43 protein-coding genes and 1 pseudogene (1 of these 44 running past the window's edge) are annotated in these 48,781 nt (G+C 72.5%); 24 read left to right on the top strand and 20 right to left on the bottom strand.

Annotated features, from left to right (window positions below):
* The first annotated feature begins 155 nt into the window (after positions 1 to 155).
* The 3 genes from SMA5143A_RS26650 to SMA5143A_RS26640 all read left to right on the top strand — a co-directional run bounded on the left by SMA5143A_RS26650 (position 156) and on the right by SMA5143A_RS26640 (position 5,461).
* On the top strand, positions 156 to 593 hold the full coding sequence (locus SMA5143A_RS26650; RefSeq protein ID WP_107465373.1) for a DUF3052 family protein: 438 nt from the start codon (positions 156 to 158) through the stop codon (positions 591 to 593).
* 201 nt (positions 594 to 794) lie between these two features.
* On the top strand, positions 795 to 1,730 hold the full coding sequence (locus SMA5143A_RS26645) for a glycosyltransferase family 2 protein (RefSeq protein WP_107465372.1): 936 nt from the start codon (positions 795 to 797) through the stop codon (positions 1,728 to 1,730).
* A 323-nt stretch (positions 1,731 to 2,053) separates the two neighbouring features.
* Positions 2,054 to 5,461 carry an AfsR/SARP family transcriptional regulator gene (locus SMA5143A_RS26640; RefSeq protein ID WP_107465371.1) on the top strand — a complete coding sequence of 1,136 codons (3,408 nt, stop codon included), beginning with the start codon at positions 2,054 to 2,056 and terminating at the stop codon, positions 5,459 to 5,461.
* A 91-nt stretch (positions 5,462 to 5,552) separates the two neighbouring features.
* Here SMA5143A_RS26640 and SMA5143A_RS26635 read toward each other — a convergent pair whose 3' ends face one another.
* The 4 genes and pseudogenes from SMA5143A_RS26635 to SMA5143A_RS43480 form a co-directional block, all read right to left on the bottom strand.
* On the bottom strand, positions 5,553 to 7,259 hold the full coding sequence (locus SMA5143A_RS26635; RefSeq protein WP_107465370.1) for a bifunctional 3'-5' exonuclease/DNA polymerase: 1,707 nt from the start codon (positions 7,257 to 7,259) through the stop codon (positions 5,553 to 5,555).
* Between the two features lie 170 nt (positions 7,260 to 7,429).
* Positions 7,430 to 8,155: a Clp protease N-terminal domain-containing protein gene (locus SMA5143A_RS26630; RefSeq protein ID WP_107465369.1), complete on the bottom strand. Its 726-nt coding sequence runs from the start codon at positions 8,153 to 8,155 to the stop codon at positions 7,430 to 7,432.
* A gap of 73 nt (positions 8,156 to 8,228) precedes the next feature.
* The gene (locus tag SMA5143A_RS26625; protein ID WP_107465368.1) at positions 8,229 to 10,358 is read right to left on the bottom strand and encodes an ABC transporter permease; all 2,130 of its coding nucleotides are present in this window, start codon (positions 10,356 to 10,358) and stop codon (positions 8,229 to 8,231) included.
* A gap of 425 nt (positions 10,359 to 10,783) precedes the next feature.
* A pseudogene (locus tag SMA5143A_RS43480) lies at positions 10,784 to 11,482 on the bottom strand (ABC transporter ATP-binding protein); the annotation flags it as partial.
* A gap of 334 nt (positions 11,483 to 11,816) precedes the next feature.
* Between SMA5143A_RS43480 and SMA5143A_RS26615 the strand changes: the two are divergent.
* Positions 11,817 to 13,052, top strand: coding sequence for a DUF2786 domain-containing protein (locus SMA5143A_RS26615; protein WP_107465367.1), 1,236 nt, complete (start codon positions 11,817 to 11,819; stop codon positions 13,050 to 13,052).
* A 73-nt stretch (positions 13,053 to 13,125) separates the two neighbouring features.
* Here SMA5143A_RS26615 and SMA5143A_RS26610 read toward each other — a convergent pair whose 3' ends face one another.
* From SMA5143A_RS26610 to rpmB, 4 genes are all read right to left on the bottom strand, one after another.
* On the bottom strand, positions 13,126 to 13,701 hold the full coding sequence (locus tag SMA5143A_RS26610) for a DUF4232 domain-containing protein (protein ID WP_107465366.1): 576 nt from the start codon (positions 13,699 to 13,701) through the stop codon (positions 13,126 to 13,128).
* Positions 13,702 to 13,811: 110 nt separating this feature from the next.
* Positions 13,812 to 14,297 (bottom strand): hypothetical protein, encoded by a 486-nt coding sequence (locus SMA5143A_RS26605; protein WP_258193764.1) that lies wholly within the window; start codon positions 14,295 to 14,297, stop codon positions 13,812 to 13,814.
* A gap of 235 nt (positions 14,298 to 14,532) precedes the next feature.
* Positions 14,533 to 14,838 (bottom strand): 30S ribosomal protein S14, encoded by a 306-nt coding sequence (gene rpsN / locus SMA5143A_RS26600; protein ID WP_107465364.1) that lies wholly within the window; start codon positions 14,836 to 14,838, stop codon positions 14,533 to 14,535.
* The gene (gene rpmB, locus SMA5143A_RS26595) at positions 14,838 to 15,074 is read right to left on the bottom strand and encodes a 50S ribosomal protein L28 (protein ID WP_055520976.1); all 237 of its coding nucleotides are present in this window, start codon (positions 15,072 to 15,074) and stop codon (positions 14,838 to 14,840) included. Before rpmB ends, rpsN begins: the two co-directional genes overlap by 1 nt.
* Positions 15,075 to 15,136: 62 nt before the next feature.
* On the opposite strand from rpmB, the gene rpmG reads away from it, so the two are divergent.
* The 5 genes from rpmG to SMA5143A_RS26570 all read left to right on the top strand — a co-directional run bounded on the left by rpmG (position 15,137) and on the right by SMA5143A_RS26570 (position 17,727).
* Positions 15,137 to 15,301 carry a 50S ribosomal protein L33 gene (gene rpmG, locus SMA5143A_RS26590; protein WP_055520975.1) on the top strand — a complete coding sequence of 55 codons (165 nt, stop codon included), beginning with the start codon at positions 15,137 to 15,139 and terminating at the stop codon, positions 15,299 to 15,301.
* A gap of 5 nt (positions 15,302 to 15,306) precedes the next feature.
* Positions 15,307 to 15,558: a type B 50S ribosomal protein L31 gene (locus SMA5143A_RS26585; protein WP_055520974.1), complete on the top strand. Its 252-nt coding sequence runs from the start codon at positions 15,307 to 15,309 to the stop codon at positions 15,556 to 15,558.
* 5 nt (positions 15,559 to 15,563) lie between these two features.
* The gene (locus SMA5143A_RS26580) at positions 15,564 to 16,805 is read left to right on the top strand and encodes a CobW family GTP-binding protein (protein WP_107465363.1); all 1,242 of its coding nucleotides are present in this window, start codon (positions 15,564 to 15,566) and stop codon (positions 16,803 to 16,805) included.
* Positions 16,806 to 16,808: 3 nt separating this feature from the next.
* Positions 16,809 to 17,042 (top strand): 30S ribosomal protein S18, encoded by a 234-nt coding sequence (gene rpsR / locus SMA5143A_RS26575; protein WP_107465362.1) that lies wholly within the window; start codon positions 16,809 to 16,811, stop codon positions 17,040 to 17,042.
* A gap of 418 nt (positions 17,043 to 17,460) precedes the next feature.
* Positions 17,461 to 17,727 carry a DUF397 domain-containing protein gene (locus tag SMA5143A_RS26570; protein WP_107465361.1) on the top strand — a complete coding sequence of 89 codons (267 nt, stop codon included), beginning with the start codon at positions 17,461 to 17,463 and terminating at the stop codon, positions 17,725 to 17,727.
* Between the two features lie 72 nt (positions 17,728 to 17,799).
* Here the strand turns inward: SMA5143A_RS26570 and SMA5143A_RS26565 are convergent, their stop codons facing one another.
* A complete protein-coding gene (locus SMA5143A_RS26565) occupies positions 17,800 to 18,294 on the bottom strand; it encodes an ATP-binding protein (protein ID WP_258193763.1) in 495 nt (164 codons plus the stop codon).
* A gap of 445 nt (positions 18,295 to 18,739) precedes the next feature.
* On the opposite strand from SMA5143A_RS26565, the gene SMA5143A_RS26555 reads away from it, so the two are divergent.
* The 4 genes from SMA5143A_RS26555 (at position 18,740) to SMA5143A_RS26540 (ending at position 22,516) form a co-directional block, all read left to right on the top strand.
* Positions 18,740 to 19,564 carry a helix-turn-helix domain-containing protein gene (locus tag SMA5143A_RS26555; protein ID WP_107465358.1) on the top strand — a complete coding sequence of 275 codons (825 nt, stop codon included), beginning with the start codon at positions 18,740 to 18,742 and terminating at the stop codon, positions 19,562 to 19,564.
* A 139-nt stretch (positions 19,565 to 19,703) separates the two neighbouring features.
* Positions 19,704 to 21,164 (top strand): aldehyde dehydrogenase family protein, encoded by a 1,461-nt coding sequence (locus SMA5143A_RS26550; RefSeq protein WP_107465357.1) that lies wholly within the window; start codon positions 19,704 to 19,706, stop codon positions 21,162 to 21,164.
* 135 nt (positions 21,165 to 21,299) lie between these two features.
* Positions 21,300 to 21,848: a DinB family protein gene (locus tag SMA5143A_RS26545; protein ID WP_107465356.1), complete on the top strand. Its 549-nt coding sequence runs from the start codon at positions 21,300 to 21,302 to the stop codon at positions 21,846 to 21,848.
* Positions 21,849 to 21,874: 26 nt separating this feature from the next.
* Complete coding sequence (locus SMA5143A_RS26540; protein WP_107465355.1) at positions 21,875 to 22,516, top strand: PadR family transcriptional regulator; 642 nt, start codon at positions 21,875 to 21,877, stop codon at positions 22,514 to 22,516.
* Between the two features lie 72 nt (positions 22,517 to 22,588).
* Here SMA5143A_RS26540 and SMA5143A_RS26535 read toward each other — a convergent pair whose 3' ends face one another.
* Positions 22,589 to 24,025, bottom strand: coding sequence for a glutamate decarboxylase (locus SMA5143A_RS26535; RefSeq protein WP_107465354.1), 1,437 nt, complete (start codon positions 24,023 to 24,025; stop codon positions 22,589 to 22,591).
* Positions 24,026 to 24,114: 89 nt separating this feature from the next.
* Here SMA5143A_RS26535 and SMA5143A_RS26530 point away from each other — a divergent pair, with 89 nt between their 5' ends.
* Together SMA5143A_RS26530 and SMA5143A_RS26525 are read left to right on the top strand one after the other, a co-directional pair.
* Complete coding sequence (locus SMA5143A_RS26530; RefSeq protein WP_107465353.1) at positions 24,115 to 24,876, top strand: MerR family transcriptional regulator; 762 nt, start codon at positions 24,115 to 24,117, stop codon at positions 24,874 to 24,876.
* A 151-nt stretch (positions 24,877 to 25,027) separates the two neighbouring features.
* Positions 25,028 to 25,990: a DedA family protein gene (locus SMA5143A_RS26525; protein ID WP_107465352.1), complete on the top strand. Its 963-nt coding sequence runs from the start codon at positions 25,028 to 25,030 to the stop codon at positions 25,988 to 25,990.
* 136 nt (positions 25,991 to 26,126) lie between these two features.
* Here the strand turns inward: SMA5143A_RS26525 and SMA5143A_RS26520 are convergent, their stop codons facing one another.
* Positions 26,127 to 27,845, bottom strand: coding sequence for a threonine/serine ThrE exporter family protein (locus SMA5143A_RS26520; RefSeq protein ID WP_107465351.1), 1,719 nt, complete (start codon positions 27,843 to 27,845; stop codon positions 26,127 to 26,129).
* A 141-nt stretch (positions 27,846 to 27,986) separates the two neighbouring features.
* Positions 27,987 to 28,478: an inorganic diphosphatase gene (locus tag SMA5143A_RS26515; RefSeq protein WP_055520960.1), complete on the bottom strand. Its 492-nt coding sequence runs from the start codon at positions 28,476 to 28,478 to the stop codon at positions 27,987 to 27,989.
* A gap of 79 nt (positions 28,479 to 28,557) precedes the next feature.
* Here SMA5143A_RS26515 and dacB point away from each other — a divergent pair, with 79 nt between their 5' ends.
* The 6 genes from dacB (at position 28,558) to folE (ending at position 36,538) form a co-directional block, all read left to right on the top strand.
* Positions 28,558 to 30,213: a D-alanyl-D-alanine carboxypeptidase/D-alanyl-D-alanine endopeptidase gene (dacB, locus tag SMA5143A_RS26510; RefSeq protein ID WP_107465350.1), complete on the top strand. Its 1,656-nt coding sequence runs from the start codon at positions 28,558 to 28,560 to the stop codon at positions 30,211 to 30,213.
* A 177-nt stretch (positions 30,214 to 30,390) separates the two neighbouring features.
* Complete coding sequence (locus SMA5143A_RS26505; protein WP_107465349.1) at positions 30,391 to 31,515, top strand: zinc-dependent metalloprotease; 1,125 nt, start codon at positions 30,391 to 30,393, stop codon at positions 31,513 to 31,515.
* Between the two features lie 191 nt (positions 31,516 to 31,706).
* Positions 31,707 to 32,891, top strand: coding sequence for a tRNA lysidine(34) synthetase TilS (gene tilS, locus SMA5143A_RS26500; RefSeq protein WP_107465348.1), 1,185 nt, complete (start codon positions 31,707 to 31,709; stop codon positions 32,889 to 32,891).
* A gap of 86 nt (positions 32,892 to 32,977) precedes the next feature.
* The gene (gene hpt, locus SMA5143A_RS26495) at positions 32,978 to 33,538 is read left to right on the top strand and encodes a hypoxanthine phosphoribosyltransferase (RefSeq protein ID WP_055523757.1); all 561 of its coding nucleotides are present in this window, start codon (positions 32,978 to 32,980) and stop codon (positions 33,536 to 33,538) included.
* A gap of 199 nt (positions 33,539 to 33,737) precedes the next feature.
* Positions 33,738 to 35,753 carry an ATP-dependent zinc metalloprotease FtsH gene (gene ftsH / locus SMA5143A_RS26490; protein ID WP_107465347.1) on the top strand — a complete coding sequence of 672 codons (2,016 nt, stop codon included), beginning with the start codon at positions 33,738 to 33,740 and terminating at the stop codon, positions 35,751 to 35,753.
* A 179-nt stretch (positions 35,754 to 35,932) separates the two neighbouring features.
* Positions 35,933 to 36,538 (top strand): GTP cyclohydrolase I FolE, encoded by a 606-nt coding sequence (gene folE, locus SMA5143A_RS26485; RefSeq protein WP_107465346.1) that lies wholly within the window; start codon positions 35,933 to 35,935, stop codon positions 36,536 to 36,538.
* A gap of 383 nt (positions 36,539 to 36,921) precedes the next feature.
* Here folE and SMA5143A_RS26480 read toward each other — a convergent pair whose 3' ends face one another.
* From SMA5143A_RS26480 to SMA5143A_RS26455, 6 genes are all read right to left on the bottom strand, one after another.
* On the bottom strand, positions 36,922 to 37,407 hold the full coding sequence (locus SMA5143A_RS26480) for a DUF3180 domain-containing protein (RefSeq protein WP_099967036.1): 486 nt from the start codon (positions 37,405 to 37,407) through the stop codon (positions 36,922 to 36,924).
* Between the two features lie 120 nt (positions 37,408 to 37,527).
* Entirely contained in the window at positions 37,528 to 38,139 is a 612-nt protein-coding gene (folK, locus tag SMA5143A_RS26475; RefSeq protein WP_107465345.1) for a 2-amino-4-hydroxy-6-hydroxymethyldihydropteridine diphosphokinase, read from the bottom strand.
* Positions 38,136 to 38,495 (bottom strand): dihydroneopterin aldolase, encoded by a 360-nt coding sequence (folB, locus tag SMA5143A_RS26470; protein WP_055522859.1) that lies wholly within the window; start codon positions 38,493 to 38,495, stop codon positions 38,136 to 38,138. The genes folK and folB overlap by 4 nt, the downstream gene beginning before the upstream one ends.
* Positions 38,496 to 38,740: 245 nt before the next feature.
* On the bottom strand, positions 38,741 to 39,244 hold the full coding sequence (locus SMA5143A_RS26465; RefSeq protein WP_055522857.1) for a nuclear transport factor 2 family protein: 504 nt from the start codon (positions 39,242 to 39,244) through the stop codon (positions 38,741 to 38,743).
* The gene (gene folP, locus SMA5143A_RS26460; protein WP_107465344.1) at positions 39,241 to 40,107 is read right to left on the bottom strand and encodes a dihydropteroate synthase; all 867 of its coding nucleotides are present in this window, start codon (positions 40,105 to 40,107) and stop codon (positions 39,241 to 39,243) included. The genes SMA5143A_RS26465 and folP overlap by 4 nt, the downstream gene beginning before the upstream one ends.
* 167 nt (positions 40,108 to 40,274) lie before the next feature.
* Positions 40,275 to 42,119, bottom strand: a complete 1,845-nt coding sequence (locus SMA5143A_RS26455) for a phosphatidylglycerol lysyltransferase domain-containing protein (RefSeq protein WP_107465343.1) — start codon at positions 42,117 to 42,119, stop codon at positions 40,275 to 40,277.
* A 192-nt stretch (positions 42,120 to 42,311) separates the two neighbouring features.
* Here SMA5143A_RS26455 and SMA5143A_RS26450 point away from each other — a divergent pair, with 192 nt between their 5' ends.
* Together SMA5143A_RS26450 and SMA5143A_RS26445 are read left to right on the top strand one after the other, a co-directional pair.
* Complete coding sequence (locus SMA5143A_RS26450; protein ID WP_107465342.1) at positions 42,312 to 43,436, top strand: alpha/beta hydrolase; 1,125 nt, start codon at positions 42,312 to 42,314, stop codon at positions 43,434 to 43,436.
* Between the two features lie 283 nt (positions 43,437 to 43,719).
* Positions 43,720 to 45,750, top strand: coding sequence for a hypothetical protein (locus SMA5143A_RS26445; protein WP_258193762.1), 2,031 nt, complete (start codon positions 43,720 to 43,722; stop codon positions 45,748 to 45,750).
* A 122-nt stretch (positions 45,751 to 45,872) separates the two neighbouring features.
* Here SMA5143A_RS26445 and SMA5143A_RS26440 read toward each other — a convergent pair whose 3' ends face one another.
* Both SMA5143A_RS26440 and SMA5143A_RS26435 read right to left on the bottom strand, forming a co-directional pair.
* Positions 45,873 to 47,315: a PH domain-containing protein gene (locus tag SMA5143A_RS26440; protein ID WP_107465379.1), complete on the bottom strand. Its 1,443-nt coding sequence runs from the start codon at positions 47,313 to 47,315 to the stop codon at positions 45,873 to 45,875.
* Between the two features lie 29 nt (positions 47,316 to 47,344).
* The gene (locus SMA5143A_RS26435) at positions 47,345 to 47,851 is read right to left on the bottom strand and encodes a PH domain-containing protein (RefSeq protein ID WP_107465340.1); all 507 of its coding nucleotides are present in this window, start codon (positions 47,849 to 47,851) and stop codon (positions 47,345 to 47,347) included.
* A gap of 31 nt (positions 47,852 to 47,882) precedes the next feature.
* On the opposite strand from SMA5143A_RS26435, the gene SMA5143A_RS26430 reads away from it, so the two are divergent.
* Positions 47,883 to 48,781 carry the 5' portion of an NADH-quinone oxidoreductase subunit D gene (locus SMA5143A_RS26430; RefSeq protein ID WP_063791502.1) on the top strand. Its footprint extends 262 nt past the window's final position, so 899 of the gene's 1,161 nt are visible here — the first part of the coding sequence; it begins with the start codon at positions 47,883 to 47,885; the stop codon falls past the right edge of the window.

Here is a 48,781-nt window from a genome sequence, read left to right as displayed (position 1 = left end):
GGCAGACGACGCTACTTTCGCAACGCGCCCTAGCCCGGCACCCGCTCCTGACGTGCTCTCGTCGCCCCCGTCCGGCCCGCCCGGGTTGTGTCGGGGGCGCGGGTCTGTCATGCCGGAAGGGCACAGGTGTGTGTCTCCTACCTCGGAGGGCCGGCATGGGTGGTGGATCGGGTGGGGGCGGGTACTCCGGTACGCCGCTCGCCCAGAAGATCGGCGTCAGGGCCGGGCAGCGGGTGCGGCTGCTGCACGCGCCGGACGGATGGGAGATCCCGGGGCTGCCGGAGGGGTGCGACGTCGGCGAGGGCGGGCCACGGGGCGCCGATGTCGTCGTCGCGTTCTACCGGGCGCACGGCGATCTCGCCGCCGAGGGGCCGGGACTGGTCGCGGACCTCGCCGACCCGGCCATGCTCTGGATCGCCTGGCCCCGCAGGGCGGCCGGCCACAGCAGCGACATCACCGAGAACGCCCTCCGCGACCTCTTCCTCCCCCTCGGGGTCGTCGACGTGAAGGTCGCCGCCCTCGGCGACGACTGGTCGGGGCTCAAGTTCGTACGCCGGAGGGAGGAGCGGCGGGGCGGCGGCGGGAAGCGGTAGCGGCAAGCGCCGGCAGGAGTCGGGAGCCACCCGCCTCATTCCCCGCGCACCGCAGCCCCCATCCAGCCCACCCCCGGCACCCACCGCCATTCGCCGTCGGTAACCGCGTACTTGGGGCGTCCCTGAGAAGTCGTCGGCGTGAACGGCTAGCATCCGGCGGTAATCAGTCGGTCGGTCGCGGGGGCTCGTCGGCTGTCTCGGATGGTCGGTCGACGGGATGGGGTTGGTGTCGTGACGGACGCGGAGGAGGGGCCTCGGGTCGCCGTCGCCGTGGTGACGATGGGGAACAGGCCCGCCGAGGTGGACGCGCTGCTCGCGTCCGTGGCCAAGCAGGACCTGGCGCCCGCACGCATCGTCATCGTGGGCAACGGGTGCCCGCTGCCGGAGTTCGCCGAGCGCCTCGGCCTCCCCGGCGAGGTCACGCCGATCGAGGTGGACGAGAACCTCGGCTGCCCCGGAGGCCGCAACGTGGCCATCGAGCGGCTGCGCGCGTTCGGTGACGTCGACATCGTCGTCGAACTGGACGACGACGGACTGCTCGTCGACGCCGACGTCCTGCGCCGCGTCCGGGACCTGTACGTCGCCGAACCCCGCCTCGGCATCGTCGGTTTCCGTATCGCCGACGAGACCGGCGAGACCCAGCGGCGGCACGTGCCGAGGGTCGGGGCCAAGGACCCCCTGCGGGGCGGTCCGGTCACCGGCTTCCTCGGCGGCGGACACGCCCTCTCCATGGCCATGCTCCGCGAAACGGGCGACTGGGCCGCCGAGTTCTTCTTCGCGCACGAGGAGACGGACCTGGCGTGGCGGGCGATCGACGCCGGGTGGACCGTGCTCTACGCCCCCGAACTGCTTCTCCAGCACCCGAAGACATCGCCGGCCCGGCACGCCATCTACTACCGGGTCAACGCGCGCAATCGCGTCTGGCTGGCCCGCCGTCGGCTGCCGCTGCTCCTCATCCCCGTCCATCTGGGGGTGTGGGTCCTCATCACCCTGCTGCGGACCCGTTCCGGGGGCGGACTGCGCGCGTGGTTCGGCGGGTTCACGGAGGGCTGGCGCGAGTCGGGCGGCGAACGCCGCCCCATGCGCTGGCGCACCGTCTGGCGCCTCACCCGGCTGGGACGCCCGCCCATCCTGTAGCCCCGGCCGGCGGCGGCCGTCCGCCAGACGCTCGCGTACACACACGAATGCCCCGGTCGTTCACCTCCACCGACCGGGGCACCGCGCGTTTCCGGACCCGGCAGCGGCGGCGGCGCTCCCCCGAGCTACGCGTCGTCCGCGTGCGCCGTCGGCGCCGGATCCGATGAAGTGATCACATCAGGTCCCGCCAACGGATCGCTAACATGTGCCCAACGGTCCTACCGGGACCGCACGGAAGCCGTGGGAGAGTCGGCGCGGGCCGACGCGAGTCGCCGGGGGGCGCGGTCCGGTACGACGGCACGGGAAGGCAGCGGACGGACGCTATGCGGGACGGGCTGCGGTTCGGACTGCTGGGTCCGCCGGTGCTGTACGACGCCTCCGAGACGCCCGACGGCGACACCGCCCTCACCCCCGCCTCAGGTTCCCACCCACGCCCCGACCCCGGCCCCGACAACGATGGCAGTCCCGTCGGGGCGCACGGCGCCCCTGACGCCCGCCCCGGCCACCGCTACGCCCGCGCCGTACGCCCCGTCGGCAGCGGCAAGGTGCGCGCCCTCCTCGTCGCGCTGCTCCTCGAACCCGGCCGTGTCGTGTCCGTCGACGTGTTGAAGGACGTGCTGTGGGACGGGTCGCCGCCGCCGTCCGCGCAGGCGTCCCTCCAGAACCATGTGACCCGGCTGCGCAGGCTCCTCGACGACCCCGACCGGCTGCGCGCCGTACCGCCGGGCTATCTCCTGCGGGTCGACGAGGGCGAGTTGGACGTCCGGGTCTTCGAGGCGCGCGCCGCCGCCGCGCGGGCCGCGCACGCCGCCCAGGACTGGGCCCGTACCGTCCGCGAGGCCACCGTCGCGCTCGACCTCTGGCGCGGCACTCCGCTCGGCGGCCTGCCCGCCGGGGACTTCGGCGCACACGCCTTCGTCCAGCGCCTGGAGGAGGCCCGACTGCTCCTCCTCGAACGCCGCTACGACGCCGAACTCCACCTCGCGCGCGGCGCCGCCGACAGCGCCGACGGCACCGTGGGCCATGGAGGCCCGGCGGTCGCCCATGGGGAGGCGCACGCCCTCACCGCCCTCGCCCCCGAACTCGCCGCCCTGGTCGCCGAGCACCCCCTGCGGGAGGCCTTCCACCGCCTCCTCATGCTCGTCCTGCACCGCACCGGCCGGCAGGCCGAGGCCCTCGCCGTGCACCGCGACCTCCGCGACCGGCTCCGCGACGAACTCGGGGTGGACCCCGGCCCCGCCGTACGCGAGGCCCATCTGGAGATCCTCCGGGAGGGCGAGGACACACCCCCGGGGCCGCCGACCACCGACCCGCCCGCCCCCGGGCCCCCACGCCCGGCTCAACTTCCGCCTCCACCCGCCCATTTCACGGGCCGTCGCCGAGTCCTGGCCGAGCTGCGCGCCGCGCTCGCCGTCACCACGCCGGCCCGCGACCACGGCGGACGGGAGACCACGCGGCCCGCCGCCCGCGAACCGCGCCCACCGGGCGGCCACGGCCCCGGGCACGCCCCCTCCCGTGCCGCGCGCCGCCCGGCGGCCGCGGAACCCGTCGTGATCAGCGGCATGGCCGGTGTCGGCAAGAGCGCCCTCGCCCTCCACCTCGCCCATGAACTGGCCGACCGCTTCCCGGACGGCCAGCTGTACGTCAACCTGCGCGGCGCGACCCCGGGCATGACGCCCCTGACGTCGGCCCAGGCCCTCGCCGCTCTCCTCCGCGACCTCGGCACCGACCCGCGCCGTGTCCCGGAACACCCGGACGCGGCCGCCGCGTTGCTCCGCTCGACGCTCGCGCCGACCCGCACGCTGATGGTGCTGGACGACGCCGCGCACGCCGCGCAGGTACGCCCGCTGCTGCCGGCCGGCGCCGGGTGCGCGGTGATCGTGACGAGCCGTTCTTCGCTCACCGCGCTGGACGGCGCCCATCGCTTCCCGCTCACCCCGCTGTCGGACGACGAGAGCGCCGCGCTGCTGCGCGCCGCGTCCGGACGCGCGGCCGGGCTCGACGCCGCGCACCCCCTCGTCGCCCTGACGGGGCGGCTCCCGCTCGCCCTCCGTGTCGTCGCGGCCCGCCTCGCCGCCCGCCGCGCACTCACCCCGGACGCGCTCGCGGGCCAACTGGCCGCCACCGAGAGCCGGTTGCACCACCTCGAGTACGACGACCTGAGCGTCCGCCGCTCCCTGGCCGTCGCCCACGAGGCCCTGCGCGCCTCCGACCGGGAGGCCGACGGCGACGCCGCGCACGTCCTCCACCTCATCGGCGCCCTCGACCTGCCCGCCTACGGCGCCCCCCTCCTCGCCCGCCTGGCCGGCACCGACGAACGCCGCGCCGAGGCCGCCCTCGACCGCCTCGTCGACGTCGCCCTGCTGGAGGAGACGACCTACGGCCGCTACGTCCCCCACGACCTCGTCCGCCACTTCGCCCGCGAACTCGCCGACACGGCCCGGACCGACACGGCCCGGACCGACACGGCCCGGACCGACACAGCTCGGACAGGCGCGGCCCGCTCCGGCACGGCTCGCCCGGGTACGGCCCGTACCGGTACACCCAAGCCCGGTGCGGCCGACGGGACGACAGCCCCGGCCGGCCCGAGGACCGGGTCCACCGCCGGTGGCGAGACCGCAGAAGCCCTCCGCTGGTATGCCGCCCGGGCCCGGGAGAGCCTGCTGGTGCTGCTCCCGCCGGGTCATGAACGCGACGAACGGCTCCGTACGACCCCGACGGAACCGGCGCCGACCGCCACGGAACCCTTCGCCTCCGCCGAGGAGGCCTTCGCCTGGGGCGACCGCGAACTCCCCAACATCGTCGCCCTCGTAGAGCGCTGCTCCCTTGAGCCCGGCGGTGACGGCGGGACGGCGGCGTACGCGCCCGCCCTCGTCCGCCACCTCTTCCCGTACCTCCACCGGGGCGGCCGGCTCGCCGAGCTGGATGTGCTCGGGGGCTACGCCCTGGATGTGGCGCGGTCGCTGGGGGACGACGAGGCCGAGGCGTTCGCGCTGACCGACCGGGCCGGGCTGCACTTCATGTCCGGCCGCGCCTCGGACGCGCTCGACCTCAACGACCAGGGACTGACCCTGTGGCGGAAGCTCGGCGTCGTGTCGTGCGTACGGCGGTGCCTCAACAACCGGGGGCTCGTGCTGGAGAGCCTCGGCCGGTACGAGGAGAGCGAGGAGGCGCTCCGGGAGAGCCTGGAGCTGTCCCGGCAGCTCGGCGACCCGTACGGCGAGGCCGTCACCTTCAGCCACCTCGGCAACCTGGTCAAACACACCGACGCGCGGGCCGCCATCGCCCACCACGAGCGGAGTCTCGCCCTCGGCGAGATCGCCGACAGCGTCGTCGTACGGCACACCGCGCACTGCAACATCGGCTACGTCCACCTCAGGCTCGGCGAACCGGCCGCCGCCGTCCGCAGCTTCGAGCAGAGCCTGCGGGTCCTCGGCGACGACGAGGACTGGCAGGGCGAGTCCAAGACGCGGCTCGGTCTGGTCCGGGCCCTGCGCGAACTGGGGCAGGCCGACCGGGCCGAGCGCGAGTGCGCCCTCCTCCTCGAATTCGCCGTGTGCCGCGCCGACCAGTACGCCGTCGGCCTCGCCCGCCACCAGCGGGGCCTGCTCCTGCGGGCCGGCGGGCGCACCGAGGAGGCGCGCGACGAATGGCGGCGCGCCCTGGCCGTACTCGACGGCACGGAGTCGACGGTGACGGGCGAACTGCGCCGCCTGCTGGGGGAGGAGTGACAAGAGTGACAAGTGACAGAGTGGCAGGAGTGAGAGCGGCGGGAGCAGTGAGGGGAAGCGTCTTCGGTCGGTGGCTCCTTCCGCCCCGCCGCTACTTCGCGTCGGCATAGCACTCCACCACCGCCGTCGTGAACGGGAACCGCACCGGTGTCTCCCCGAACGTCAGCCGCCCCGACAGCTGAGACGCCTCCCGGATGGCGGCCACCACCGCGTCCGCCTCCTCGGCCGGGCAGTGCACGATCACCTCGTCGTGCTGGAAGAAGACCAGCTCGGCGGCCATCCCGGCGAGGGTGCGGCGCAGCGCGGCGAGGAGCAGCAGGGTCCAGTCGGCGGCGCTGCCCTGGACGACGAAGTTTCGGGCGAAGCGGCCGCGGGCGCGGGAGTTGGTGGAGGCGTACCCGGGCACCCACTCGGTCGTCTGCTCCTGGTCGCCGCCGTCCGGCGCGATCTCGGCCTGGGGGATGCCCGCCTCCTCGCCCGCCGCGTCGGAGGCCCCGGCCGCCGGCGGGCACGTACGCCCCAGCCAGGTCCGCACCAGCCGGCCCTCCTCGCCGGCTCGGGCCGCGTCGTCGACGTACTGGACGGCCCTGGGGAAGCGGCGGCGCAGCGCGGCGAGGTTCTTGAGGCCGTCCCCGGACGTCTGTCCGTACACGGCGCCGAGGACGGCGAGCTTGGCCTGGTCGCGGTCGCCGGAGAAGGCGCGGTCGGAGACGGCCTGGTAGAGGTCGGTGCCGCGTCCGGCGACCTCCATGAGCCCCGGATCGCGGGAGATCGCGGCGAGGACGCGGGGCTCCATCTGGTCGGCGTCGGCGACGACGAGGCGCCAGCCGGGGTCGGCGACACAGGCGCGGCGGATCACCTTCGGGATCTGCAACGCGCCCCCGCCGTTGGTGACCCACCGGCCGGTGACGGTGCCGTGAGCGAGGAACTCGGGCCGGAAGCGGCCGTCCCGCACCCAGTCCTGGAGCCAGGACCAGCCGTGCGCGACCCAGATGCGGTACAGCCGCTTGTACTCCAGGAGCGGCTTCACGGCGGGGTGGTCGAGGGCCTCGATCTCCCAGCGCCGGGTGGAGCGGATCCGGATGCCCGCCTGCCCGAACGCCTTGACGACGTCGGCCGGCAGATCGGGCCGCACGCGGCGGCCGAACGCCTGTGACACCTCGTCGGCCAGCTCGGCCAGCCGGCGCGGCTCGCCGCCGCCCGCGTACCGCTCGCCGAGCATCTCGTGCAGGACCTGGCGGTGGACGTCCGCCCGCCAGGGCATTCCGGCGCGGTTCAGTTCGGCGGCGACGAGCATCCCGGCCGACTCGGCGGCGGTCAGCAGCCGCATCCGGTCCGGGTGGGCGGTGGTGCCGTGCCGTCGCTGCTGGTCCGCGTAGACCTCGATGAGATCGGTGAGGGGGACGTGGACGGGGCGCGGCTCGAAGAGGGACGGCTGGGCGCCGGGTTCCGCGGAGCGGAGCGGCGGGTCCGGGGGGACCGGGGCGCGGCGCAGGCGGGCGAGGGCGGCGGCCGCGGAGCGGGGTTCGCCGAGACGGCCCTCGTGCCCGAGGAGCAGGGTCTCGGCGTCCTCGATGTCGTAGCACCGCTCGACGCGGACGCCTTCGGCGAGCAGCCGGGGGTAGATCTCGGCGGTGGCCCGCCACACCCACCGCCCGACGTCCGGCTCCCGCCGCCGCACGGCCTCCACGAGGTCCGGCTCCCTTGTCACGGGTCCGGCGGGCAGCCCGTCCGGGCCGAGGGGGGCGAGCTCGACGCCGCCGTCCTCGGTCGGAGCGAGAGCCCACCGGTCGGTCATGGGGTGAGTGTCGCAGGGGGGTCTGACAACCGGCGCCCAATAGCTCGGGGGCCACTGTTGTCGTGCGGGGTGCGGGTGGTACGTGGTTTCTCGCGCAGTTCCCCGCGCCCCTGAAAAGCGACCGGGGCTGCGCCCCGTGCTTTTCAGCCGGTCGCACCCGGAAACGGCCCCTAACCCTGCCCCTCCGTCACCGCCCGCAGCGCCCGCGCCACGTCCTCCTCTGTCGCCGTCTTCGTGATGCCCAGACCGCTCAGGACGCCCTCCCCGTTCTCGAACTCCAGGAGCGCGAGGAGGAGGTGCTCGGTGCCGACGTAGTTGTGGCCCAGGCGGAGCGCCTCGCGGAACGTGAGTTCGAGGACCTTCTTGGCGTCGGAGCCGTACGGGATCAGCTCGGGCACCTCGTCCACGGCCGGCGGCAGCGCGGCCGTGGCCGCCTCCCGTACCGCCTCCGGTGACACGCCCTGCGCGACGATCGCCTTGGCCGCGAGCCCCTCCGGCTCGGCGAGGAGGCCGAGGACGAGGTGGGCGGGCAGGCCCTCGGGGTTCCCGGCGGCCTTGGCCTCGCCGTGCGCGACCATGACCGCGTTGCGGGCCCGCGGGGTGTAGCGGGCGAAGCCCTGCTCGGGGTCGAGGTCGGCCTCGGCCTTCGGCACGAACCGCTTCTGCGCCGCCTGCCGGGTCACGCCCATGCTCTTGCCGATCTCGGTCCAGGACGCGCCGGAGCGTCGCGCCTGGTCCACGAAGTGGCCGATCAGGTGGTCGGCCACGTCTCCGAGGTGGTCCGCGGCGATCACCGCGTCCTGGAGCTGGTCGAGCGGTTCCGGGTGGATCTTCTTGATGGCCTCGATGAGGTCGTCGAGACGCACGGAGGCCGTGACTCGCGGGTTCGTCGTCATGTGTCAACCGTAGGTTGACAGGGGAGGGGTGTCAACCCGAAGTTGACACCCCTCCTGGTGGGCCTGCGACTCCCTAGAAGGCCCCCAGCCAGATCCCCACCGGCGCCCCCAGCAGTCCCAGCGCCCCCGCCAGCCCCGCCAGATTGACCGCGGAGACCGCCGCGCCGAGCACGGCGCCCACCGCCATCGCGGCCAGGGCCTCACCCGCGACCACCAGCCGGACCTGCCCCCGCGTGGCGCCCGCCAGCCGCAGCGACCGCAGCTCCGCCCCACGTGCCGACGTGGCCATGAGCAGCGTCCCGGCCAGCGCGATCCCCGCGTACAGCAGCGCGATGCCCAGCACCACGAAGAGTCCGAGCCGGGTCCGGGCCCCGCCCTGCGGCCGGTTGGCCTCCAGCCACTCCCCGGCGGACCGCACCCGTCCGCCGGCCCCGGACTCCCGCAGGGCCGCACCGACCGCCTCGCGGTCCGCGCCGCCCCGGACCCGTATCTCGACCCGGTCCACCCCGGCGCCGCCGGCGTTCGCGGCGGTCACGTACGCCCCGTTGTCGCCGGTCCCACGGGCGAGCACCGCCACGATCCGCAGCCGTACGGGGCGCCCGTCGCCGAGCCAGACCCGCACCGACCGGCCCACCTCGGGCCGCTCCCACTCCTCGTTCACGACGATGGAACGGTCGTCGAGGTCCCGTACGTCACCGGCGACCACCGGCAGCCGCGACACCGCCGCGAACGCCGCCACATCCGTCACCGCCCGCGCGTCGGTCCGGACGAGCGCGGTCCGCTCCTCTTTGACGTACACCGCGGTGGAAGCCGACGCGGACACCACCGACGTGCCCGGACCGACCGCCCCTCGCGACCCGGCCGCCACCGCGTCGGCCCCGCTCGCCCCGCCGGACCCGTACCGCCCGGACCACTCGCCCAGCCTGCCCGCCGGGCCGGTCACCACGAAGTCCGCCCGCGTCCTGGCCTCCGCCTCCGCCGCCTTCGCCCCGGCCACCGTCGCCGAGGAGCCCAGCAGCGAGCCCGCCAGCGCCACGGTCACCAGGACCGGGGCCGCGACGGCGGCGGTGCGCCGTACGGACGTGGCCGCGTTCTCGCGGACCAGCAGACCCACGGCACCGGGCAGCGCCGCGCCCATCAGCCGTACGAGGGGCCCGACGAGCAGGGGGGCGAGCGCCGCGACCGCGGTGATCAGCAGCATCGGCTGCGTGGTGTACGTCTTCCGCTTCAGCAGCTCCGCCGGGTCCGTGCCCCATCTCCAGGCCAGCAGCCCCAGTCCGGCCGCCAGCAGGGCGACACCGGTCACCCGGCGCGACCGGGGCAGCACCGCCGTGTCCACGGACGCCTCCCGCAACGCCTCGACGGGACCGATCCGCCCGGCCCGCCGCGCGGCGACCCACGCCCCCGCGAACGCCACCGACACACCCGTCCAGAACGCCACCTGGTAGGGCCACACGACCGAGCCCGGCAGGGCGAACCACGGCGGCGCCACCCCGCCCGCCACCAGCTCCCGGATCAGCACGGGCGCGCCCCACCTGCCCAGCGCGCACCCGGCCGCCGACGCCGTGACCCCGACCGCCAGCGCCTCCCCGAGCAGCAGCCGCCGCACCTGTCCCGGCGTCGCGCCCGCCATCCGCAGCAGCCCGAACTCCCGTCGGCGCAGCGCCACGACGAAGGCGAAGGTCGACGCCGTCACGAACACCGACACGAACGCGGTGACCCCGGCGGCCGTGCCCAGCAGCGAGTTGACGGCGACCAGCGCCTCCGCGTCCCGCTCGTACGACGGGTCGACCCGCCGCCGGTCGTCCCCGGTCAGCACCCGTGCCCGCTCGCCGACGACGGCCCGTACCTCCGCGACGGGCGCGTCCACCCCGACGGCGTCCCGGGCCGCCGTGCCGTCGGTCCGCACCGGCCCCAGCTTCCGGAGCTCGGCGAGCAGTCGGTCGTCCACAGGGTGTGGACGAGCCAGCTTCTTCGACACCCGTGCCGTACCGGACCCCCGCTCCACCTCCACCGTGAGCGTGTCGATGCCCGCCACCACGACGGGGGAGGAGGCGAACCGCTCGGGTTCGCGCACCGGCGGGTCCAGGGTCGCCGCGACCCCCAACCCCATGACCGCCACCACGCCCACCCCGAGCGCGACGGCCACGAACGACCCCACCAGCGCGGCCCACCGCGCCCGCAACGACGCCAGACTCAGCACGACGACCTCCCCGAGACCGCGCCCGCCGTACCCGCCGCGCCCGCCGTACCCGCCGCGCCCGCCGTACCCGCCGCGCCCGCCGTACCCGCCGCACCCGCCGCGCCCGCCGTACCCGCCGCGCCCGCCGTACCCGCCGCACCCGCCGCACCCGCCGTACCCGCCACGCCCGCCGTACCCGCCGCACCCGCCGTACCCGCCACGCCCGCCGTACCCGCCGCGCCCGCCGTACCCGCCGAGTCGGCCATTCCCGCACTGCCTGCCGCACCTGCCGCGCCTGCCGCGTCGGCCATACCCGCACTGCCCGCCGCACCCGCCGCACCTGCCGCGCCCGCCGTACCTGCCGCGTCGGCCATACCCGCACTGCCCGCCGCACCTGCCGCGCCCGCCACTCCAGCCGCCGGACCCGACCCGCTCGTCCCGGCGCCGCGCTCCAACCCCGCCATGTGCGCCGCCACCGTCTCCGCCGACGGCGCGGTCAGCTCGCCGCTCACCCGTCCGTCGACAAGGAACACCACCCGGTCCGCGTAGGACGCGGCCACCGGGTCGTGCGTGACCATGACCGTGGTCTGCCCCTCCCGGTCCACCAGGTCGCGCAGCAGTCCGAGCACCTCGCGGCTGGTGGTGGTGTCGAGCGCGCCCGTCGGCTCGTCGCCGAACAGCACCGCGGGCCGGGTGATCAGCGCCCGTGCCAGCGCCACCCGCTGCTGCTGCCCGCCGGACAGCTCGGCCGGCCGGTGCCCGGCCCGCTCACCGAGCCCCACCCGGTCGAGCGCCGCCCGCACCGCGCCCCGCGACGGCCGCCGCCCGGCGAGCCGCAGCGGCAGGGCGACGTTCTGGGCGGCGGTCAGCGAAGGGAGCAGGTTGAAGCTCTGGAAGACGAAGCCGATCCGGTCCCGCCGCAACAGCGTCAGCCGCCGCTCGCCCAGCCCGCCCAGCTCGACCCCGTCGACCCGCACCGTCCCGTCCGACGGCCGGTCCAGCCCCGCCGCACACTGCAACAGCGTCGACTTGCCCGACCCCGACGGCCCCATCACCGCCGTGAAGGTCCCCGCGGCGAAGTCGAGATCCACCCCGTCCAGCGCGACGACATCCCCGTACACCCGTCGCAGGCGCCGCACCCGCACGGCCGCCGAGCCCTCTGCGGCCGACGCTCCTCCCGACACCCCGGCCGCAGCCGGCGCCTCCGGCGCCCCTGACGTCCCGTACGTTCCCGCCGACCGCCTCAGCCACGGCCGCCTCAGCCACCCCGGCCGCCTCAGCCATTCCGGCCGCCTCGGCCATTCCGGCCGTCCCGGTCGCGCCGCGCTCCGGGGCGCCCCCGACGTGCCCGTTTCCTCTGTCCTGGTCATGCCTCCAAGCGAACCGTCCGCGGTCCGCCCGCACACGACCACTGGGGGGCGTCCCGAGGTAGGGCCGGCACTACCTCCGCCCCGTCCAGGCCATGACACGATCGAACACGTGAGTACGACCAGCACGGTGGAGCGCGCCTTCGAGGCGGCCCTCTACGCCGACACCGACGCCGCCCTCGACACCGGCGCCTCCCTGCTCGCCGCCGACCCCGCGACCGACGCGGAGGTGGCCCGGCGGGGCCGGGAGTTCGTCGCCGGCGCCTGGCGACGCGGCTGGCAGCCCGCCGACGTCGTACGCCTGGTCCGGCGCGACCTGGACGACGCCCACGTACGGCTGGCCGCGCGCCTCGTCGTCGACGAGCACGAGGAGGCGCGGGACGACGAGCACCGGAACGGGCGGGAACCCGGCGGTGGACGACGGCAGCCCCCGAGCCCCCGGTGGGCCGCCCAACTGGACGAGGCGCGGGCCCTCGCCGACCCCGGGCCCGCGGCCGAGAGCGGGCCGCGCGGCGACCGCTTCTCGCGGGCGACCACCGCGCTGGAGCTGTACCGCCTGCTCCTGCGTCTGCCCACCCTGGAACCCCTCGACCGCCCCAGGGACACCGGCGTGCCCCTGTCCCACCACCCCGAGTCCCGGATGCTCACCCGGATCCGCGCCCTCCTCGCCAAGGCGGAGGCCACCGACTTCCCCGAGGAGGCGGAGGCACTCAGCGCGAAGGCGCAGGAGCTGATGGCCCGGCACAGCATCGACGAGGCACTGCTGGCGGCCCGCACGCACGCGAAGGACACGCCCGGCGCCTGCCGGATCGGGGTGGACGCGCCGTACGAGACGGCCAAGGCGGTGCTCCTCGACGCAGTCGCCCGCGCGAACCGCTGCGAGGCCGTGTGGAACGAGTCCCTCGGCTTCTCCACGGTCGTCGGCTTCGAGGCGGACCTGGAGTCGGTCGAGCTGCTCTACACCTCGCTCCTCGTCCAGGCCACCACCGCGATGACGAAGGCGGAGGCGGCCCAGCGCAAGGGCGGCCGCAAACGGACCAAGACCTTCCGGCAGTCGTTCCTGGCCGCCTACGCCCACCGGATAGGCGACCGGCTGGCGGCCGCCGCCGAGGCCGAGGTCGAGCGGACCGAGCGAACCGAGCGAACCGAGGGCGAGGGCACCCCGGAACAGGACCTGCTGCCCGTGCTCGCCGCCCGCGGCGTCGCCGTCCGCGACCGGTTCACCCGGATGTTCCCGGACACCGTCACCACCCGCGTACGAGGCGTCAGCGACGCCGCCGGCTGGCAACAGGGCGCCGAGGCGGCCGACCGCGCCCAGGTCAAAGCTCGGCCCCGGCTGCCGTCATGAGCGCGTCGGGGCGCCCCGTCCGTACGGCCGGCCGCCGCCGGTCACCGCTCGGTTCGCCCCACGGCGTCGCCGCTCAGTCGCCCACCGGCGTGAACGGCCCCACCGTCGCGTCCAGCGTGCCGCCCGACTGGAGGGCGACCTCCGCGTCCGGCCAGTCGTAGGTGTGGGCCTTCTTCTCGCCCGGCAGGCTGAAGCTCAGCTTCCGCACGTCGGCGCTCTTCTGCGCGTCCCCGGACACCCCGCGCACGTAGGCGATGGTGAAGGTGACCGACTGGCCCTCGGCGAGGGTCATCTCGGCGTCCTTCGCCGCGCCCTCCTGCGGCGCGAGCGGCCAGGACTTCCCGCCGGCGAGCAGTTCGACATGGGCGAGGCCCTTCACCGTGCAGGGGGCACCGCTCTTGTTGGTGACGGTGACCGGCACGGCGCCCTCGTCCCCGGCGGCCGGCGCGGCACTGCTCGGCCCCACCTCGAACGCGGCCCCGGCGGCGACGCACGCGGAGCCCGAGCCCGCCGCCTTCCCGTCGCCGGAGGGGGACGCGGTGGTGGTCTTGCCCCCGTCGCCGCCGTCACCCCCGTCGTTCCCGCCGCAGGCGGTCAGTGTGAGAGCCGCGAGGAGCGCGGCGGCGATGGCGGTCGGAGCGGTACGCATGGAGTTCCCGAGAGTTCGTGGCTGTCGCAGCCTGTGCTGGTGTGAAGGGACGAACGGGCCGCGGAACCCGCTGGTTCCACGGCCCGCCCGCCCCCATGAGTCGGAAGGTCCTAGGACCCCGAGGCGGCCGTGGGCAGGTCCGTCGGGAGGCCCGAGGGGAGCGCGCCCTCGGTCTTCTGGAAGGTCTCCTTGCCGACCTTGCCCTCCCACGTGACCGTGAGGGACTTGGAGTCCACCGAGTCGACCATGCCGGAGGTGCGGTCCTTGGTGCCGTCGGTGCACTTCAGCTCGATCATCCGCATGTTCGCCTCGTCGGAGACCTTGCCGCTGCACACCGTGCCGCCGACGACGAACAGCGCGGCCTCGTCGCCGGTCACGAACAGGGCGACCGGCTTGCCGCCCGTCGTGGCGAGCCAGTTGCCCTGGAGCTTCTTGTCGCCGCCGGTGGAGCCACCGGAGTCGGTGCCGCCGTCGGCCGTGTCCGTCGCCGTGGGGGTTGCCTTCGGTTCCTTCGCCGCGGAGTCGCCGTCGTCGCTGCTGCACCCGGTCAGCACGAGCGCGGCCGCCAGCCCGGCGGCCGCGGCTCCGGCCCGCACGCGCCGGCGGGTCGACCCCCTCGTCGCGGTCCTTGCCGTCAAAGCCGTAGTCACTGAGGTCTCCCCAAGGTATGGCCGGATCCGGTCGCCGCGGCGACAGCGGCAAGCTACCAGGAGTGCGTGGGCGCCGGTCCGCCGGGAACTGTGAGAACCCCGCGAACCGTTGACGACGACCCACTCGCGCCCCCAGCCCGCGCCCCCCGCCCCCGCACGCCGCCCGCGACCGCTCCTCCCGTCACCAGGACGACTTGCACACCCCCGGCAGATACCCGGCGTGCGCCTGCTCCCGCAGGCTGACGCGGGACAGGCCGAACGCCCGGAAGTAGCCGCGCGGCCTGCCGTCCACACCGTCCCGGTTGCGGACGCGCGTCGCGCTCGCGTCACGCGGCTGCCGCGCCAGCTCCCGCCGCGCCGCCAGCCGTTCGGCGTCCGTGGAGGACGGCCGTCGGATGATCTCCTTCAGCTCGGCGCGCCGCGCGGCGTACCGGGCGACGATCTCCTGCCGCTTGTCGTTCTTCGCGATCTTGCTCTTCTTCGCCATCAGACCCGTACCCCCCGGGCGCGGATCCGCGCGACGGCGGCCTCGACGCCGATGACGTCCACGGTCTTGATCCCCTTCGCGCTCAGCCGGAGCCGCACGTACCGGTTCTCGCCCGGCAGCCAGTACCGCTTGGACTGGATGTTGGGGTCGAAGCGGCGGGACGTGCGCCGGTGGGAGTGCGAGATCCGGTTGCCGAAGCCCGGCTGGGCGCCGGTCAGCATGCAGTGGGCGGACAAGGGTGACGCACCTCTCTCTGCTCGGTGATGTAAATGGAATTCATTTTCAGTAAGATACCAGCATGGCACGCAACGAACTCCGCCCGGTCGTCAAGCTCCGGTCCACGGCCGGTACGGGCTACACGTACGTCACCCGCAAGAACCGCCGGAACGACCCCGACCGGCTGACCCTGCGCAAGTACGACCCGATGGCGGGCCGTCACGTCGACTTCCGAGAGGAGCGCTGACCGCGATGAAGAAGGACATCCACCCCTCGTACGGGCCCGTCGTCTTCCGGGACCGCGCCGCGAACCACGCCTTCCTCACCCGCTCGACGATGACGAGCGAGAAGACGATCGAATGGGAGGACGGCCACACGTACCCGGTGGTCGACGTCGAGATCTCGAACGTCAGCCACCCCTTCTACACGGGCACCGCGCGCGTGCTGGACACGGCGGGCCGCGTGGAGAAGTTCGAGAAGCGGTACGGGAAGAAGCGGGGCTGACCGACGTGACCCAGCTGTCTGTCGCGATCGTCGGCGGGCTCCACGCCGACGCCCGGCGGGCCGCCGTCGAGGCGCTGCTCGCCGGGGTCCCGGGCAGCGTCGCGCTGCACCACGACCTGTCCACCGCCGTCGACGGCACGGTCCTGCGGACGATCCGGGACGCCGGGGGCCTCGTCTCCACCGGCGAGACCCCGCTCGTCAACGACTGCGCCTGCTGCGCCCTGCGCGAGGACCTCGTCCCCGAGCTGGAGCGCCTCGCCGGGGCGGGCCTCACCCGCCTCGCGGTGGTCGAACTGTGGGACTCGGTCGAACCCAAGGCCATGGCCGAGGTCGTCGCGGCGAGCGGTCTGCCGCTGACCTCGGTGATCACGGCGGTCGACCCCGCCCTCCTGCTGCCCTACCTCGGCAACGGCGACGACCTCGCCGAGACCGGCCTGGCCGCGGCCCCGACCGACGAACGCACCGTTGCCGACACCTTCGCCCGTCAACTGGAGTACGCCCCCGTCCTCGCCGTACTCGACTCACAGGAGGCGGACGACGAGGACAGAGCCCTCCTCGCCCAACTCCACCCGACGGCGCTGCGGGTGCCCATCGGGGAACGGGGCGGTGTGCTCGAAGGGGCCGCAGGCCCTGAGAGGGGCGCGGGGAACTGCGCGACCGGCCACGACGCACCCGCACCCGGCAGCTCCCAGCAGGCCTCACGGCGCTCCCCGGCCCTGCTCGCGGCAGCGCTCGCCGGGTTCGACGTGGACGCCGCCGCCGCGGCCCAGCACCCCGCCTGCGCCCTCCTCCCCACCGACGCCGACGAACACGGCGTCACCACCCTCGTCTGGCACCGCCACCGCCCCTTCCACCCGGAGCGCCTGTACGCGGCCCTGGAGGACCTGTGCTGCGCGGCCGCCCGCAGCCGGGGCAGGTTCTGGCTGGCCGAACGCCCCGACACCCTGCTGCACTGGGACGCCGCCGGCGGCGCGCTGTGCGTGGAGTCGGCCGGGCCCTGGCTCGCCTCGCTGCCGGACGCGGCCTGGGACCTGGTGCCCCCGGTCCGCCGCGCGGCCGCCGCGCTCGACTGGCACCCGGAGCACGGCGACCGCTGCCAGCACCTGGTCTTCACCTCGCCGGGCCTGGACCGCGACGGACTCGAACGACTGCTGGAGTCCTGCCTGCTCACCGACGCCGAGTACGCCGCCGGGCGTGAAGCCTGGCAACGGCTGCCGCGCCCCTTCGACACCTTCCTGGAGGTCTGACCCATGGCCCGCAAGCCCGAGCGGAAGCCCACCAAGTCCCGCCCCAACCCTCTGGACCAGGCCGGGATCACCTACATCGACTACAAGGACACCGACCTGCTGCGCCGGTTCATCTCCGACCGCGGCAAGATCCGCAGCCGCCGCGTCACCCGGGTCTCCGCCCAGCAGCAGCGGCAGCTGGCCCGCGCGATCAAGAACGCCCGGGAGATGGCGCTCCTGCCGTACTCCTCGCGATGAGCGCGTCCCGCTGATCCACCCCCCACCCCGTATCCACCACCCCCCACCCGGCCCCCGGCGAGGACCCACCACCTCGCCGGGGCCGCTTCTTTTCCGCCAATCTGTGCGATCCGGAATCCCGCCGTCGACGGGCCGCCGTGAACCACCGGGGGCCGCGCCACGTACGGAGAAGTGAAGACGTGACGTGCGAAAGGGAACAGGAACGCCCCAGGACGCGTCTCTCAAGTGCCCCGGTGCTGTAATCGCCGCACCACCCCTCGTGCACGTGCATCTGACCGTGCATGCGCAGGTGCATCAGCTCATGCAACAGCACGTGAACGAAGCTATGATCCGGGGCAGTTGACTACTGCAACAACTCTGGCCACACCAGTGCCAAGGCGCATCGAGCGCACCACTGCACCACCCCGGGGAGCGACCTGTGGACCACGACGTGTACGGCGTGGATGACGTGTACAACGGCATGGCCGCGACGGAGCTGACCGAGCTCCACGCGGTGGCCTGGCAGAAGAGCCGGCACAGCAACTCGCAGGGGAACTGCGTGGAGTTCGCGCGGCTGCCCGGCGGTGACGTGGCGGTGCGGAACTCCCGGTTCCCGGACGGGCCCGCGCTCGTCTACACCCGCGCCGAGATCGAGGCGATGCTGCTGGGTGTGAAGGACGGCGAGTTCGACCACCTGATCCGCTGACGCCTGCTCAGGGACGGCCGTCCGGTGGTGTGACACGCGTAGAACCGCGGCGCGGAAGTGCGCCGCGGTTCGTCAGCGGTCCGAGGGGCCGTCACTCGCGGGCGGTACGAGGAACAGCGCCCACACCACCTTGCCGCTGAGCGTGCCGGCCAGCGGATGCCAGCCCCAGCTGTCCGCGAAGGAGTCGACCAGGAACAGTCCGCGTCCCGACTCCGCCGAGAAGTCCTCCGAGTCCCGTGCGACGGGGCTGTCGTGGCTGGGGTCGCGCACCGCGCACACCAGCCGCTCGGTCCAGCGCATCAGATGCAGCCGTACGGGAGGTTCCTGGGCGGGGCGGTGCCCGTTGACCGAGGGCAGGCCGTGCCGCAGCGCGTTGGTGACGAGCTCCGAGACCACGAGACAGATGTCGTCGAACCGCTCGCCCATGTGCCACTGGTCGAGCGTGCCCCGGGTGAACTGCCGTGCCTCGCGCACCGCTTCGTAACGGGGCGGGAGCGCACAGGACGCGGCGTCGGACACGGTCGCGGGATCGAGAGGCGGAAGTCCCTGCCGTAAGGGTTCGAGCATGGTCGATCCATTCGTCCCCATGCGAGGCACTCCCGAGTGTTCGCGGTCGTAGCGATGCAGCGGTGCGCGGGACCATGGTTTCGGATGCGTACAGCAGATGCAAGGGCAGATGCACGTGCACGCGCCCGGAATGGACCCGGCGGTACCGGTTCCTGGACATTTCTTCTGTCACCCTGTTCCCGGAAACCGGGCCCGGACCGACGACTTGCCGGTGGTTTTCGGCGACCTCCACCGACTCTCCACCTCATCTTCGACCGCCCTTCGAGTTCTTGGCGCTCCCGGCCCCTCCTCGCCCCACCCGCCCCAGGGGTTGAAGACTTTCCATTTCTGTAACCGGACGAGTGCGGATCGGAGTGGTTTAGTGGCAGACTGCGGCCCTTGAAGAAGTTGGGGAGGCTGGACGAACGTGGGCGCCGGTGAATCGAGCGGGTCGGTGGTGAGGCGGATGCTGCTGGGCTCGCACCTCAGGCGGCTGCGCGAGGCACAGGGGATCACCCGGGAGAAGGCCGGGTACTCGATCCGCGCCTCCGAGTCGAAGATAAGTCGGATGGAGCTCGGCCGGGTGAGCTTCAAGTCCCGTGACGTGGAGGACCTGTTGACCCTCTACGGCGTCACCGACGAGGCCGAGCGCACCTCCCTGCTCTCCCTCGCCAAGGAGGCGAACGTCGCCGGCTGGTGGCACAGCTACTCCGACGTCCTGCCCAGCTGGTTCCCCACCTACGTCGGCCTCGAGGCAGCCGCCCACCTCATCCGTTCCTACGAAGTCCAGTTCGTCCACGGTCTGTTGCAGACCGAGGCGTACGCCCACGCGGTCGTCGCCCGCGGGATGAAGGACGCGAGCGACGCCGAGATCGACAAGCGGGTCGCCGTCCGTATGGAGCGCCAGAAGTACCTGGTCTCCGAGCGGGCCCCCGAGTTCCACTGCGTCCTCGACGAGGCCGCCCTGCGCCGCCCCTACGGTGACCGCGAGGTGATGCGCGGTCAGCTCCAGCACCTCATCGAGATCTCCGAACGCCCCAACGTCTGCCTCCAGGTGATGCCGTTCGGCTTCGGCGGGCACTCCGGTGAGAGCGGCGCCTTCACGGTCCTCAGCTTCCCCGAGTCCGACCTCTCGGACGTCGTCTACCTCGAACAGCTCACCAGCGCGCTCTACCTGGACAAGCGCGAGGACGTCGCCCAGTACGAGCGGGCGATGAAACAGCTCCAGAACGACAGCCCCTCCCCGGCGGAGAGCCGCGATCTGCTGCGGGGGCTGCTCCAGCTGTCCTGAGGTCCTCGGGCCCCCGTGAGTCTCCGGGATTCCCCCTCAACTCTCAGTGCACAGACGTACGATGACGCGTGATCACATCGTCATGCACTGTCGTGTGCGTACGGGTGTCCGTCCCGGGCGCGAGGGATTGAGGGTTCACATGTCGTCCTACTTCACCGATCTGGCGCAGCAGTACATCGGCGGTGAGTGGCGCCCCGGCACCGGCTCCTGGGACATCATCGACTTCGACCCCTACGACGGCGAGAAGCTCGCGTCGATCACGATCGCCACGGTCGACGAGGTGGACGAGGCCTACCGGGCCGCGCGGGACGCCCAGCGGGAGTGGGCCGACGTCAACGCCTACGCCCGTCGCGCCGTGTTCGAGAAGGCCCTGCGGGTCGTCGAGGAGCGCGAGCGGGAGATCGCCGAGGTGATCACCGCCGAGCTGGGCGGTACCCGCCTCAAGGCCGGCTTCGAACTGCACCTCGCCAAGGAGTTCCTGCGCGAATCGATTCGGCTGGCGCTGCGCCCGGAGGGGAGCATCATCCCCTCGCCGGTCGAGGGCAAGGAGAACCGCCTCTACCGTGTGCCGGTCGGTGTGGTGGGGGTGATCAGCCCCTTCAACTTCCCGTTCCTGCTCTCCCTCAAGTCGGTCGCCCCGGCCCTCGCGCTCGGCAACGGTGTCGTGCTGAAGCCGCACGAGGACACCCCGGTCACCGGCGGCACACTGGTCGCGAAGATCTTCGAGGAGGCGGGTCTGCCGGCCGGTCTGCTGAACGTCGTCGTCACCGACATCGCCGAGATCGGCGACGCCTTCATCGAGCACCCGGTCCCCAAGGTCATCTCCTTCACCGGCTCCGACAGGGTCGGCCGCCATGTCGCCACCGTCGCCGCCGCGCACTTCAAGCGCGTGGTCCTCGAACTGGGCGGCAACAGCGCGCTGGTGGTGCTGGACGACGCGGACGTCGACTACGCGGTCGACGCGGCGGTCTTCTCCCGCTACGTCCACCAGGGCCAGGTCTGCATGGCCGCGAACCGCGTCCTGGTGGACCGCTCCGTGCAGGAGGAGTTCACCGAGAAGTTCGTGGCGAGGGTGCAGGCGCTCAAGACCGGCGACCCGCGCGACCCGGAGACGGTCATCGGCCCGGTGATCAGTTCCTCGCAGGCCGACGCCCTGACCGCCGTCGTCGACCAGGCGATCGCCCAGGGCGCCACGGCGCTCGTCCGCGGCACCACCATCGACAACCTGGTCGGGCCGAGCGTCCTCACCGGCCTCCCGGCCGGCTCCCCCCTCCTGAAGCAGGAGATCTTCGGGCCCATCGCCTTCCTCATCCCCTTCGACGGGGAGGAGGAGGCCGTCCGCCTCGTCAACGACACCCCGTACGGCCTGAGCGGCGCCGTCCACACCGGGGACGTCGAGCGGGGGGTGCGCTTCGCCCAGCGGATCGACACCGGGATGTTCCACGTCAACGACGGCACCGTCCACGACGAGCCGATCGTCCCCTTCGGCGGCGAGAAGCACTCCGGCCTCGGGCGCCTGGGCGGTGAGACCACGGTGGAGGCGTTCACCACCCAGAAGTGGATCTCGATCCAGCACGGCCGCAGCCGCTTCCCGTTCTGACGCCGTCCGGCTGATCGTCCACCGGGTTTCGAACGCCCCGCGCCCTTGCGGACCGTACCTGTCCGCAAGCCCCCGTAGCTTCGGAGGTGTCAGAGGGGCTCACCGGAGCCCGGACCCGACGAAAGGCGGCCGGTCATGGTCACGCACGTGCAGGCAGAGGCGAAGGGCGACGAGCGGGGGGCGCTGCTGGCCTTCCTGGCGGAGCAGCGCGGCGGCCTGCGGCGCACGCTGCTCGGCCTGACCGACGAACAGGCAAGCAGCCGGCCGAGCGCGAGCGAGCTGTCCCTGGCCGTGCTGGTCAAGCATGTCGCCGAGGTCGAGCAGGGCTGGATCGCACGTGCCAAGGGCGAGCCCGCGGCGGTGCAGCGGGACGAGTCGAACTGGCACGAGTGCTTCACCCTCGTCGGCGACGAGACCGTCGAGCAGCAGCTCGCGTACTACGAGAAGGTGGCCGCCGAGACGGAGGCGTTCATCCGCGCGGTGCCGAGCCTCGACGACACCTTCGAACTGCCGGCGGCGCCCTGGCACCCGCAGGACGAGACGCTCTCCATGCGCTGGCTGTGCCTGCACCTGATCCGGGAGACGGCCCGGCACGCCGGGCACGCCGACATCATCCGGGAGTCGCTGGACGGCGCGACCGCCTTCGAGCTGGTGGCGAAGGAACAGGGCGCCGACTGGGGCTGACCTCGCCGGGTCCTACGCTGGGCCCCATGTCAGCGATCCGTCTTCTCGTGCTGGGCGCGGTGCGCCAGCACGGGCGGGCCCACGGCTACCAGGTGCGCAACGACCTGGAGTACTGGGGCGCGCACGAGTGGTCCAACGCCAAGCCTGGCTCGATCTACCACGCCCTGAAGCAGATGGCGAAACAGGGACTGCTGCACGCGCACGAGATCGCCCCCTCGACCGCCGGCGGCCCGCCGCGCACCGAGTACGAGATCACGGAGAAGGGCACCGCCGAGTATCTGAGCCTGCTGCGGCAGTCCCTCCTCGCCCACGACCAGAAGCCGGACGTGCTCTCCGCGGCGCTCGGCTTCATGGTCGACCTCGACCGCGAGGAGGTCCTCGGCCTCCTCCAGCAGCGGGTGCGCACCATCCAGCAGTGGCGCGCCGCGGTCACCGACCACTACACCCCCGAGGACGGCCCCGCCCAGCTCGGCCACATCGGCGAGATCATGAACTTCTGGGTCCACTCCGCCGACGCCGGCGCCGAGTGGACCCAGGGGCTCATCGAGCGGATCCGCGGCGGCGCCTACACCTTCGCCGATGAGGGCGAACCGTTCGTCGGTGTCCTGGCCGAGGGCCAGGAGAACCCGTACGCGACGGGGGAGCGGCATCCGGAGGACACCCGCTGATCAAGTTCGACCGGCACGACGTGGTGGCACACACCCGTGTGGTGCGCCCGCGCGTCGGCTTCCGTGACCGCGCTAGTGATGGAAGCCGGTCGCGGCGGCCTTGTCGCGGGTGATCGGGTGCGGCTGCTTGCGCAGTTCGGGCAGTAGCCGCCCCAGATCCTCCAGGAACAGCTCGGCGAGGTCGGAGGAGAACCCGTTGCGGCACACCACGCGCAGCACGGACAGGTCCTGACGGTTCTCCGGGAAGGTGTACGCCGGCACCAGCCAGCCCCGCTCGCTCAGCCGCCGCGCCACGTCGAACACGTCGTACGCGGTGACGTCGTCGGTGGTGGTGAAGGCGAACACCGGCAGCTCGTCGCCCCGTGTGAGCAGCCGGAAGTCACCGAACGCGGCCACCTGCCCGGCGAGCCCGGTGGCGACGTCCCGCGTGGACTGCTGCACCGCGCGGAACCCCTCGCGGCCCAGCCGCAGGAAGGTGTAGTACTGCGCGACGACCTGGGCGCCCGGCCGTGAGAAGTTCAGCGCGAAGGTCGGCATGTCGCCGCCCAGGTAGTTCACCCGGAACACCAGCTCCTCGGGCAGCTCGGCGGGCGACCGCCACAGCGCCCAGCCCACACCGGGGTACACCAGCCCGTACTTGTGCCCGGACGTGTTGATCGACGCCACCCTCGGCAGCCGGAAGTCCCACACGAGGTCCTCGTCCAGGAACGGCGCGACCATGGCGCCCGACGCCCCGTCGACATGCACGGGCACGTCGAGCCCCGTGCGCTCCCGCAGTTCGTCGAGCGCCGCGCACAGCTCCGCGATCGGCTCGTAGGACCCGTCGAAGGTGGACCCGAGGACGCCCACCACCCCGATGGTGTTCTCGTCGCACAGCGCGGCGGCCGCCGCCGGGTCGAGGTGGTACCGGTCGCCCTCCATGGGCACCTGCCGGGCCTCCACCTCCCAGAAGTTGCAGAACTTCTCCCAGCAGACCTGCACATTGACGCCCATGACCAGATTGGGCCGCGCGTCCGCCGAGGGGTACCGGTCGGCGTTGCGCCGCGCCCACCGCCGTTTGAGGGCCATCCCGGCGAGCATGCACGCCTCGCTGGACCCGGTGGTCGAGCAGCCGACGGCCGTGGCCGGGTCGGGCGCGTTCCACAGATCGGCGAGCATCGCCACACAGCGCCGCTCCAGCTCGGCCGTGCGTGGGTACTCGTCCTTGTCGATCATGTTCTTGTCCCGGCACTCGCTCATCAGGACGGCGGCCTGCGGCTCCATCCAGGTGGTGACGAAGGTGGCCAGGTTCAGCCGTGCGTTGCCGTCCAGCATGAGTTCGTCGTGGACCAGCTGATACGCCGTGGAGGGTGTCAGCGGGCCGTCCGGCAGCCGGTGCCTGGGTGGGGCCTGCGCCATACCGGCGACCGGGTCGGCCGCGCCGTAGAAGGGGTTCATGGCGATCCGCCGCCGGTCGCCGTCGTGCCGCCGGTCGTCCGGGGCGAGGGGGTCCCATCGGTGCAGTGGCATGTCTTCGACGGTAGGGGCGGTACGGGGGACTTGCACCTCACGCGACGTGAGGACCCAGGCTGGACGGTGACCGAAGGGAGGAGCGGAACATGAGCCACACCGTGGGGCAGGTCTCCGGATTCGCCGGGATCACGGTGCGCACACTGCACCACTACGACGAGATCGGCCTGCTCGTACCGAGCGAACGCACCCACGCGGGGCACCGCCGTTACAGCGACGCCGACCTCGACCGGCTCCAGCAGATCCTGTTCTACCGGGAGCTCGGTTTCCCCCTCGACGAGGTCGCGGCCCTGCTCGACGACCCGGAGACGGACCCGCGGGCGCACCTGCGCCGCCAGCACGAGCTGCTGACCGCCCGGATCGAGAAGCTGACGAAGATGGCCGCGGCCGTGGAACACGCCATGGAGGCACGGAAGATGGGAATCAACCTCACGCCCGAGGAGCGGTTCGAGGTCTTCGGGGACAAGGACCCCGAGCAGTACGCCGAGGAGGCCGAGCAGCGCTGGGGCGGCACCGACGCGTATGCCGAGTCGCAGCGACGCGCCGCCTCGTACACCAAGGACGACTGGAAGCGCATGCAGGCCGAGGTGGCCGACTGGGGCGCGCGCTACGACGCCCTGATGACCGCCGGTGAACCGGCGACCGGCGAGGCCGCGATGGACATGGCCGAGGAGCACCGCCTCCACATCTGCCGTTGGTTCTACGAGTGCCCCTACGACATGCACCGTTCCCTCGGTGAGATGTACGTCGCCGACGAGCGGTTCAAGGCGTTCTACGACTCCCTGCGTCCGGGGCTCGCGGAGCACCTGCGGGAGGCGATCACGGCCAACGCCGCCCGTGCGCGCCCCTGACCACGCGGCTTGGTCCCGGGGCGGGCACAGGGCACCCTGGAGGAGCCCGTGGAACCTGAGGGGGTGACCGTGCGTTGATAGCTTTGGTCACCCCTGTGGGTCCTCACCCGCGGGCCCTCACTTGCCTCTCACCCCCCAGGAGCCCGGAACCGTGACGACGATCGCCCTCGGACCGAGCTGGCTGGACCCGGATTACCTGCTCGACTCGTTCGGGATCTGGGGCCTGCTCGTGATCGTGTTCGCCGAGTCCGGCCTCCTCATCGGCTTCTTCCTGCCGGGTGACTCGCTGCTGTTCACGGCCGGCATGCTCATCGCGACCGATGTGCTGGACTTCCCGCTGTGGGCGGCCATCGTGCTGATCTGCGTCTCGGCGATCCTGGGCGACCAGGCGGGCTACATGTTCGGCAAGAAGGTCGGCCCCGCCCTCTTCAAGCGGCCCGACTCGCGCCTGTTCAAACAGGAGAACGTCACCAAGGCCCACGAGTTCTTCGAGAAGCACGGCCCGAAGTCCCTCGTCCTGGCCCGCTTCGTGCCCATCGTGCGCACGTTCACGCCGATCATCGCCGGCGTCAGCGGCATGAAGTACCGCACGTTCCTGATCTTCAACGTCGTCGGCGGCATCCTCTGGGGCGCGGGCGTCACACTGCTGGGCGCCTGGCTCGGTCAGATCGACTTCGTCCGCAAGAACATCGAGGCGATGCTGATCCTGATCGTCCTCATCTCGGTGCTCCCGATCATCATCGAGCTGCTGAAGGCCCGTAAGGCGAAGAAGAACCAGCCCGAACAGGCCCCGGCCGCCGCCCCGGTGATGGACGACGCGACGACCCAGCTCCGCCGCGTCCCCTCCACCGACCAGCCCCAGCCGTACGCGCAGCGGCCCCCGCACCAGCAGCAGTACGACCAGCACCAGGGCTACGGCAACCAGGGCTACCAGGGCTATCCGAACCAGGGCTACGACCACGGCGGCCACCAGGACCACGGCTACCAGCAGCCCCCGCGGCAGCCGTACGCCCCGCAGTACCCGCAGGACAACCAGTACCCGCAGGACCCCCGTCAGGACCCCCGCCAAGGCGACAACCAGGGCTACCAGGGGCAGAACTACCCGCAGTACTGACCGCAGCCCCCGCCCAGGACTCCGCGCCCTTGTCGCCAGGGGCGCGGATTCGCTTTGAGGGGCGCGGGGAACTGCGCGATCAGCCCGAGACGACCCGCAGTCGCCCGCGAACAGCACACCCCCGGGCGGCAGGCGCTCAGAATCCGCGGGTCCGCTTCGCCGCCTTGCGTCCCGCCCGGGCCGCCCCCGGCAGGAACAGCCGGAAGAGCTCCGACCCGAGGTTCACCCCGATCGCGATCGCCATGGCCAGCGCCGCCGCCTTCGTGAGCGACACCAGCCCCGCGTCCACGTCGTTCTGCGCGAACGCCAGCAGCCCGAAGTACGTCGCGGAACCCGGCAGCAGCGGCCCGATCGCCGCCGTCGTGTACGGCAGCGCCGACGCGAACCGGTACCGGGACAGCAGCTGCCCGAACAGCCCCACCAGGCCCGCGGCCACCGCCGTGGACGCGACCGGCGAGATCCCGCCCGCGTAGTGCATCGCCCCGTACACCGTCCAGGCCACGCCCCCGTTGAGGGTCACCGCCAGCACGGTGGATCGTTCCTGCTGGAGCAGGACCGCGAAGGTCAGCGACAGCAGCATCGACGCCACGAGCTGGAGCACGGGCCGCTCGGCGGTGCTCAGCGCCGCGTCCGGGTTCAGCTGGGCCCCCAGCTTCACCCCGAAGTACAGGACGATCAGCACCCCCACCACGATGCCCACGAAGAGGTACATGACCTCCAGCAGACGGGCGGAGGCGGTGATGTAGAAGCCGGTCAGCCCGTCCTGGACGCCCGCGACGAGCGCCCGCCCGGGCAGCAGGGCGAACAGCCCACCGGTGATGACGGCGGCGGCCTCCACGTCCACGTGGAACACGGTCAGCAGCACGCCGATCGCCGCCGGCGGCATCGCCGCCACCAGGAACTGGTAGAACTCCGGCAGCCCCCGCCCCGAGCACACCCACGCCAGCCGGTCGCCCAGCATGGCCCCGAGCGCGGCGGCCACGAACACGACGACGCCACCGCCGACCAGCGTGGACGCGGCGCCCGCCAGCAGTCCGCTGGAGGCCGTCAGCACCCAGCCGGGATACGGGTGCCGGTTGCGCCGTATCTCCGCGAGCCGCCGGTACGCCTCCTCCAGCGAGATCACGTTCTCCGGGTCGCTGAGGTCGTCCACCAGTCGGAAGACGGCCGCGAGCCGTGTGTAGTCGGTGGCCCGGCGTCGCACGATCCGCGAGGCGGTGACCGGGTCGTCCACCAGCGACGGCTGATGGGTCACCGACAGCTGGGTGAACGTCACCGTGGGCTCGCAGCGGTCCAGGCCGTAGGACCGGCAGACGGCGAACATCGCCGCCTCCACGTCCTCCGCGCCCTCACCGCCCGCGAGCAGCAGCTCCCCGATACGCAGCGTCAGGTCGAGCACCCGCGGCACGGCGGGACCCGAGTCGCCCTCCGCGCGCACCGGCTCCGGCGCGGGCCGCTCCGCCACCGGCATCCGCAGCATGGTCCGCATCCGGTCCTGCCACGGCGCGTCCTTGGTCAGGCTGACGGCCGGGATGCCGCCCGCCGGTGTGAACGCGGGCGGCGCCTGTTTCGCGCGGTACGTCCGTGGGGTGCTGAACGCCGACCCCTCCTGCTCCCCGGCCACCGGCTCGGGCGGCGTGAGCCCCCGTGGCAGCGCGAACTCCGAGGTCGTCTGCGACTCCGGCTCCACCGAGGCCGGCGGCACGTCCAGCCCGGCGGGGATCGCGAACTCCGACGTCACCGACGACTCGCCGTCGATCCCCGGGACTGGGCCCGCCTGGGCCGCCGCTCTCACGGCGGCGAAGGCGCTGCTCGCCTCGTCCGACACCGGCTTGCGGTCCTCGCGTCCCGTCACTCCCACTCCGCGGCGCTCCCTGTACGACAGCTCCAGTACGCCTCAGTATGCGCGGCGCCACACGCCGGTACGCGAACGGGCCACGCGTCCCACAAGGGGACACGCGGCCCGTTCGGTTCCACGGCCTGCGAGGCGGGGAGGTCAGTGACCGCCCTGCTCCTTGAAGCGCTTGTACGACTTCTCGACCTCGGCCTCGGCCTCCGCGCGGCCGACCCAGTCGGCGCCCTCGACGGACTTGCCGGGCTCCAGGTCCTTGTAGACCTCGAAGAAGTGCTGGATCTCCAGGCGGTCGAACTCCGAGACGTGGTGGATGTCACGCAGGTGCTCCACACGCGGGTCGGACGCCGGGACGCACAGCAGCTTGTCGTCGCCGCCGGCCTCGTCGGTCATCCGGAACATGCCGATCGCGCGGCACTTGATGAGACAGCCGGGGAAGGTCGGCTCCTCCAGGATGACCAGCGCGTCCAGCGGGTCGCCGTCCTCGCCGAGGGTGTTCTCGACGAAGCCGTAGTCGGCCGGGTAGCTGGTCGAGGTGAAGAGCCGACGGTCCAGGCGGATCCGACCGGTCTCGTGGTCCACCTCGTACTTGTTCCGCGAACCCTTCGGAATCTCGATCGTGACGTCGAACTCCACCGGTGGCTCCTCCATGATCAACACATAGTTCTGGTGGTTAAGTGTCCCTCACGCAGGTGTGTGATCGCGAAAGGGGCTGGTGGTCGTGCCCGAGCCGAAGGTCTGGCGGGCCGCGAGACCGCATGTGGTGCGGGTCGCGCGCGCCGTGAAACCGGGTGTCGTGCGGATGACGCACGCCGTGAAACCCGGTGCCGCGCGCGTCGCACGGGTGGTGAAACCCGGTGTCGTACGCGTCACGAGCGCCGTCGGCGCGCGCTCTTCGCGACTCGCGGGGAGCACGAAGAACCTCACGAACGTCCAGCTCACCGCGGGTGCTGCCACCCTGGGGCTGGTGCTCTCGGCCGGCGCCGTCCTCGCCGCCGGGCCCTGGGACTCCACCGGTCAGCGTACGGCCGAGCGCGACTGGGCCGCATCGCACGGTCACGAGGGTGGCGCAGATCACGGACGTAGTTCCGGTACGTCGTCCGGTACGGCCCAGGGGGCGCCCAAGCCCGCGCCGAGCGCCCCCTCCGTGCTGACCGGCCTCGGCGGTGCCTCCGGCGCGGACTCCATGCCCGGCGGCGACGCCCTCGCCGCCGTCCTCGACCCGCTGTTGGAGGTGCCGGCGCTCGGCCCCCGCCGCGCGGCGGCCGTCGTCGACGTCAAGACCGGCGAGCTGCTGTACGGCAAGGGCGCCGACGACGCCCTGACCCCCGCCTCCACCACCAAGATCGCCACGGCCGCCGCGGCCCTCTCGGCGGCCGGCCCGGACCACCGCATCGAGACCCGCGTCGTCCTGGAGCCCGGCTCCGACGAGGTCGTCCTCGTCGGCGGCGGCGACCCCACCCTGACGGCCCACAAGGACGCCGGCGGCTACGCGAGCCTGCGCACCCTCGCCGACCGGACGGCCGCCGCGCTCGCCAAGCGTCACCTGAACAAGATCACGCTCGCCTACGACACGTCCCTCTACGACGGGCCCGAGCTCCACACCATCGGCCGCGACCCCAACCTGGCCCCCGTCACCGCCCTCATGGTCGACGAGGCCCGCCTGAACGACTCCACCAGCGGCACCGCCGCGCGCAGCCTCGACCCGCCGGGGGACGCCACCCGCGCCTTCGCGGACCTCCTGGCAGACCGCGGCATCAAGGCGACCAAGAACGCCGACGGGGGCCCCGTCACGGCCTCCAGGAAGGCCGAGGAGATCGCCTCCGTCCCCTCCGCGCCCCTGTCCACCCTGGTCGAGCGCATGCTCACCCACAGCGACAACGACATCGCCGAGGCCCTCGCCCGCCAGGTCGCCCTCGCCGCCGGTGAACCGGCCAGCTTCGAGGGCGGTGGCGCGGCGATCAAGAAGGAGCTCAAGAAACTCGAACTCCCCCTCGGCGACATCGCCTTCGCCGACGGCAGCGGCCTGAGCCGGGGCGACCGGCTGACCCCCGGCCTCCTCACCTCGCTCCTCGCCGCCGCCGCGTCCCCCTCCCACCCCGAACTCCGCCCGGTCCTCACCGGTCTCCCCGTCGCCGGCTTCACGGGCACCCTGCGCACCCGCTACCCCGCCGGCTCCACGGGCACCGGCCTCGTCCGCGCCAAGACCGGCACCCTGACCGGCGTCAACACCCTCGCCGGCACCGTCGTCGACGCCGACGGCCGCCTCCTCTCCTTCGCCTTCATGGCCACGGAGACGCCCAGCCGCGACCCGGCCCAGGCAGCCCTGGACACAGCGGCCTCAGCCCTGGCCAACTGCGGCTGCCGCTGACCCGCCGCCCCTTGATGGGCCGAAGGCCCAAAAGGGGGCGCGGGGCTGTGACACATGCGGCTCCGCCGCGTGGGCGCGAACAACCCCCACCGACCCGCACTCGCCGAACTACGAGCACCACCCCCCACCGTTGGCGCGACCTGCCCCCAGCGGCAGCGCTCCCGTACGGTTGACAACATGACGCGCATCGGTGGTGCCGAGATGGTCGACTGGAATCTCGCGGTCGCGACCGCGACCCGGCTCGTACGGCCGGGCCCCGACGTGAGCCGCGACGAGGCACGCGCCATCGTCGCCGAGCTGCGCCGACACGCGAAGGCGTCGGAGGAGCACGTCCGCGCGTTCACGCGGATGCTCCCCGACGAGGCCGACGACACACCCGTCCTCGTCGTCGACCGCCCGGGCTGGGTCCGGGCGAACGTCGCCGGGTTCCGGGAACTGCTCAAACCGCTGCTGGAGAAGATGCAGGAACGTCGCGCCGGCAGCCCCGGCGGAGCCGTGCTGGGAGCCGTCGGCGGCAAGGTCACCGGCGTCGAACTCGGCATGCTGCTGTCGTTCCTGGCCTCCCGGGTCCTCGGCCAGTACGAGACCTTCGCCCCGGCGTCCCGCGAACTCCCCGCCGGCGAGAACGGCGGCGGGCGGCTCCTGCTGGTCGCCCCGAACATCGTGCACGTCGAGCGCGAACTCGACGTCCAGCCCCACGACTTCCGCCTCTGGGTCTGCCTCCACGAGGAGACCCACCGGACCCAGTTCACGGCCGTCCCCTGGCTGCGTGACCACCTCGAGGGCGAAATCCAGTCTTTCTTGCAGGAGACCGAGGTCGACCCCATGACGGTCCTGGAGCGCATCCGGGAGGCCGCCCAGTCACTCGCGGGTGGCCGCCCCGAAGGAGAGGTCGGCGACGACGGTCACTCGATCGTGGAATTGGTGCAGACCCCCGCCCAGCGCGAGATCCTCGGCCGCCTCACCGCCGTCATGTCCCTCCTGGAGGGACACGCCGACTTCGTGATGGACGGAGTGGGTCCCGCGGTCGTCCCCTCCGTCTCCGAGATCCGAGAGAAGTTCCAGCAGCGCCGCGCGAAGGGCGCCTCGCGACTGGACCTCGCCCTGCGCAAGCTGCTCGGTCTGGACGCCAAACTGAGGCAGTACCGGGACGGCGAACGGTTCGTGAGCGCAGTCGTCGAACAGGTCGGCATGGACGGCTTCAACCGCGTGTGGACCTCGCCGAACACCCTGCCGACCAAGGCGGAGATCGCCAAACCGGCGGACTGGGTCGCACGGGTGCACCGCAAGGCGGAGTCGTGAGCCGCACGCGAGCGTGGTGAACGAATCCGGCCGACGGCAGGCGAACGCCCCTCCAATCACCCGTCCGAGGGACCGTGAGCGAGGGGTAGGCGTGCAATGCTCGGGGAACGGCCCGGTTCTGTCACCATCTACACACTCTGAGTGACCGACCTCGGGCTCACCCCCCGACAATTTCGTGAAGGGAACCGGACATGGGTCCCCACCCCGCGGTCGCGGCGATACGCCTGGCGGTGCGCCGCGTACTCCACGACATCCTCACCGAACACAACACGAACACCACCCGTCGCACGCCCGCCCGCACGACCCCGGGCGCGCCACCCCTCACCGGCGCACCACCGGCGTTCACGCCCCTCACGGCCACACCCCCCGAGGCCGTGCCCGGCCCGACGCCGTCCCATGCGAGCCCGGCCCCCCGCCCGGCGCCCCCCGCCGCCGCAGGGAGCCCCCCGCACGAGCCCGCGCCCCCGCCGCTCGTGCTCGTCGCCTGCTCCGGCGGCGCCGACTCCATGGCGCTCGCCTCCGCCCTCGCCTTCGAGGCGCCCAAGCTCGGCATCCGCGCCGGCGGCATCACCGTCGACCACGGACTGCAGCCCGGCTCCGACCTGCGCGCCGAGGAAGTCGTCCTGCGCCTGCGTGAACTCGGCCTCGACCCCGCCGAGTCCGTCGCCGTCACCGTCGGCCGCGACGGCGGCCCCGAGGCCGCCGCCCGCGACGCCCGCTACGCCGCCCTGGACGCCGCCCTCGACCGCCACGGCGCCACCGCCGTCCTCCTCGGCCACACCCGCGACGACCAAGCCGAAACCGTCCTCCTCGGCCTCGCCCGCGGCTCCGGCATCCGCTCCCTGTCCGGGATGGCCGCGGTCTCGGGGGCCGACGGCCGCTACCGCCGCCCCTTCCTCACGCTCGACCGCCAGACCGCCCGCAAGGCCTGCATGGTCCAGTCCCTCCCCGTCTGGGACGACCCCCACAACGCCGACCCCGCCTACACCCGCTCCCGGCTCCGCCACGAGGGCCTGCCCGCCCTGGAGAAGGCCCTCGGCAAGGGCGTCGTCGAAGCCCTCGCCCGCACGGCCCAGCTCTCCCGCGACGACGCCGACGCCCTCGACGCCTGGGCCCGCGAGGCCGAAGCCTCCGTACGCGACGCGGCGGGCCTCCTGGAGTGCGCCAAGCTCTACGCCCTGCCCCCCGCCGTACGCCGCCGTGTCCTGCGCCGCGCCGCCATCGAGGCCGGTGCCCCGGCCGGTTCCCTCTTCGCCCGCCACATCGAGGAGATCGACCGGCTCATCACCGGATGGCGCGGCCAGGGGGCCATCAATCTCCCCGGCCGGGTCGTCGCCCAGCGTCAGGGTGGCAGACTGGTGATTCGGCAAGGCTGAAACCGGACGCCGAAGGGGCCCTCACCGGGCCCCGGGCCCCCAGGGGGAAGAAGCGTCCGGCGGCGGCCCTGGGACGACCGAAAGTGATGCGGGTGGACGCGAAAGACATGGGTGCCGACCTCAAGCAGGTACTCATCACCAAGGAAGAGATCGACGCGAAGCTGGCCGAGCTGGCCGCGAAGATCGACGCGGAGTACGCGGGCAAGGACCTGCTCATCGTCGGCGTCCTCAAGGGCGCGGTGATGGTCATGGCGGACCTCGCCCGGGCGCTGTCCACCCCGGTCACCATGGACTGGATGGCCGTGTCCTCCTACGGAGCGGGCACCCAGTCCTCCGGCGTGGTGCGGATCCTCAAGGACCTCGACACCGACATCAAGGGCAAGCACGTCCTGATCGTCGAGGACATCATCGACTCCGGCCTGACCCTGTCCTGGCTGATCTCCAACCTCGGCTCCCGCGAGCCCGCCTCCCTCAAGGTGTGCACCCTGCTCCGCAAGCCCGAGGCCGCCAAGGTCGCCATCGACGTCGAGTGGGTCGGCTTCGACATCCCCAACGAGTTCGTCGTCGGCTACGGCCTCGACTACGCCGAGAAGTACCGGAACCTCCCGTTCGTCGGTACGCTCGCGCCCCACGTCTACGGCGGCTGAACCACCCGCGTCACGCGCACGGGCCAGTCTTACTGAGACGCTCGGGAACCCCAGCGGGTTTCAAGCCGTTGGAGCATGCGAGGACGGGGTGCCATCGGTCCTACGCGGCTTCGGGTGACAATGCTGGGGTACCGTCCGAAGAACAGTCTTTATCAAACTCACTATGGCAGGAGGGACGGGGCGGCACCGCTCCGTATGGATGGACGTGAAGCGATACTTCCGTGGGCCAGTCATGTGGATCGTGCTGGCCGTCCTTGCCGTGGTCGTGTTGATGCAGGTCGTCGGCTCGTCCGGCGGCTACAAGACGGTGGACACCGGCCAGGTCGTCCAGGCGATCAATGACAACAAGGTCCAAGAGGCCAAGCTGACCACCGGCGAAGAGCAGCTCCTGAAGGTGCAGCTCAAGGACGGCGAGAAGATCGAGGGCAGCTCGAAGATCCAGGCGAGCTACATCGGCGACCAGGGCGTCACCCTCGCCAACACCCTGCAGGACAAGTACGCGAACAAGCAGATCCCCGACGGCTACACGGTCTCCCCGACCAAGCAGAACGCTTTCGTCGGCATCCTGCTGTCCCTGCTCCCCTTCGTCCTGATCGTCGTGGTCTTCCTGTTCCTGATGAACCAGATGCAGGGCGGCGGCTCCCGGGTGATGAACTTCGGGAAGTCCAAGGCCAAGCTCATCACCAAGGACACCCCGAAGACCACCTTCGCCGACGTCGCCGGCGCGGACGAGGCCGTCGAGGAACTCCACGAGATCAAGGAATTCCTCCAGGAGCCGGCCAAGTTCCAGGCCGTCGGCGCCAAGATCCCCAAGGGCGTCCTGCTCTACGGCCCGCCCGGCACCGGCAAGACGCTCCTCGCGCGCGCCGTCGCAGGCGAGGCGGGCGTCCCCTTCTACTCGATCTCCGGTTCCGACTTCGTCGAGATGTTCGTCGGCGTCGGTGCCTCCCGTGTCCGCGACCTCTTCGAGCAGGCCAAGGCGAACGCCCCGGCGATCGTCTTCGTCGACGAGATCGACGCGGTCGGCCGCCACCGCGGCGCCGGCCTCGGCGGCGGACACGACGAGCGCGAGCAGACCCTGAACCAGCTCCTCGTCGAGATGGACGGCTTCGACGTCAAGGGCGGCGTGATCCTCATCGCCGCGACGAACCGCCCCGACATCCTCGACCCGGCGCTGCTGCGCCCCGGCCGCTTCGACCGGCAGATCGCCGTCGACCGCCCGGACATGCAGGGCCGTCTGGAGATCCTCAAGGTCCACCAGAAGGGCAAGCCGGTCGCGCCCGACGTCGACCTGTCCGCCGTCGCGCGCCGCACCCCCGGCATGACGGGTGCCGATCTCTCCAACGTCCTGAACGAGGCCGCCCTGCTGACGGCCCGCAGCGACAAGAAGCTGATCGACAACCAGATGCTGGACGAGGCGATCGACCGCGTGGTCGCGGGCCCGCAGAAGCGGACCCGGATCATGTCGGACAAGGAGAAGAAGATCACCGCGTACCACGAGGGCGGCCACGCCCTGGTCGCGGCGGCCTCCCCGAACTCCGACCCGGTTCACAAGATCACGATCCTGTCCCGGGGCCGCGCCCTCGGCTACACGATGGTCCTGCCGGACGAGGACAAGTACTCGACCACCCGCAACGAGATGCTCGACCAGCTCGGCTACATGCTGGGCGGCCGCGCCGCCGAGGAACTGGTCTTCCACGACCCGACCACCGGCGCCGCGAACGACATCGAGAAGGCCACCAACCTGGCCCGCGCGATGGTCACCCAGTACGGCATGACCGAGCGTCTCGGCGCCATCAAGTTCGGCGGCGACAACACCGAGCCGTTCCTCGGCCGTGAGATGGCTCACCAGCGCGACTACTCGGAAGAGGTCGCCGCGCTCGTGGACGAAGAGGTCAAGAAGCTCATCGAGAACGCGCACAACGAGGCCTGGGAGATCCTGGTCGAGAACCGCGACGTCCTCGACAACCTGGTGCTCCAGCTGCTGGAGAAGGAGACGCTGGGCAAGGAGCAGATCGCCGAGATCTTCGCCCCCATCGTCAAGCGTCCGCCCCGGCCCGCCTGGACCGGCTCCTCCCGCCGCACCCCCTCCACCCGTCCGCCGGTGCTCTCCCCCAAGGAGCTGGCACTGACGAACGGCGCCAACGGCGCGACGCCGGCGATCACCGCCAAGTCCACCGTCGAGGCGACCCCGGAGGAGCGTCCCGAGAGCTGACGCCCCGCCGATGAGATCCGGCCACCGGGAGCCACCGCTCCCGGCCGCGGCCGCCTCACCAGGCCCGGAATGGATGCCGCGCCCCCCTGGTTTTAGCCTGGGGGGCGCGGCATTGTCGTATGGCCGTAAACAGACGCGTCAGCCGCACGCGTCACAGGCTTGCAGGAGCGAGGCACCACATGACCGACCCCGTGACGCTGGACGGCGAGGGCGCCATCGGCGAGTTCGACGAGAAGCGCGCCGAGAACGCCGTACGAGAGCTGCTGATCGCGGTCGGGGAGGACCCGGACCGGGAGGGGCTCAGGGAGACGCCGGCGCGGGTGGCGCGGGCGTACAAGGAGCTTCTGGCAGGGCTCCGGCAGGCGCCCGAGGACGTCTTGACGACGACGTTCGACCTGGGGCACGACGAGATGATCCTTGTGAAGGACATTGAAATCGTATCTTTGTGCGAGCATCATCTGCTGCCGTTCCATGGTGTCGCTCACATCGGATACATCCCGGCCGAGACGGGGAAAATCACCGGGCTGTCGAAGCTCGCGCGGCTCGTCGAGGTGTTCGCCCGCCGACCGCAGGTGCAGGAACGACTCACCACGCAGATCGCCGATTCGCTCGTGAGGATCCTCGAGGCGCGGGGTGCCATCGTGGTCATCGAGGCGGAGCACATGTGTATGTCGGTGCGTGGCATCCGCAAGCCGGGTGCCAAGACCACGACGTCGGCGGTGCGGGGCCAGCTTCGGGATGCCACGACCCGCGCTGAGGCGATGAGCCTGATACTGGCACGCTGACCGGATGGTCAGTGCTGCCTGCTGCCCGATACGGTCCACCCAGCAGTGGAGAACATCCCTGATGGGGGGACCGCACGGGCCAGGGCTGCCCAGCCGGCAGACGGTGAACGCCGTCGGTGGACGCCTGAGGGCGTGTGACGTACGGGTGGGAGCACGTCTCCGGGCGCTGGGCGGGCACCGCACGGTGCGGGTGGTCCCGTCGTACCCGGCCGATCTGTTTCTCGAAGAGCTCGCCCAGGTCGTCGGAGCGAGATTCACACCCCGCCCGCACGGCCGGCCTCGCGCCTGGTGGTGGCCGACAGTCGGCCGTCACGGGGCACTTTCACAGCCCCCGGCTTCCTGGTCAACGGTCACGCGGCCCGGCAGCCCTGGTGATCCGATCCCTAGGCGGCCCGCGCCGCGCCCCCGTTGGTGTCGTCGTCCTCCGGGAGCTTGCACACGCGCTCCAGGAAGAAGGCGGCCACTATGACGCCGATGCCCGCGAGGACGGAGAAACCGGCGTAGATGGCCTGGTCGCGGCGGGCCGGTACGTCCAGGTGCTCCAGGAGGAAGACGCCCACACCGCCGTAGATCCCGCAGACGAGGGCGGCGACGAGGGCGCTGGCCTGGCCGAAGACGACGGCGCGGGCCGCCATCAGGGGGTCGACCCCCTTGGCGTCGGGCTGCCGCTCCCGCTGGGCCTTGAGCCGGCTGCGGATGGAGAGCGCGGTGGCGGTGAGGACGGCGGCGATCAGGGCGAGGACGATGGGCGCGGCCAGCGGCACGCTCGGCAGTGTGCCCACGGAGTACCAGAGCCGGGCCCCGGCCCAGGACAGCACCCCCGCCACGACGAACACCGTGGCCAGCGTCCTGATGCGCAGCTCTTTCACGATGCCCTTTCGACGAGTCCGGTGGTCCACGGACACCGGGAGCGCAGGCGTCGGACGGTCGGTCCGATCCCTGGTCCCGGCGGCGTCGGGTGACGATCCCGACCCGGTAGACCTTAACGACTACTCGGGCAGGTGGAGTTCCAGGTCGGCGCGGGGCGACACGCCTTCACGGGTGAGATCGTCGAGGATCGCGGCCACCGGGCCGCGGCCGACGAGCAGTGCCTCCGGCTCGACGTCGTGCCAGGGCGCGATAACGAAGGCCCGTTCGTGCGCGCGCGGGTGCGGCAGGGTCAGGACCGGGTCGTCGGAGATCACGTCGGCGTAGGCGACGATGTCCACGTCCAGCGTGCGCGGCCCCCACCGCTCGTCGCGGACCCGGTGGAAGGCCTCCTCGACGGCCTGCGCCCGCTCCAGGAGGGACGACGGGGGCAGCGTGGTCTTCAGGACGACGACCGCGTTGAGGTACGAGGGCTGGCTGCCCGGTGTGACACCCCACGGCTCCGTCTCGTACACCGGCGACACGGCTTTGACGCGCACGCCGGGTGTGTCCTCCAGCGCGTCGATGGCGCCCTGGAGGTTCTCCAGGCGGTTGCCCAGGTTGGAGCCGAGGGAGATCACGGCGCGCCGGGGGTTCTGGAGGGTCGTGTCGGCCTCGTCCACCGTGCGCACCACGGAGGCGGGCACCGGCTGGACGGTCGGGTCGCTCTGACCCCCGGTGAAGAACGCGGTCATACTCGGCTCCGGGTGATGGTGACGGTCACGTCGTCGAAGGGAACGGTGATCGGGGCGTTCGGCTTGTGGACGCTCACCTCGACCTCCTGGACCCCCTCGTGCCCCAGACACGCCCGGGCGATGCGCTCCGCGAGGGTCTCGATCAGATTCACCGGCTCGCCCTCGACGATGCCCACGACCTCCTCCGCCACGATCCCGTAGTGCACGGTCTTCGTGAGGTCGTCGTCGGCCGCGGCCGGCCGGGTGTCCAGGCCCAGCGTGAGGTCCACGACGAAGGTCTGGCCCTCCTCGCGTTCGTGCGGGAACACTCCGTGGTACCCGCGGGCCTTCAGGCCGCGCAGCGCGACACGATCCACGCGAATCACTCCTGCAATCGTCGGTATCGGCCGGGTCCTCCGGGTGCGGTCGGCACACCGGCCACCTCGAATCTACCTGCGGGCACTGACAGCGCCTGCCCGGGGAAGGCCGTGCCCACTCCCCGGGGGAAGGGTTCACCGGGCGTTTCCCGCAGGGAACACGATGGCTCACGGGTCGGGCGCCGCCCATACCCGGACGGCCGTGTTCCCCGTCACGTCACGGCCCGTCCGGCGGCGCCCACGGCTCAGGAGGGTGACTCCTCGCCCTCGTCGTCGGCGGATTCGGTGAGGACGGGAGAGGCGTGGTGCGACCAGAGCCGCCAGCCGTCGGCCGTACGGCGGAACACGTTGGTGGCGACGACGAGCTGCCCGACGAGCGGCCCCAGTTCGTCGCTGCCGTCCGGGGCGGGCGCCCCGCTGAGGATGTTCTCGGTGCAGGTCACGAGCGCGGTGTCCCCGGTGACGGAGACATGCACGTCAGTGAGGAAGAACTGGATGTACTCGGTGTTCGCCATGATCAGCGCGTACGACCGCAGCACCTCGCCGCGGCCGGTGAGCACCGGCCAGCCGGGGTGCACGCAGGAGATCACGCCGGTCTCGGCGGGGTCGTGGTACTCCTCGTCCACGCCCAGGTCGGCGGGGTCCAGCCAGAGCGAGGAGAGCGTCTCGAAGTCGCCCTGCTCCATCGCCTCGTAGAAGGCCGTGTTGGCCAGTTCGACCTGTTCGACGTCGGTGTGGGCCGAGCTCACCGCTCCCGGGCTCCTTCGATCGCGCGGGCGACGCGGACGGCGTCGGCGGTGGCGCGCACCTCGTGCACGCGGACGGCCCAGGCGCCCTGCTGGGCGGCGAGGGCGGAGACGGCGGCGGTGGCCGCGTCGCGTTCCCGCGCGGGTGGCGGGGCGCCCTCGGGTCCGGCCAGCACCCGGCCGAGGAACCGCTTGCGGGAGGCGGCCACCAGCAGGGGGTGGCCGAGTCCGTGCAGCCGGTCGAGATGGGCGAGCAGGGCGAGATCGTGCTCGGCGTCCTTGGAGAAGCCGAGCCCGGGGTCGACGATGACGCGGTCGGGGGCGACACCGCCCTCCAGAACGGCCTCCACGCGCGCGTGGAGCTCGTCCACCACCTCGGAGACGACGTCCTCGTACACGCCCCTGACGTTGCCGCCCCCCAGGAAGCCGCGCCAGTGCATGACCACGAAGGGGGCGCCGGCGTCGGCGACGACCGGGATCATCGCGGGGTCGGCGAGACCGCCGCTGACGTCGTTGACGAGGGCGGCTCCGGCCGCGAGCGCCTGCTCGGCGACGGAGGCGCGCACGGTGTCCACGGAGACGGTGACACCCTCGGAGGCCAGGCCCCGTACGACGGGGACGACCCGCCGCAGCTCCTCGGTCTCGTCGACACGGGTGGCGCCGGGGCGGGTCGACTCACCGCCCACGTCGACCAGGTCGGCGCCCTGGGCGACCAGCTCCAGACCGTGCTTGACGGCCGCCGCGGTGTCGAACCAGCGGCCGCCGTCGGAGAAGGAGTCCGGGGTGACGTTCACGACGCCCATGACCGCGCAGCGGTCCCACAGAGGCATACCAGCCACTTGGCCGCGCCGGTTCAGCTTGCTCATGCGACAAGCCTAGGCCCCTTGTCGGGTGGCCGGTGCTCCGCCGTCCGGGGCAGGCGGCCGGACGGTCGAGGAGCCTCCTGGCCGCCGGACCGGGTTGCTCGACGACCTGAGCGAGAGCCCCTGGCACGGGGTAGTGGGGGCTCTCGCTCAGGTTGTTCGGGGGTGGGTCAGGTCGCCTGGGCGGTTCTTTCGTTGAGGTCGTGGTCCCGGCCGACGTGGGCGCAGGGGGCCGGGGGCCTCGGGCGGCGGCGCAGGACGCGGGGGAGGGCGAGGCTGACGAAGCCCTCGGCCTGCATGGCGGCCAGGCCGATGCGGGGCAGGTCGCGCGAGGTGGCGTAGACGACGAAGCGGGGCTCCCAGCGCGGGCGGAACTTGGCGTTGAACTTGTACAGCGACTCGATCTGGAACCAGCGGGAGAGGAAGACGAGCAGGCCGCGCCAGGCGCGCAGGACGGGGCCGGCGCCGATCTTCTCGCCGCGGGCCAGGGCGGCGCGGAACATCGCGAAGTTCAGCGAGACGCGCTGGACGCCCAGGCGGGGGGCCGCTTCGAGGGCCGCGACGATGAGGAGTTCGTTCATGCCGGGGTCGGCGGAGCGGTCGCGGCGCATCAGGTCGAGGGAGGCGCCGTCGGGGCCCCAGGGCACGAAGTGGAGTACGGCCTTCAGGTCGCCGTAGGGGCCGGGGGTCTCGTCGGCCTTGTGGGCGGTGGCGATCAGGCAGTCGCCGTCGTCCGGGTCGCCGATGCGGCCGAGGGCCATGGAGAAGCCGCGTTCGGTGTCGGTGCCCCGCCAGTCCTCGGCGGCGCGGCGGACGCGGTCCAGTTCCGCCTCGCCTAGGTCACGGACGCGCCGCACCCGGGTTTCGTAACCCAGGCGCTCGATGCGCTTCACCATTTGACGCACGTTGCGCATCGCGCGTCCGGCGAGGGAGAAATCCGCGACGTCCACCACCGCCTCGTCGCCCAGTTCCAGGGCGTCGAGGCCGGTCTCGCGGGTCCACACCTCGGCGCCGGTCTCGGAGCAGCCCATGACGGCGGGGGTCCAGGAGTGGGCCTTGGCCTCGTCCATGAAGCGTTCGATGGCGCCGGGCCAGGCCTCGACGTCGCCGATCGGGTCGCCGCTGGCGAGCATCACCCCGGAGACGACCCGGTAGGTCACCGCCGCCTTGCCGCTCGGTGAGAACACGACCGCCTTGTCGCGGCGGAGCGCGAAGTGGCCGAGGGAGTCACGGCCCCCGTGCCGGGCCAGCAGGGCACGCAGCCGGGACTCGTCGTCGGAGGTGAGGCGGGCCGCCGGGTGCTCCGGGCGGAAGGCGAGGTAGATGGTGGTGACGGCGGTCAGCAGGCCGAGGGCGCCGAGCGAGTAGGCGACCGTCCAGGAGGTGTTGCCGGCGTAGACGACGGGTCCCTCGAAGCCGAAGAGGCCGTAGATGACGTGTTCGAGGCGGTCGGCGAGGCTCGGGTCGCCCACCATGTGCTGGGCGTGGGCGCTGACGACGAGCAGGCCGAGGAGGATCGAGCCGGTGCCCATCAGCATGAAGTTGGCGAGTGCCCGCCAGCGGCTGGTGGGGTCGGGCAGGGCGCGGAACTCGTCGCGGTGGCGCAGCAGCGGGACGAGCAGCGCCAGGGAGACGAGGACGCCGACGACCGAGTGCCGGTAGGTGAACTGCGCGATCGCCCCGGCCGGCAGGAGCACGACGGCCGCGCGCCAGGCCCGGCGCTTGCGTCGCCGCAGTCCGTGGGCGAGCAGCAGCAGGAGGACCCCGGCGCTCAGCGACAGCGCCGCGGCGAACGGGCCGAGGGCACCCGGCAGCACCTCCGCCAGCGCATGCATACGGCTGTGCCGGAAGCGGGGGAACACGCCGGCGGCGATGTCCACGAGTCCGACGAGCGTGCTGGCCCTGGCGACCAGCGCGGGCACCGCCTCGGGGCGCGGCCCGCGCAGCAGGCCGCGTACGCGCCGAGCGGCGCTCAGCGGGTCGCGGCCCGAACGGACCGGAACCCCACCCGACATTTCCCCATCTGTCCTGACAGACATCGCATCCCGTAGTTCCGCGAGTGATCTTGGACCCGGCGCCTTTCCGGCATCCGGCGACATTGCGCCCTCTAGGACGTCGGCTCGGCCACGTCGGTTCACTCTCCATCGGAAAGCTGAACCAAAGGGCAGGGAAAGACAGGGAAAGAAAGAACGGCGGGGGACAACCCGATGAGTCTTACGAGCAACATGCTGCTGGTGCTGGCGGTGACGTCGGCCGTGCTGCTGTTCGTCGGCACGGTCTGGCTGTGGCCGCGCCTGGCGCGGCGGGGCTGGCGGCCCGTGTGCGGACGGATCGGGGCGCTGCTGGCCACGCAGGTCGCCGTCTTCGCGGCGATCGGCCTCACCGCGAACCAGGCCTTCGGGTTCTACGCCAGCTGGGCCGACCTCTTCGGACGGGAGACCGCGCAGGGCGTCGTCGTCGACCACGACGACGCCGAGACCGGGGGCCCGTTGCGGGTCCTCGGCACCCGGCCGGTGAGCGTGAAGGGCGGCGGCGGGCCCGAGGTCGGCGGACAGATCCAGAAGGTCGAGATCGTCGGCCGCACCTCACGGATCGCCAGCCCGGCGTACGTCTATCTGCCGCCGGAGTACTTCCAGCCCCGGTACCGCACCCGCAGCTTCCCGGCGGCCGTCGTCCTCACCGGCTACCCGGGCACCGCCGAGGCGCTCATCAAGGGCCTGCACTTCCCGCAGACCGCCCACACGCTGGCCCGCGAGGGCAAGGCGCAGCCGATGATCCTGGTCATGATGCGGCCGACCGTGGCGCCGCCGCGCGACACCGAGTGCGTGGACGTCCCGGGCGGCCCGCAGGCCGAGACGTTCTTCGCGCGGGATCTGCCGGACGCGGTCGGCCACCACTACAGGGTCGGCAGGAGGCCCGGCAGTTGGGGCGTCATCGGCGACTCCACCGGCGGGTACTGCGCACTGAAGCTCGCCGTCCACCACCCGGGGACGTACGCCGCCGGCGCGGGACTCTCGCCGTACTACAAGGCGCCGATCGACCCGACCACGGGTGATCTCTTCCGGGGGAACAAGACGCTGCGGAACGAGGCCGATCTGTTCTGGTACCTCAAGCACCGGCCGGCGCCCGACACCTCTCTCCTCGTCACCAGCAGCAAACAGGGAGAGGTCAACTACAAGGCCACTCTGGACTTCATCGCCTTGGCCGAGGAGAAGCAGCCGACGCGGATCTCGTCGATCATCCTCGACAGCGGCGGGCACAACTTCAACACGTGGCGGCGGGAGATTCCGGCGACCCTCCAGTGGATCAGCGGACGGCTCAGCGACCGGTGAGGAGCGGGGTCCCGGGCCGGTCGGCAATGCGGTGGGAGCCGGGGGATCGGCGGGATCCCCGGGATCGGTGGAATCCATGGAATTGCGCGGGTGGCGAAAGAGCGTGATGTGGCCAAGGCCTATCTGGAATGACGGGAGTTGATCGAGTAGAGGAGCCGCCGGTGAGCGCAATGGTGCCCCGGTGGTGAGGGAGCTTGTGAGGGCTTGTGAGAGGTGAGAGGGGCGGCTGAGTTTTTACGGCCCGGGGCACCATGATTCGCCTACGCGCGGTAAGTTTCTGGCCATGCCACGTGGACGTCACCGCCATTCACCGCCTCTGCACAGGCTGCTGCCCCCCACGGCGATCGCAGGCGTCTCGCTCGTCTGCGCCCTCGGGCCCTGGGTGTTCTCCGGGCCGGCGGTGCTCCGGGTCCTCGCGGCGCTCGCCGCGGCCACCGCGGCCGTGGGCGCCGCGGTCATGCGCCGCTGGGACGTCGAGGCGGGCAAACGCGTCGCCGACCTCACGCGCGCGCGGGCGAGCGACGAGTGGCGCCACGAGGAGCGGGTCGCGGAACTGGAGACGGACCTGGAGGAGTCCCGCGAGCTGCGCACCAAGCTGGAGCACAAGCTGCGCGCCAAGCGGGCCGAGTTGGCGAACCTCCGCAACGAACACGCCGCGCTGCTGCGCCGGTACGCCACCGCCGAGACCGAGCGGGCGAGCGCCCTGGAGGGCCGCCGCCTGCTGGAGATCGAGACGACCGCCCCGGAGGGGGCACGGGAACTGACGACCGGTGGCGAGGGCGCGGAGAGCTCGGGGAACGCCTCCGCCGCGGTCGGTGCGGGGGCCTCGTCCGGTACGGCCGGCGCGGGCGCCGCGTCCGGGATCGTGGGTGCGGCGCGGGGCCGTGCCGCCGCGCAGGCTTCGCCGGTGCCGCCGCAGGGGGTTCCCGCGGCGGGCACTCCCTGGGGGTCGCGCGGGGCCGGAGCCGGTGCCGAGGGCGCCGACCACGCCGGCGATGACGCCGAGGACTTCGGTGACTTCGATGACGTCGAGGACACCGAGGACGTCGAGAGCGCCGAGGACGTGCCGGGCGAGGGCGGTAAGCCCGCGGCCGGGGTGTTCTCCCCGGCCGGTTCCGCGCTGTGGCTGCGGGCGAACTCGGCGCTGGAGCGGATCATCACCCAGCGGGGTGCGGCGCAGGGAGCGGGGCGGGGCCTGGGCGAGGAAGTCGCCGGGGCCGGAGCCGGGCCCGGAGCCGGGGCCGGGGCGGACACCGGGGTCATGGCTGTGGAGGCGGAGGCCGAGGGCCAGGACCGCACCGAGGAGCAGACCGAGACCGGAGCCGAGTCCCGGGCCGAGGCCGGGGCGTCGGCGGAGGCGGAGGGCGGTGCCGATGTGGCCGGCGCCGGCGCCGCCGACGATGTCGCAGCCGAGGCTGAGGCCGACGGCGAGGGTGACGGCGTGGCGGAGGCCGAGGCGGACGCGGCCGAGGCTGAGGGCCAAAAGGAGGGCGACGGCGAGGGCGAGGACCAGACCGCGGCTCAGGCTGAGGCTGCCGTCGAGCCCGTCGAGCCCGTCGAGCCCGTCGAGCCCGTCCAGCCCTTCGAGTCCGGCGAGTCCTTCGAGTCCGGCGCGGCCGGGCAGCCGGGGGAGTCCGGCGACTCGGGCGATGAGCGGGTGTCCGGCGGCGACGCGCCCGGCGGCGGGTCCGTGGACGAGCCCGTTCGGGCGCTGTCCGTGAACGATGGTTCCGGCAAGGGCGGTTCGCCGGAGGACGATCCGGACGGGCCGAACGGCGGTGGTACCCGGCAGGGACGTTCCGCCGAAAGTGACGCGGCGGCGGAGCGGGTTCCGGTCGTGACCGCCGAGGAGGACGATCCGGCGGGGAAGCCGGGGGCGGTCGACGAGCATGAGCACGCGGCCGCCCAGCCCGTACCGGTGGCCCCCGTTCCGGCCGCGCCCGTGCCCGCGCAGTCTGAGTTGTCGCTGGAGCCCGTGCGGCCCGCGCTGCCCGCGGTGCGGCCGGCCGGTCACTTCACGGTGCCGACCGCCGTGGCCGTCGTCCCGGCGGCGCCGCAGCGGCGGACGGCCGTCGAGGGCGGGTTCGACTTCTTCGGTACGCAGAAGGAGGCGGACGTGATCGAGGCCGTGCAGAACGAGGACCTCGCCGACGTGGTCGGGCAGGAGGCCCTCGCGCTGCACAAGGCCGAGTCCGAGGCGCAGTTCAAGCGCAGGGACGAGGCGGCCCGTGGGGTGGGCCAGGTCATCGACCTCACGGCCCACGACGAGACGGAGCAGATCGACCTCCAGGGGCTGCGGACGGCGGCTTCCTGACGCCACCGGGGTTCAGCCCCGCCCCGTCACGCCGGTCAACACCGGCCGGGAACACCGAGGCCGCCCATGCCACGCGCTGGGCGGCCTCGGTGTTCCCGGCGTTCGTGGTCCGTCCCGGATCCCTACGCCATCCACCTGTCCGGCAGCGCCTCCCGCCGTCCCGTTCGGGAGCGTTCGGCCTGTGCGTGCAGGAGCGCGGCGGCCTCGGTGGCGTCGCGGAGGCGGGCGGTCACCGTCTTGTTCGCGCCGGTGTCGACATGGACGTCGGCGACGTGCCTGAACCGCTCCCAGGGCCCCTGCGCCAGCCGTACGCTCTGGACCTTCGCGTGCGGCACCAGGGCCAACTGTCTGCGGAGCAGTCCCTGCCGGGCGGCGAACACCGTGTCGGTGACGGCGAGCCCGTACCCCTTCCACCACAGCGGCACGCACCACCGGGCCCGTGCCGGAGGCCGTACGAGCGCCGCCGGGTCCGGCACCTGCGCCCCCGGCAGCACCCGGGCGATCACCGACTCGGCGACCTCGCGCGGGGCGACCGGGACGAGCACGGAGTTCGAGGACCCGGCCACGTCCAGTTCGACCCGTACCCATCCGCGCCGCCGCCACAGCAGCGGTTCCACGATGCGTACGGTCTGCACGCGGCCGGGCGGCACCGTCTCGTGCGTGCGGTCGAGGAGCCCGTGGTCGATACGGAGGCCGTCCGGGGACTCGCCCACCGTCCAGTCGTACTCGCCGACGAACCGCCCCACACTGCTCGCCCCGGCCGCGCCGAGCAGCGGCAGCGCGGTCGCGAGGACCGTCCACAGGCTCTCCGTGGCGATCCACAGCACCGAGGGCACGACGACCGCCGCCAGCAGGGTCCCCCAGGTGGCGCCGGTGAGCACCAGGGAGACGGCCAGGACGCCCGGCGGGACCTTCAGCAGCTGCCGTTCCGGCGCCTCGCCCACGTCCTGCGCGGTGTCGGGGGCGAACCCGGCGGCGCGGGCGAGGAGTTCGGCGCGCAGCGCGCGGGCGGTGCCCTCGCCGAGGTACGCCAGCTCGTCCTTCTTGTCGGTCCCGACGACGTCGAGCCGGAGTTTCGCGACGCCCGCGATCCGGGCCAGCAGGGGGCGGGTGACGTCGACGGCCTGGATGCGTTCGAGGCGGATGTGCGCGGTCCGGCGGAACAGCAGGCCGGTACGGATGCGCAGTTCGCTCTCGGTCACCGCGAAGTGGGTGAACCACCAGGTCAGGAAGCCGTACAGGGCTGCGGCCGGCACCAGCACGGCCAGCCCGATCAGGAGGGTGGACGGATCCAGCCGGGTGAGCGAGCGCTGCGCCCCGTCGGGATCGTGCACCGCCCAGCCGATGACCACCGCCACCGGCGCCCAGGCCCGCCGCAGCGGCGTCACGGGATGCAGCCGCTGCTCCACGACGGCCGCCGGCCCGCCGGAGATCTCCGCGCCCACGTCCGCCTGATGTTCGGCAGCGGTGGCCCGCAGGCCCTCGGCAGCCGTGCCGTGTTCCGCCGCCGTCCGGTGCTCGGCTGCCGTCCGCTCTTCCGGTGTCGTGTTCCTCGTGGTGCTCATGGCGTCGTCGGCGCCCGGCGTCGGCACGGTCACAGCCCCGCCGATCGGGCCTCGCCCAGTTGGGTCAGCCGGTCGCGGAGGCGTTCCGCCTCCTCGGGGTCGAGGCCGGGGATGCGGGCGTCGGTGGCGGCAGCGGCCGTGTGGAGCTGCACGCTCGCCAGCCCGAAGTGCCGTTCCACCGGTCCGGACGTCACCTCGACCAACTGCATGCGCCCGTACGGCACGACGGTCTCCTCACGCCACAGCACCCCCCGGCTGATCAGCAGGTCGTCGGCCCGTTCGGCATACCGCCAGGAGCGCCAGTTGCGCCCCAGCACCGGCCAGCCCCACAGCAGCAGACCCAGCGGCAGCAGCGCGAACGCCGCCCAGCCGGGCCCCGCCAGCCAGCCCAGCAGTACACCCGTACCGATGGTGATCGGGCCCAGCCACACCACCAGCAGCAGTCGTCTCATCCGAAGCAGCCCGCGCGGCAGTCCCGTCCACACCGGCTCACCCTGCGCCCGCTCGGCGCCGTCCTCCACGGTCCCCGTCTCCATCCCGCCAGCGTACGTACGACAGACTGTGTCCATGACTCCTCCGACGGAGACCAGACAGACGACGGTCGGTATCGGCGGTGCCGCCGAGAGCACGGACATGGTGCTGAACATCGGACCGCAGCACCCGTCCACGCACGGTGTGCTGCGCCTCAGGCTCGTCCTCGACGGCGAGCGCATCACGCACGCGGAGCCGGTGATCGGCTATATGCACCGCGGCGCGGAGAAGCTGTTCGAGGCGCGCGACTACCGCCAGATCATCATGCTCGCCAACCGCCACGACTGGCTCTCCGCCTTCTCGAACGAGCTGGGCGTCGTCCTCGGCGTCGAACGCATGCTCGGGATGGAGGTGCCGGAGCGCGCGGTGTGGATGCGGACGCTCCTCGCCGAGCTGAACCGGGTCCTGAACCATCTGATGTTCCTCGGCTCGTACCCGCTGGAGCTCGGCGGCATCACCGCCGTGTTCTACGCGTTCCGGGAGCGCGAGGAGCTCCAGAACGTCATGGAGGAGATCTCCGGCGGGCGCATGCACTACATGTTCAACCGCGTCGGCGGCCTCAAGGAGGACCTCCCGGCCGGCTGGACCGCACGCGCGCGTGCCGCCGTCGCGGACGTCCGCTCCCGCATGGGCGTCTTCGACGACCTGGTCCTCGGCAACGAGATCTTCCGGGGCCGCACGCGGGACGTGGGCGTCCTGTCCGCGGAGGCCGTGCACGCGTACGGGGTGAGCGGGCCGATCGCCCGCGCGTCCGGTGTCGACTTCGACCTGCGGCGCGACGAGCCGTATCTGGCGTACGGGGAGCTCCAGGACGTCCTCAAGGTCGTCACCCGTGACGAGGGCGACTGCCTCGCCCGCTTCGAGTGCCTGCTGGAGCAGACCCATGTCTCCCTCGCCCTCGCCGACGCCTGCCTGGACCGGCTCGCCGAACTGCC

Origin of the sequence: Streptomyces sp. MA5143a (assembly GCF_900290235.1) — a bacterium.
Classification (GTDB): Bacteria; Actinomycetota; Actinomycetes; order Streptomycetales; family Streptomycetaceae; genus Streptomyces.
The sequence above is the reverse complement of the archived record's forward strand: the minus strand, read 5'-3'. Positions and strand labels throughout refer to the sequence as shown.

Coding starts and splice junctions, on each gene's coding strand:
- SMA5143A_RS26650 (WP_107465373.1), top strand. CDS start 156: ATGGGTGGTGGATCGGGTGGGGGCGGGTACTCCGGTACGCCGCTCGCC.
- SMA5143A_RS26645 (WP_107465372.1), top strand. CDS start 795: ATGGTCGGTCGACGGGATGGGGTTGGTGTCGTGACGGACGCGGAGGAG.
- SMA5143A_RS26640 (WP_107465371.1), top strand. CDS start 2,054: ATGCGGGACGGGCTGCGGTTCGGACTGCTGGGTCCGCCGGTGCTGTAC.
- SMA5143A_RS26635 (WP_107465370.1), bottom strand. CDS start 7,259: ATGACCGACCGGTGGGCTCTCGCTCCGACCGAGGACGGCGGCGTCGAG.
- SMA5143A_RS26630 (WP_107465369.1), bottom strand. CDS start 8,155: ATGACGACGAACCCGCGAGTCACGGCCTCCGTGCGTCTCGACGACCTC.
- SMA5143A_RS26610 (WP_107465366.1), bottom strand. CDS start 13,701: ATGCGTACCGCTCCGACCGCCATCGCCGCCGCGCTCCTCGCGGCTCTC.
- rpsN (WP_107465364.1), bottom strand. CDS start 14,838: ATGGCGAAGAAGAGCAAGATCGCGAAGAACGACAAGCGGCAGGAGATC.
- rpmG (WP_055520975.1), top strand. CDS start 15,137: ATGGCACGCAACGAACTCCGCCCGGTCGTCAAGCTCCGGTCCACGGCC.
- SMA5143A_RS26585 (WP_055520974.1), top strand. CDS start 15,307: ATGAAGAAGGACATCCACCCCTCGTACGGGCCCGTCGTCTTCCGGGAC.
- rpsR (WP_107465362.1), top strand. CDS start 16,809: ATGGCCCGCAAGCCCGAGCGGAAGCCCACCAAGTCCCGCCCCAACCCT.
- SMA5143A_RS26565 (WP_258193763.1), bottom strand. CDS start 18,294: ATGCTCGAACCCTTACGGCAGGGACTTCCGCCTCTCGATCCCGCGACC.
- SMA5143A_RS26555 (WP_107465358.1), top strand. CDS start 18,740: ATGCTGCTGGGCTCGCACCTCAGGCGGCTGCGCGAGGCACAGGGGATC.
- SMA5143A_RS26550 (WP_107465357.1), top strand. CDS start 19,704: ATGTCGTCCTACTTCACCGATCTGGCGCAGCAGTACATCGGCGGTGAG.
- SMA5143A_RS26545 (WP_107465356.1), top strand. CDS start 21,300: ATGGTCACGCACGTGCAGGCAGAGGCGAAGGGCGACGAGCGGGGGGCG.
- SMA5143A_RS26540 (WP_107465355.1), top strand. CDS start 21,875: ATGTCAGCGATCCGTCTTCTCGTGCTGGGCGCGGTGCGCCAGCACGGG.
- SMA5143A_RS26535 (WP_107465354.1), bottom strand. CDS start 24,025: ATGCCACTGCACCGATGGGACCCCCTCGCCCCGGACGACCGGCGGCAC.
- SMA5143A_RS26530 (WP_107465353.1), top strand. CDS start 24,115: ATGAGCCACACCGTGGGGCAGGTCTCCGGATTCGCCGGGATCACGGTG.
- SMA5143A_RS26505 (WP_107465349.1), top strand. CDS start 30,391: ATGACGCGCATCGGTGGTGCCGAGATGGTCGACTGGAATCTCGCGGTC.
- tilS (WP_107465348.1), top strand. CDS start 31,707: ATGGGTCCCCACCCCGCGGTCGCGGCGATACGCCTGGCGGTGCGCCGC.
- hpt (WP_055523757.1), top strand. CDS start 32,978: ATGCGGGTGGACGCGAAAGACATGGGTGCCGACCTCAAGCAGGTACTC.
- ftsH (WP_107465347.1), top strand. CDS start 33,738: ATGGACGTGAAGCGATACTTCCGTGGGCCAGTCATGTGGATCGTGCTG.
- folE (WP_107465346.1), top strand. CDS start 35,933: ATGACCGACCCCGTGACGCTGGACGGCGAGGGCGCCATCGGCGAGTTC.
- folK (WP_107465345.1), bottom strand. CDS start 38,139: ATGACCGCGTTCTTCACCGGGGGTCAGAGCGACCCGACCGTCCAGCCG.
- folP (WP_107465344.1), bottom strand. CDS start 40,107: ATGAGCAAGCTGAACCGGCGCGGCCAAGTGGCTGGTATGCCTCTGTGG.
- SMA5143A_RS26455 (WP_107465343.1), bottom strand. CDS start 42,119: ATGTCGGGTGGGGTTCCGGTCCGTTCGGGCCGCGACCCGCTGAGCGCC.
- SMA5143A_RS26450 (WP_107465342.1), top strand. CDS start 42,312: ATGAGTCTTACGAGCAACATGCTGCTGGTGCTGGCGGTGACGTCGGCC.
- SMA5143A_RS26445 (WP_258193762.1), top strand. CDS start 43,720: ATGCCACGTGGACGTCACCGCCATTCACCGCCTCTGCACAGGCTGCTG.
- SMA5143A_RS26440 (WP_107465379.1), bottom strand. CDS start 47,315: ATGAGCACCACGAGGAACACGACACCGGAAGAGCGGACGGCAGCCGAG.
- SMA5143A_RS26435 (WP_107465340.1), bottom strand. CDS start 47,851: ATGGAGACGGGGACCGTGGAGGACGGCGCCGAGCGGGCGCAGGGTGAG.